43 protein-coding genes, 1 tRNA gene, 5 pseudogenes and 1 riboswitch (1 of these 50 running past the window's edge) are annotated in these 57,671 nt (G+C 71.0%); of the genes and pseudogenes, 20 read left to right on the top strand and 29 right to left on the bottom strand.

Going from position 1 to position 57,671, the window contains the following annotated elements; translation table 11 throughout:
- Positions 1-890, top strand: partial view of a long-chain-fatty-acid--CoA ligase gene (locus ACP4IX_RS32355; protein WP_426558080.1) — the 3' portion only. Its footprint begins 712 nt before the window's first position; the window shows 890 of its 1,602 coding nt (coding positions 713-1,602); its start codon lies off the left edge, out of view; the stop codon is at positions 888-890.
- Between the two features lie 507 nt (positions 891-1,397).
- Here ACP4IX_RS32355 and ACP4IX_RS32350 read toward each other — a convergent pair.
- From ACP4IX_RS32350 to ACP4IX_RS32290, 13 genes are all read right to left on the bottom strand, one after another.
- Positions 1,398-1,471: transfer RNA gene (locus tag ACP4IX_RS32350), tRNA-Pro, on the bottom strand.
- Between the two features lie 102 nt (positions 1,472-1,573).
- Complete coding sequence (locus tag ACP4IX_RS32345) at positions 1,574-2,905, bottom strand: MFS transporter (RefSeq protein ID WP_426558078.1); 1,332 nt, start codon at positions 2,903-2,905, stop codon at positions 1,574-1,576.
- A gap of 165 nt (positions 2,906-3,070) precedes the next feature.
- Complete coding sequence (locus ACP4IX_RS32340; RefSeq protein WP_426525551.1) at positions 3,071-3,430, bottom strand: MmcQ/YjbR family DNA-binding protein; 360 nt, start codon at positions 3,428-3,430, stop codon at positions 3,071-3,073.
- 81 nt (positions 3,431-3,511) lie between these two features.
- Entirely contained in the window at positions 3,512-4,045 is a 534-nt protein-coding gene (locus ACP4IX_RS32335) for a GNAT family N-acetyltransferase (RefSeq protein ID WP_426558076.1), read from the bottom strand.
- The gene (locus ACP4IX_RS32330; protein ID WP_426558074.1) at positions 4,042-4,476 is read right to left on the bottom strand and encodes a helix-turn-helix domain-containing protein; all 435 of its coding nucleotides are present in this window, start codon (positions 4,474-4,476) and stop codon (positions 4,042-4,044) included. The genes ACP4IX_RS32335 and ACP4IX_RS32330 overlap by 4 nt, the downstream gene beginning before the upstream one ends.
- A 46-nt stretch (positions 4,477-4,522) precedes the next feature.
- A complete protein-coding gene (locus tag ACP4IX_RS32325; protein ID WP_426525557.1) occupies positions 4,523-5,425 on the bottom strand; it encodes a LysR substrate-binding domain-containing protein in 903 nt (300 codons plus the stop codon).
- Between the two features lie 41 nt (positions 5,426-5,466).
- A complete protein-coding gene (locus tag ACP4IX_RS32320; protein ID WP_426558072.1) occupies positions 5,467-6,660 on the bottom strand; it encodes a glycine C-acetyltransferase in 1,194 nt (397 codons plus the stop codon).
- Positions 6,661-6,714: 54 nt separating this feature from the next.
- Complete coding sequence (gene tdh / locus ACP4IX_RS32315; protein WP_426525561.1) at positions 6,715-7,743, bottom strand: L-threonine 3-dehydrogenase; 1,029 nt, start codon at positions 7,741-7,743, stop codon at positions 6,715-6,717.
- 331 nt (positions 7,744-8,074) lie between these two features.
- Positions 8,075-8,650: a GAF domain-containing protein gene (locus ACP4IX_RS32310; protein WP_426525563.1), complete on the bottom strand. Its 576-nt coding sequence runs from the start codon at positions 8,648-8,650 to the stop codon at positions 8,075-8,077.
- An 82-nt stretch (positions 8,651-8,732) separates the two neighbouring features.
- Positions 8,733-9,374, bottom strand: a complete 642-nt coding sequence (locus ACP4IX_RS32305; RefSeq protein WP_426558070.1) for a GTP-binding protein — start codon at positions 9,372-9,374, stop codon at positions 8,733-8,735.
- A complete protein-coding gene (locus ACP4IX_RS32300) occupies positions 9,352-9,726 on the bottom strand; it encodes a DUF742 domain-containing protein (protein ID WP_019330485.1) in 375 nt (124 codons plus the stop codon). Before ACP4IX_RS32300 ends, ACP4IX_RS32305 begins: the two co-directional genes overlap by 23 nt.
- Before the next feature lie 2 nt (positions 9,727-9,728).
- Entirely contained in the window at positions 9,729-10,163 is a 435-nt protein-coding gene (locus ACP4IX_RS32295) for a roadblock/LC7 domain-containing protein (RefSeq protein ID WP_064730860.1), read from the bottom strand.
- 86 nt (positions 10,164-10,249) lie between these two features.
- On the bottom strand, positions 10,250-12,208 hold the full coding sequence (locus ACP4IX_RS32290) for a sensor histidine kinase (protein WP_426558068.1): 1,959 nt from the start codon (positions 12,206-12,208) through the stop codon (positions 10,250-10,252).
- Positions 12,209-12,630: 422 nt separating this feature from the next.
- Between ACP4IX_RS32290 and ACP4IX_RS32285 the strand changes: the two are divergent.
- A pseudogene (locus tag ACP4IX_RS32285) lies at positions 12,631-12,726 on the top strand (TetR/AcrR family transcriptional regulator); the annotation flags it as partial.
- 32 nt (positions 12,727-12,758) lie between these two features.
- Here the strand turns inward: ACP4IX_RS32285 and ACP4IX_RS32280 are convergent.
- A complete protein-coding gene (locus ACP4IX_RS32280; RefSeq protein ID WP_426558066.1) occupies positions 12,759-12,881 on the bottom strand; it encodes a hypothetical protein in 123 nt (40 codons plus the stop codon).
- 23 nt (positions 12,882-12,904) lie between these two features.
- Here ACP4IX_RS32280 and ACP4IX_RS32275 point away from each other — a divergent pair, with 23 nt between their 5' ends.
- The 3 genes from ACP4IX_RS32275 to ACP4IX_RS32265 all read left to right on the top strand — a co-directional run bounded on the left by ACP4IX_RS32275 (position 12,905) and on the right by ACP4IX_RS32265 (position 14,837).
- Positions 12,905-13,279: a hypothetical protein gene (locus ACP4IX_RS32275; protein WP_426558064.1), complete on the top strand. Its 375-nt coding sequence runs from the start codon at positions 12,905-12,907 to the stop codon at positions 13,277-13,279.
- On the top strand, positions 13,237-13,410 hold the full coding sequence (locus tag ACP4IX_RS32270) for a hypothetical protein (protein ID WP_426525570.1): 174 nt from the start codon (positions 13,237-13,239) through the stop codon (positions 13,408-13,410). Before ACP4IX_RS32275 ends, ACP4IX_RS32270 begins: the two co-directional genes overlap by 43 nt.
- 329 nt (positions 13,411-13,739) lie before the next feature.
- Entirely contained in the window at positions 13,740-14,837 is a 1,098-nt protein-coding gene (locus ACP4IX_RS32265) for a VWA domain-containing protein (RefSeq protein WP_426525572.1), read from the top strand.
- Between the two features lie 286 nt (positions 14,838-15,123).
- On the opposite strand, the gene ACP4IX_RS32260 is transcribed toward ACP4IX_RS32265, so the two are convergent.
- The 3 genes from ACP4IX_RS32260 to ACP4IX_RS32250 all read right to left on the bottom strand — a co-directional run bounded on the left by ACP4IX_RS32260 (position 15,124) and on the right by ACP4IX_RS32250 (position 19,320).
- Positions 15,124-16,458, bottom strand: a complete 1,335-nt coding sequence (locus tag ACP4IX_RS32260) for an enolase C-terminal domain-like protein (RefSeq protein WP_426558062.1) — start codon at positions 16,456-16,458, stop codon at positions 15,124-15,126.
- Between the two features lie 44 nt (positions 16,459-16,502).
- Positions 16,503-17,840, bottom strand: coding sequence for a gluconate:H+ symporter (locus ACP4IX_RS32255; RefSeq protein WP_426525578.1), 1,338 nt, complete (start codon positions 17,838-17,840; stop codon positions 16,503-16,505).
- A gap of 604 nt (positions 17,841-18,444) precedes the next feature.
- Complete coding sequence (locus ACP4IX_RS32250; protein WP_426525580.1) at positions 18,445-19,320, bottom strand: LysR substrate-binding domain-containing protein; 876 nt, start codon at positions 19,318-19,320, stop codon at positions 18,445-18,447.
- A 519-nt stretch (positions 19,321-19,839) separates the two neighbouring features.
- On the opposite strand from ACP4IX_RS32250, the gene kdgD reads away from it, so the two are divergent.
- From kdgD to ACP4IX_RS32230, 4 genes are all read left to right on the top strand, one after another.
- Positions 19,840-20,766 carry a 5-dehydro-4-deoxyglucarate dehydratase gene (kdgD, locus tag ACP4IX_RS32245; RefSeq protein ID WP_426525582.1) on the top strand — a complete coding sequence of 309 codons (927 nt, stop codon included), beginning with the start codon at positions 19,840-19,842 and terminating at the stop codon, positions 20,764-20,766.
- Positions 20,767-21,385: 619 nt separating this feature from the next.
- Complete coding sequence (locus tag ACP4IX_RS32240) at positions 21,386-23,212, top strand: glycoside hydrolase family 3 protein (protein ID WP_426558060.1); 1,827 nt, start codon at positions 21,386-21,388, stop codon at positions 23,210-23,212.
- 184 nt (positions 23,213-23,396) lie between these two features.
- Complete coding sequence (locus ACP4IX_RS32235) at positions 23,397-23,798, top strand: SgcJ/EcaC family oxidoreductase (RefSeq protein ID WP_426525586.1); 402 nt, start codon at positions 23,397-23,399, stop codon at positions 23,796-23,798.
- A gap of 175 nt (positions 23,799-23,973) precedes the next feature.
- Positions 23,974-24,924, top strand: a complete 951-nt coding sequence (locus ACP4IX_RS32230; RefSeq protein WP_426525610.1) for a phosphotransferase — start codon at positions 23,974-23,976, stop codon at positions 24,922-24,924.
- Positions 24,925-25,197: 273 nt separating this feature from the next.
- Here ACP4IX_RS32230 and ACP4IX_RS32225 read toward each other — a convergent pair whose 3' ends face one another.
- On the bottom strand, positions 25,198-26,568 hold the full coding sequence (locus ACP4IX_RS32225; protein ID WP_426525587.1) for a CARDB domain-containing protein: 1,371 nt from the start codon (positions 26,566-26,568) through the stop codon (positions 25,198-25,200).
- A 548-nt stretch (positions 26,569-27,116) separates the two neighbouring features.
- Here ACP4IX_RS32225 and ACP4IX_RS32220 point away from each other — a divergent pair.
- From ACP4IX_RS32220 to ACP4IX_RS32210, 3 genes are all read left to right on the top strand, one after another.
- Positions 27,117-27,479: a hypothetical protein gene (locus ACP4IX_RS32220; RefSeq protein ID WP_426525589.1), complete on the top strand. Its 363-nt coding sequence runs from the start codon at positions 27,117-27,119 to the stop codon at positions 27,477-27,479.
- Positions 27,480-27,561: 82 nt separating this feature from the next.
- Positions 27,562-31,239 (top strand): hypothetical protein, encoded by a 3,678-nt coding sequence (locus tag ACP4IX_RS32215; protein ID WP_426525591.1) that lies wholly within the window; start codon positions 27,562-27,564, stop codon positions 31,237-31,239.
- A complete protein-coding gene (locus tag ACP4IX_RS32210) occupies positions 31,236-34,844 on the top strand; it encodes a hypothetical protein (RefSeq protein ID WP_426558058.1) in 3,609 nt (1,202 codons plus the stop codon). Before ACP4IX_RS32215 ends, ACP4IX_RS32210 begins: the two co-directional genes overlap by 4 nt.
- Positions 34,845-35,055: 211 nt before the next feature.
- Here ACP4IX_RS32210 and ACP4IX_RS32205 read toward each other — a convergent pair.
- Positions 35,056-35,412, bottom strand: a pseudogene (locus tag ACP4IX_RS32205) (MBL fold metallo-hydrolase); the annotation flags it as partial.
- Between the two features lie 313 nt (positions 35,413-35,725).
- Here ACP4IX_RS32205 and ACP4IX_RS32200 point away from each other — a divergent pair.
- From ACP4IX_RS32200 to ACP4IX_RS32180, 5 genes and pseudogenes are all read left to right on the top strand, one after another.
- Complete coding sequence (locus ACP4IX_RS32200; protein WP_217167315.1) at positions 35,726-36,040, top strand: trypco2 family protein; 315 nt, start codon at positions 35,726-35,728, stop codon at positions 36,038-36,040.
- Positions 36,040-38,205, top strand: coding sequence for a hypothetical protein (locus ACP4IX_RS32195; protein ID WP_426558056.1), 2,166 nt, complete (start codon positions 36,040-36,042; stop codon positions 38,203-38,205). The genes ACP4IX_RS32200 and ACP4IX_RS32195 overlap by 1 nt, the downstream gene beginning before the upstream one ends.
- A complete protein-coding gene (locus ACP4IX_RS32190) occupies positions 38,202-39,197 on the top strand; it encodes an AAA family ATPase (RefSeq protein WP_426558054.1) in 996 nt (331 codons plus the stop codon). Before ACP4IX_RS32195 ends, ACP4IX_RS32190 begins: the two co-directional genes overlap by 4 nt.
- A 4-nt stretch (positions 39,198-39,201) precedes the next feature.
- Positions 39,202-40,632, top strand: a pseudogene (locus tag ACP4IX_RS32185) (SAV_2336 N-terminal domain-related protein); the annotation flags it as partial.
- Between the two features lie 288 nt (positions 40,633-40,920).
- The gene (locus ACP4IX_RS32180; protein ID WP_426558088.1) at positions 40,921-41,574 is read left to right on the top strand and encodes a response regulator; all 654 of its coding nucleotides are present in this window, start codon (positions 40,921-40,923) and stop codon (positions 41,572-41,574) included.
- A gap of 40 nt (positions 41,575-41,614) precedes the next feature.
- Here ACP4IX_RS32180 and ACP4IX_RS32175 read toward each other — a convergent pair whose 3' ends face one another.
- From ACP4IX_RS32175 to ACP4IX_RS32165, 3 genes are all read right to left on the bottom strand, one after another.
- Entirely contained in the window at positions 41,615-46,180 is a 4,566-nt protein-coding gene (locus ACP4IX_RS32175; RefSeq protein ID WP_426558052.1) for an AAA family ATPase, read from the bottom strand.
- Complete coding sequence (locus ACP4IX_RS32170) at positions 46,177-47,055, bottom strand: hypothetical protein (RefSeq protein WP_426558050.1); 879 nt, start codon at positions 47,053-47,055, stop codon at positions 46,177-46,179. The genes ACP4IX_RS32175 and ACP4IX_RS32170 overlap by 4 nt, the downstream gene beginning before the upstream one ends.
- 397 nt (positions 47,056-47,452) lie before the next feature.
- Positions 47,453-48,688 (bottom strand): MBL fold metallo-hydrolase, encoded by a 1,236-nt coding sequence (locus ACP4IX_RS32165; protein WP_426558048.1) that lies wholly within the window; start codon positions 48,686-48,688, stop codon positions 47,453-47,455.
- 167 nt (positions 48,689-48,855) lie between these two features.
- Here ACP4IX_RS32165 and ACP4IX_RS32160 point away from each other — a divergent pair, with 167 nt between their 5' ends.
- Both ACP4IX_RS32160 and ACP4IX_RS32155 read left to right on the top strand, forming a co-directional pair.
- Positions 48,856-49,440: a carboxymuconolactone decarboxylase family protein gene (locus ACP4IX_RS32160; protein WP_426558046.1), complete on the top strand. Its 585-nt coding sequence runs from the start codon at positions 48,856-48,858 to the stop codon at positions 49,438-49,440.
- Between the two features lie 45 nt (positions 49,441-49,485).
- A pseudogene (locus ACP4IX_RS32155) lies at positions 49,486-49,866 on the top strand (TetR family transcriptional regulator C-terminal domain-containing protein); the annotation flags it as partial.
- A gap of 34 nt (positions 49,867-49,900) precedes the next feature.
- Here ACP4IX_RS32155 and ACP4IX_RS32150 read toward each other — a convergent pair.
- Both ACP4IX_RS32150 and ACP4IX_RS32145 read right to left on the bottom strand, forming a co-directional pair.
- The gene (locus ACP4IX_RS32150) at positions 49,901-50,686 is read right to left on the bottom strand and encodes an SGNH/GDSL hydrolase family protein (protein ID WP_426525612.1); all 786 of its coding nucleotides are present in this window, start codon (positions 50,684-50,686) and stop codon (positions 49,901-49,903) included.
- 204 nt (positions 50,687-50,890) lie between these two features.
- Complete coding sequence (locus ACP4IX_RS32145; RefSeq protein ID WP_426525598.1) at positions 50,891-51,856, bottom strand: M23 family metallopeptidase; 966 nt, start codon at positions 51,854-51,856, stop codon at positions 50,891-50,893.
- Between the two features lie 4 nt (positions 51,857-51,860).
- Positions 51,861-52,018: riboswitch (cyclic di-AMP (ydaO/yuaA leader) on the bottom strand.
- Positions 52,019-52,441: 423 nt separating this feature from the next.
- Between ACP4IX_RS32145 and ACP4IX_RS32140 the strand changes: the two genes are divergently transcribed.
- On the top strand, positions 52,442-53,239 hold the full coding sequence (locus tag ACP4IX_RS32140) for a tyrosine-protein phosphatase (RefSeq protein ID WP_426558044.1): 798 nt from the start codon (positions 52,442-52,444) through the stop codon (positions 53,237-53,239).
- A 16-nt stretch (positions 53,240-53,255) separates the two neighbouring features.
- Here the strand turns inward: ACP4IX_RS32140 and ACP4IX_RS32135 are convergent, their stop codons facing one another.
- The 5 genes and pseudogenes from ACP4IX_RS32135 to ACP4IX_RS32115 form a co-directional block, all read right to left on the bottom strand.
- Positions 53,256-53,372, bottom strand: a complete 117-nt coding sequence (locus ACP4IX_RS32135) for a DUF6126 family protein (protein ID WP_426525602.1) — start codon at positions 53,370-53,372, stop codon at positions 53,256-53,258.
- Positions 53,369-54,019, bottom strand: a complete 651-nt coding sequence (locus ACP4IX_RS32130) for a helix-turn-helix domain-containing protein (RefSeq protein WP_426525604.1) — start codon at positions 54,017-54,019, stop codon at positions 53,369-53,371. The genes ACP4IX_RS32135 and ACP4IX_RS32130 overlap by 4 nt, the downstream gene beginning before the upstream one ends.
- Before the next feature lie 167 nt (positions 54,020-54,186).
- The gene (locus ACP4IX_RS32125; protein ID WP_426525606.1) at positions 54,187-55,572 is read right to left on the bottom strand and encodes an aspartate aminotransferase family protein; all 1,386 of its coding nucleotides are present in this window, start codon (positions 55,570-55,572) and stop codon (positions 54,187-54,189) included.
- Positions 55,573-57,525, bottom strand: coding sequence for a 1-deoxy-D-xylulose-5-phosphate synthase (gene dxs, locus ACP4IX_RS32120; RefSeq protein WP_426558042.1), 1,953 nt, complete (start codon positions 57,523-57,525; stop codon positions 55,573-55,575). It abuts the gene before it with no gap.
- A gap of 27 nt (positions 57,526-57,552) precedes the next feature.
- Positions 57,553-57,671 (bottom strand): annotated as a pseudogene (locus ACP4IX_RS32115) (flavodoxin-dependent (E)-4-hydroxy-3-methylbut-2-enyl-diphosphate synthase); the annotation flags it as partial.

Below are 57,671 nucleotides of genomic sequence, written 5' to 3'. Positions count from 1 at the left end.
TTCTGATGCCCCGGTTCGACGGGCCGGGCGCGCTGGACCTCATGGTGCGGGAGGGCTGCACCGTGTTCATGGGGGTCCCGACGATGTACACGGCACTCCTCGACGCGGCCCGCGCCGACCCGCGCAGGCCCGCGCTCGACCGTGCGTTCTCCGGCGGCGCCGCGCTGCCGGTGGCGGTCCTGGACGCGTTCCGGGAGACGTTCGGCTGTCCGGTCCTCGAAGGGTACGGGCTGACCGAGACGTCTCCGGTGGTGGCCTACAACCAGAAGGCGTGGCCGCTCAGACCGGGCACGGTGGGCCGGCCGATCTGGGGCGTCGAGGTCGAGATCGCCAGGGCCGACGTGGAGGGCAGGATCGAGCTGGTGCCCGTCGGCGAGACGGGGGAGATCGTCATCCGGGGGCACAACGTGATGGCCGGCTACCTGAACCGGCCGGAGGCGACCGCCGAGGCCATCGTGGACGGCTGGTTCCGCTCGGGTGACCTCGGCGTCAAGGACGACGAGGGCTACCTGTCCGTCGTCGACCGCAAGAAGGACGTGGTGCTGCGCGGCGGGTACAACGTCTACCCGCGCGAGGTGGAGGACGTCCTGGCCCGCCACCCGGCGATCGCCCAGGCAGCCGTCGTCGGGCTCCCCCACCCCGTCCACGGCGAGGAGGTGTGCGCGGTGGTGAGGGCCCGCCCCGGCACGACGCCGGACCCGGCCCTGGGCGCCGAGATCGTCGCCTGGAGCAGGGAGCGGATGGCGCCGTACAAGTACCCGCGCCGGGTCGAGTTCGTGGACGCCTTCCCCCTCGGCCCCAGCGGCAAGGTTCTCAAACGGGAGCTGGTCGCCCGGCTGAGCACCGCGGACCCGGACAGGCCGCCGGACGGTCCGCGGCGCCCGCACTGAGGGCGTACGAGGGCATCCGCGAACGCTCCCTTGTCTTCACACGGGGACCCGCCGGGGTGTCCGGGGCGGCCCTCATTGCCCTTGCGGGCAGTCCTGAACGAGTCGTGGACCACCCGATCGGTGAGCGTTTCCGCTCCGGTGTCGGTCAGGGCCGGCCGTACGAGACGCTCGATGCCCTCCGTGACGGACTGCTCCGACGCCCGATGGACGATGGGGGCTGGTACGACCTCGGAGTCGTGATCGGCCGGTCGCTTCTCCTGGCCGACGCCCGGTATCCGACGAGCGACCTCGCCGCTTGCCCGCGTGCAGGTCTCCCGGCGAGCGCCGTCGGCGCACCGGACCGACGTGGTTCGCCGACGCGAAGCCCACGTACACGTCCTTCGCGGAATCGCCGGCCACGGTTCACTGACCACCACAAGGACACCGGCCCTCAACCGGTCCCCAGGAATGATCAAGGGCCGGTTTCGGATCGCTCCGAAACCGGCCCTGATCTGCGACTGTCTCCAGTCGGGACGACAGGATTTGAACCTGCGACCCCTTGACCCCCAGTCAAGTGCGCTACCAAGCTGCGCCACGTCCCGCTGCCCGTCTGACCTGGGATTTCCCTGGCCGAACGCGCAGGAAAACCATACCGCACTCGGACCCGTGGTCGCGCATCGCGTTCCGGGGGCACCGTCTGCCGGTCAACGCTTCTCCGTACGGGACCGCAGGGGCAGGGCCGCCGTGCGGCCGGAGTCGTCCGCGGCCGCGTCGACCCGCACCAGACCGCGTACCGCCGGTATCAGGAGCAGGGCGGCGCAGACGGCGAGGCTCGTCGCGCCGGCCACGAGCAGCACATGGTCGGCGCCGACGGCCGAGGCGGCCGGGCCGGCGAGGGCCTGGCCCACGGGCATCATCGCGAGCGAGCCCGCCACGTCGTAGGCGTGGATGCGGTTGAGGACGTCCGGCGGGACCTGGGTCTGCACGCTGGTCGCCCACATCACGCCCCAGAAGGACATTCCGGCCCCGGCGACGGCGGCGCCCGTCGCCATGGCCGGTACGCCGAGACCGGCTCCGACGCTCGCGGGGAAGGCGGCGAAGCCGACGAGGGCGATCGCCCCGGCGCGCAGCATGCGGCGAGGCCGCAGCCGCAGTGCGAGGAGCCCGCCGACGACGGTGCCGGCGCCCAGGGCGGAGTTGACCAGGCCGTAGGCGCGGGGGCCGTGCTCCCGCACCACCTCGGTGGCCACCAGCGGAACGGTCGGACCCCAGACGGCGATCATGTAGACACCCCAGACGGCGATGACGCCCCACAGCCACCGACGGGAGCGGAACTCCCGCCATCCCTCGACCAGATCGGCGCGGAAGGCCTTCGTCCCACGGCCGGCCACCGCCCGGCTGCCCCGCGCGAGCGGGGGCAGCCGGAGCAGCAGCAGGCACAGCGCGCTGACCGCGTACGTGGTGGCGTGGGCCGCGAAGACCCCGCCGGGTGAGGTGAGGCCGACCAGGAGGCCGGCCACCGCGGGGCCCGCGAGCTGGGCGGCGGACTCGGCGACCCTTATCGCGCCGTTCGCGCCCTGTATGTCGGAGGCGAGCCGGGTCACGGTGCCGGCGACGCCGGGCTGGAACACGGCGCCCGCGACACCGTTGACGAACCCGATCGCGCAGATCTGCCACAGCACGACGTGTCCGGAGAAGAAGAGCACGGCTGCCAGGGCCTGGGTGCCCAGCCGCACCAGATCGGCGCCGATCATCAGCTTGCGGGTGCTGAAGCGGTCGGCGAGGACCCCGCCGAAGATCACCAGGCCGGCGAACGCGGCGGCCGTCGCGGCCATGGCGAGGCCGACCGCGCCCGCCCCGTACCCGTGCTGGAGCAGACCGGCCGCGAGTGCGACGGGCAGCATGGTGTCGCCCAGCCGGGCGACGGCCCGCGCGGCGAAGAACAACGCGAAGTCCCGCGACCACACGGCTCGTCCCGCCCGCGTCCCGCCCGTCCTCTCACCCTCGTGCGTGGACTGCGACGACGTCCCTGACATCCCGCGCTCCCCTCCCCCGGGCGGCCCGCGGCGACCACCCCCGTACCACCGCTGCCCACTCCCTGCTCACGTCGTACGTCCGGCAGCCGGAGCCCCCCTCCGGCTCCGGCTGCGACGCAAGCCTTCGGATCATGCCACGGGGCACTGACAACACCCGAAGGGTTTTCAGCCCCCGGCCGGCAGCCCCAGCCGGGGGTGGGCCTCCAGCAGCCGGGGCGGGGCCGCCTGGCGCCAGGAGTCGGCGAGGATGTCACGCAGCTCGTCCTCGCCGTCGAGGGCCGCGAGGCGGGCCCGCACCCAGGCGAACTGGGCCTCGTGGCCGGCGATCCAGAACTTCTCCGGCTCGGCCAGCACGAGTTCGGTGCGCTCCTCCTTGGGGCAGCGCACCGCGATGGAGGTCTCGTCCTCGGGCAGCGTGGCGAACATCTTGCCCGCGACCCGGAACGTGGGCATGCTCCAGGCGATCTTCTCCGTCGTGTCCGGCAGGGACAGGGCGATACGGCGTACGTCTTCTGCGTCCGGCATGTCAGGCACCGTAGCCGCCGCCACTGACATTGACAGTGGTAGGCAGGTTCCGGTGGTCGTGGCTCCGCCACTGACTGGCAATCACCCGGCGGCGGCCGGCGGGCCGAGCTGCTTGAAGTAGAGCGTCGTCGGCCTCAGTTCCCCGCCCGGGTCCGCCGCGTAGTCGGGGATCGTCCCGGCCCGGGTCCACCCGGCGGAGCGGTAGAGGCGTTCGGCGGGGCTACCGGTCTCGGTGTCCAGGTGGAGCAGGGTGATGCCGGCCGCCGCGGCCGCCTCCTCGGCGGCGGTCAGGAGCCCGCGGCCCAGGCCCCGGCCGCGGGCCGTGCGGGAGACCATCAGTGTGACCAGCTCGGCGCGGTGGCGACTGTTGGGCTTGTCGGGCAGGGCGAGGCTCACGGTCCCGGTCACCCGCTCCCCCTCGCACGCCACCCAGACGGCGAGCCTCCCGGTCGCCACGGCGGCGGCCCGACCCCGCCACCAGGCGACGGCCTCGGCCCGGTCGAGCGGCGCGAGGAAGCCGACCGAAGCGCCGCCGTCGACGGTCTCGGTGAGCAGGTCCGCCAACCCCTCCAGCAGGCCGGTCAGTCGGTGCTCGTCCACGCGGCCCACCATCACGGCAGCACCACCGCCGGCACGTGGCGCACGCCGTCGGGGCCGGCGCACCGGAACCTCGTCGGCCCCGCGAGCCGTCCCCCGACGAGTCCTGCGCGCGGCCCGGCGTGCGGCGGGGACACCGAGCGGCGCACGAAGCCGGCGGACCGGTCCTCCCGCAGGGGCTGCTCGGCGGCCCGTACCACCGGCGCGGGTTCCCCCTCGACCTCGCTGAGCAGCCGGGACAGGGTGCGTCCGTGGACCGCGCGGAGGCGGTTCAGGACGGAGGCGGTGGGGCTGGTCTCCGCGCGTTCGGCCCGGCAGAGCGTGGACCGGCCCACTCCACTGCGCTCCGCCAACTCGCCCGGTGACCGGCCTCGTTCGGCGCGCAGCTCGGCCGGCCGGGTGGCGGGCCGGCCGTCCACGGGATCGGGAGCGTCATCGGCGTCTCTCATGTCCGGGACGCTATCCCGCGTACGGGACAGCCGTGTTACCGGAGCCTCACGCCCGGGCCGCCTCGTCGAGTGCGTCCAGGACCGGGCGGATCAAGGGGTGCTCCTCGGCACCCCGGCGTACCGCCGCGAAGACACGGCGGGTGGGCGCGACCCCGTCGACGGGCCGGACGACCACGCCCGTGAGGTCCGTGCCGTGCAGCGCCGAACGCGGGACGAGCGCCACGCCGACGTCGGCCGCGGCGAGGGACACCACCGCGCGGAAGTCGTCCGAGGAGTGCTCCATGCGGGGCTGGAAACCTGCGTTCTCGCAGGCCAGGACCACGACGTCGTGGCACGGGTTGCCGGGGTAGGGGCCGATCCACGGGTCCTTGGCAAGTTCTGCCAGCGGCACCTCGTCGGCGTCGGCGAGGCGGTGGGCGACCGGGACGACCGCGTCGAAGGGCTCGGCGTACAGGGGGACGTGCGTCAGACGCGGGTCGTCGGCGGGCGGCGCCCCGCGGTACTCGACGGCGACGGCCACGTCGACCTGCCGGTCCAGCACCATCGGCAGGCTGGCGTCGCCCTCGGCGTCCTGGACGCGGATGCGGATGCCGGGCGCCGACTCGGCGAGGCGGGCCAGCGCGGGCGCGACGACCAGGGCGATACCGGTCGCGAAGGACGCGACCGTGACCGTGCCGGCCTCACCCGAGCTGTACGCGGCGAGCTCGGCCTCGGCCCGTTCCAGCTGGGCGAGGACGGCGTTGGTGTGGTCGAGCAGGATCTCGCCGGCCGGGGTCAGCCGTACGCCCTTGGCGCCGCGCTCGACCAGGCGGTGCCCGGTCTCCTGCTCCAGGGCGGTCAGCTGCTGCGAGACCGCCGACGGGGTGAGGTACAGCGCGGCGGCGGCCGCCGTCACGGTGCGGTGGTCCGCCACCGCCCGGAGGATGTGCAGCCGCCGCGCTTCGATCACGGCATCGATTCTCTCATCGATGTGCGCAGGTCACGCACGTGTCAGACGTCGAGCTCCGCACGTGCCGCCACGAAGGCGTCCACCGCGCGGTTCACGTCCTCGGTGGAGTGGGCGGCGGACAGCTGCACGCGGATGCGGGCCTGGCCCTGCGGCACGACCGGGTAGGAGAAGCCGATCACGTAGACGCCGCGCTCCAGGAGCAGCTCCGCCATGCGGCCCGCCTTCGACGCGTCACCGGTCATCACCGGCGCGATGGCGTGGTCGCCGGGGAGGATGTCGAAGCCCTCCTCGGTCATCCGGCGGCGGAACAGGGCGGTGTTCTCGGCGAGCCGCACGCGCAGGTCGTCGGCCGACTCCAGCAGGTCGAGCACCTTGAGGGAGGCGGCGGCGATCACCGGGGCGAGGGTGTTGGAGAAGAGGTACGGGCGGGAGCGCTGGCGCAGCAGGGCGACGATCTCGGCGCGGGCGGCGACGTAGCCGCCGGAGGCGCCGCCCAGCGCCTTGCCGAGGGTGCCGGTGATGATGTCGACGCGGTCCATGACGCCGTGCAGTTCGGGGGTGCCGCGTCCGCCGGGACCGACGAAGCCGACGGCGTGCGAGTCGTCGACCATGACCATGGCGTCGTAGCGGTCGGCGAGGTCGCAGATCTCGGCGAGCGGGGCGACGTAGCCGTCCATGGAGAAGACGCCGTCGGTGACGATCAGCTTGCGGCGGGCGTCGCCGGCGGCCTTGAGCTGCGCCTCCAGGTCGGCCAGGTCGCGGTTGGCGTAGCGGAAGCGCTTGGCCTTGCTGAGGCGGATGCCGTCGATGATGGAGGCGTGGTTGAGGGCGTCGGAGATCACCGCGTCCTCGGGGCCGAGGAGGGTCTCGAAGACGCCGCCGTTGGCGTCGAAGCAGGAGGAGTAGAGGATCGTGTCCTCCTGGCCGAGGAACGCGGAGAGCCGGGCCTCCAGTTCCTTGTGGACCTCCTGGGTGCCGCAGATGAAGCGCACGGAAGCCATGCCGTAGCCCCAGCGGTCCAGCGCCTCGTGGGCGGCGGCGACGACCTCAGGGTGGTCGGCGAGGCCGAGGTAGTTGTTGGCGCAGAAGTTGAGGACCTCGCCGGGGCGGCCGCCGGCGGTGACGTTCACGGTCGCGGACTGCGGGGTGCCGATGACGCGCTCGGGCTTGTGCAGGCCGGCGGCGCGGATCTCGTCGAGGGTGGCGCGCAGGTCGTCGCGCACGGAGTCGAACATCTGGGAAGCTCCTAGGAGTACGTACGTCTTGGGCGGTCGTCTTGCGCGGTCGTCCTACGCGGTCCAGTCGAGGATGACCTTGCCGCCCTTGCCGCCGGCGGCGTCGGCGAAGGCGGCCTCGTGGTCGCGGTGGCTGTAGCGGCCGGTGATGACGGGGGCGAGGTCGAGGCCGCCTTCGAGCAGCACCGACATGGCGTACCAGGTCTCGAACATCTCGCGTCCGTAGATGCCCTTGACGGTGATCATCGAGGTGACGATGCGGGCCCAGTCGACCGGGAACTCCTCGGCGGGCAGGCCGAGCATCGCGATCCGGCCGCCGTGCGTCATGTTGGCGATCATGTCGCGCATGGCCTCGGGGCGGCCGGACATCTCCAGGCCGATGTCGAAGCCCTCGCGCAGGCCGAGTTCGCGCTGCCCGTCGGCGATGGTCGCCTTCGAGACGTTGAGGGCGAGGCTCACACCGACCTTGAGTGCCAGGTCCAGGCGTTCCTCGCTCACGTCGGTGATCACGACGTTGCGCGCCCCGGCGTGCCGGGCCACGGCGGCGGCCATCAGGCCGATCGGCCCGGCGCCCGTGATGAGGACGTCCTCGCCGACCAGCGGGAAGGAGAGGGCGGTGTGCACGGCGTTGCCGAACGGGTCGAAGATCGCGGCGATGTCCAGGTCGACGGGGACGCGGTGCACCCAGACGTTGGCGGCGGGCAGGGCGACGTACTCGGCGAACGCCCCGTCCCGGCCGACGCCGAGGCCGACCGTGGCGCGGCACAGGTGGCGTCGTCCGGCCAGGCAGTTGCGGCACTTGCCGCAGACGAGGTGGCCCTCGCCGCTGACCCGGTCGCCGGCCTTGATGTCGGTGACGTCCCGCCCGGTGTCGACGACCTCGCCGACGAATTCGTGTCCGACGACGAGCGGAGTGCGGATGGCCTGCTGCGCCCAGCCGTCCCAGGCCTGAATGTGCAGGTCGGTGCCGCAGATCCCGGTGCGCAGCACCTTGATCAGCACGTCACCGGGTCCGATGACGGGCTCGGGGACGTCCGCGAGACGCAGCCCGGGCTCCGCCTTCTCCTTGACCAGCGCCTTCACGCTACGGCTCCTGACGGGTGAGGTCCCGACGCCGGGCATGCCGGGGCAGCCCGCGTCCGGGGAGGGGAGGGGAATCGCACGACAATCTGCCGTACGGTGCCGTTCCGGGTCCATCGAGGCTTTCTTAAGCCCGGTCGCAGCTTTCCTTCACGCCTCTCGCGCCCCTACCGTGCTGGTGCCCACCGCCCTCGCGCCCCTTGCGCCTCTCGGGCTTTCAGCACCTCTCACGCCTCTCGGGCCCTTTTGCAGCTCTCGCGCCTCTCGGCCTCTCGCGTCTCTCTCGCCTCTCGGCCTCTCGGCCTCTCGCGCCTCTGTGCGGATGCCCGGCGGTTCACAGCGGGAGTCCGTCCTCCGCACTGCGCTCGATGCGGCGTACCAGGTCGGCCGCGGTCGACTTGATCGTCGCCAGGCCCGCCTTGCCCCAGACCCGGGGGCGTACGTCGGCCGTGGACAGCGTGCCCAGTACCGTCCCCGTGCTGTCGATGAGCGGGGCGCCCAGGTAGGAGCGGATGCCGAACTCGTCGACGACCGGGTTGCCCGCGAAGCGCGGATAGTCGCGCACGTCCTCCAGGACCAGTGCCCGGCGCCGGACCACCACATGCGGGCAGAAGCCGTGGTCCCGGGGCTGGACGCGGCCGAACTCCGGACTGGTGCCGTCCCCGCGCGTCACCGGCGGGATCTCGGGCACCCTGAGGCCCGCGAAGAACTGCCCGCCCTCGACCAGGAAGTTGACCATCGCGTACGGTGCCTCGGCGAGATGGGCGAGATGGCCCGCGAAGGCGTCGAGGGCCGGGTCCGGGCGTTCCGCCAGACCGAGCCGGCGCAGTCGTCGCACCCGGGCGGGGGCCTCCCGGTCCTCGGGGGTGAGCAGCAGACGTCCGACCGGGCGCGGCGGGTCATAGCTCATGGGCGGGCTCCGTCGCTGTGGGCGTGCGTCATGTGCGGCTCCGTGGCGGTGTGGGCGGGGATCACCTGGGCATGCCTGGGCATCACCTGCGAGCGCCGTACCCCGTGGTGGGGGCCGGTGTGTGGGCGATGAGATGGCGTACGAGGGTGAGCAGGGTCTGGATGCCGGAACTGGAGATCCGGGCGTCGCAGCGCACGATCGGGATCTCCGGATGGAGGTCCATGGCGGCGCGCACCTCCTCGGGGTCGTAGCGGTACGAGCCGTCGAACTCGTTGATGGCGACGACGAAGCCGAGTCCGCGCTCCTCGAAGAAGTCGACGGCGGCGAAGGACTCCTCGAGGCGGCGGGTATCGGCGATGATCACCGCACCGAGGGCGCCCTCGCACAGTTCGTCCCACATGAACCAGAACCGTTCCTGGCCGGGCGTTCCGAACAGGTACAGCACGTGTTCCGGGTCGAGGGTGAGGCGGCCGAAGTCCATGGCCACGGTTGTTTCGAGTTTGTTCTCGATTCCGTCGAGGTTGTCGGTCGCGGCGCTGACGGTGGTGAGCAGTTCCTCCGTGCTCAGCGGTGCGATCTCGCTGACCGCGCCGACGAAGGTCGTCTTGCCCACTCCGAACCCGCCCGCCACGAGGATCTTCAGCGCGGTGGGGAAGGGGTCGGTGTCGTGGCCGGATCCTGGGCCGGATCCGTGGTCGTAGTCAGAGCTGTCGTCGTAGTCCATCGAGCACTGCCTCCAGAAGGGCCCGGTCCGTGGGGTCGTGGTGGAACGCGGCGGGGGGTTTCGTGGTCAGCGCGCCGCAGTCCACGAGGTCCGACAGCAGCACCTTGGTGACTGCCACCGGAAGCCTCAGATGAGCGGCGAGCTCGGCGACCGGGAGGGGCGCCCGGCACAGGTCGAGCGCCTGCGCGTGCTCGGGACCGAGGTAGCCGAGGGGAGTCGCTCCCGTGGCCATCACCTGGGACATCAGGTCGAGCGCGACGGTGGGCCGGGTACGGCCGTTGCTCACGGTGAAGGGGCGCACCAGCCGTCCGGCCGCGTCGTCGAGCCAGGGCCCGTCGCCGGCCGCAGCCACCTTCAAGGCCTCATCGCCGGGGGTTCGACTGCGTGCTGCCGGGGCGCGGTGACCAGGTAGGGCCGGACGCTCTTGACCAGCATCGCCATCTCGTAGCCGAGTACGGCCGCGTCGGCCTCGCGGCCGGCCAGCACGGCGAGGCAGGTGCCGGAACCGGCGGTGGTGACGAACAGCAGGGTCGAGTCGAGTTCGACGACGACCTGCCGTACGTCCCCGCCGTCTCCGAAGCGGACACCGGCGCTGCGGCCGAGGGAGTAGAGGCCGGAGGCCAGGGCCGCCATGTGGTCGGCGCTGTCCGCGTCGAGGCCGTGGACGGACTTCACCAGTCCGTCGCAGGACAGGAGCACCGCGCTGGAGGTGTGCGGTACGCGCTGCACGAGGCCGCTCATCAGCCAGTCGAGATCGGATACCTGGCCGGTCGGCGCGTCGCTCGCCATGGTGGATCGACTCCTTGGGGTACGGGGGTGTGCGGGAGCGCTGGTCGTGGTGGTGGGGAGGGAACTGGGGGTGGTCGCGGGAGTGGTCATCCGGCCGGGTCTCTGTGGGTCGGCTCCATGTGCGGCGACACCATGTGCGTCGGGCCCGTGTGCGTCGGGCCCGTATGGGTCGGCACTGTGTGTGTCGGCACTGTGTGCGTCGGCGCTGTGTGGCTCCGCTCCCCATGGGGCGGCTCCCCCTGGGCCGACTCCACAAGGGCCGGCTCTGCACGGCGCGGCTCGACGGCGGTCGACTCCCTGCGCTGCCGGGCCTCCGCAAGGCCGATGCCGCGTTGGAAGGCCGCCATCAGTCCGGGGTCGTGACCGACGTGCTGCTCGGGCTCCTGGCGCGGTGCGGGACCGCCGCGTAGCTGGGGTGCGATGTGCTCCTGGGCCCGGCGGCGGGGCAGCCGGGGCTTGTCCATGGTGCCGCGCACCACGCCGTGGCGCGGGACGGGCGGGGTGGCGGCGTGCTCGGCGAGGACTCCGCGGTCCTCGGCCCGGACACCGGGCGCGGCGGCGGCCGGGTCGGGCCGTTCCTGGTGGGTCTCACGGACGGACAGCGGCACGGGTTCGCCGCTGTCCGCCCCCTGGAGCACGGCCGGCGCGGGCGCCGCTGGGGCAGGAACGGGAGCGGCGGGGGCGGGATCGGAGGCCGACGCTGCTGGAACCGGCGCGGCGGCGGCCGGCGGCACCACGGTGACCGCGGGGCTCGGCTGCTGCGGGAGCGGCGGTACGGTCCCCGGCTCGGCCCCCGTGAGGTCCGCCGGCCGGGCCACGCCCCCGGGGAGAGCGCCCGGCTCCGTACCCAGCAGGGCCTGCGGAACGACCAGGACGGCCTGGACACCGCCGTAGATGTTGGTCTGCAGGCGGACGGTGATGCCGTGCCGCTTGGCGAGCTGGGAGACGACGTACAACCCGATGCGGCCGTCCGCGAGCAGGCGGGCGACGTTGACCTGGTCGGGGTCGGCGAGCAGGGTGTTCATCCGGCTCTGCTCGCCCACAGGCATGCCGAGTCCGCGGTCCTCGACCTCGACGGCGAGGCCCGAGGTGACGAGGCTGGCGCGCATCAGCACCTGGGTCTGCGGGGCGGAGAACAGGGTGGCGTTCTCGACGAGTTCGGCCAGCAGGTGGATGACGTCGGCGACGGCGTGACCGCGCAGGGTGCCGTCGATCGGGGGAACCAGCCGGACCCGCGAGTACTGCTCGACCTCGGCGATGGCCGAGCGGAGCACCTCGGTCATGTCGACGGGGTTGCTCCACTGGCGGCGCGAGACGGCGCCGCCGAGCACGGCGAGGTTCTCGGCGTGGCGGCGGATGCGGGTGGCGAGGTGGTCGACGTGGAAGAGGCCCTTGAGGAGGTCGGGGTCCTCGATCTCGTTCTCCAGCTCGTCCAGGATGGAGATCTCCCGGTGCACCAGCGACTGCAGGCGCCGGGCGAGGTTGACGAAGACCTCCAGCTTCTGTTCGCTGCCCGCCTGGCTGGAGAGCTGGGCGGCCCGGACGACGGCGGTGACGGCGCCGTCGTGGGCGCGGGACAGGTCGGCGGCGAGCAGTTCGAAGTCGTCGGCGTCGTCCGGCGGCCCGCTGCGCGGCTTGCGCCGGGGCGGGGTCTCGCCGCGGCGCAACGCCTCGACCACGGCACGCAGTTCGCCCTCTCCACGCGCGGTGCTGCGGCGCAGTGCGCCGACGCGCTGGTACACGGACCGCGCGGCGCGGTCGGCCGCGACGGCGGCGATGACCACGGCGGCGAGGGTCACCGAGACCGCGCCGGCGAGCACGACCCACAGCACGAGACCGGGCCGCGCGCCGGTGGACCGTACGGTGAACAGGACGACCGCGCTGGCGCTGAGGGCGACCGCGACGGGCGGCAGCACGGCGAGACGCAGGAGTTGGGGCCGTATGTGGGTCTCGGGCAGCGCGGGTGCTGACCGTGAGGCCGGCCGGCCGTGCCGCCCGCCCTCACGGCGGTCTGCTCGCGCGGCCGGGGCGCGGAGGTGAGACATCGGGGTCCTCGTACTGGTCCGTTGGTCCGTCGGGCCCGGATCGGACCCTGGTGCTCGCGCGTGGTGGCGGAATGCCACGCGGGCACGCGTCATCGCGGTGTCGGCCGAACGGACCGAGGGTGGTGAACCGGCCCTGCGTCGCCCGACGGACACTGACAGTAGTCGCCTGCGCATCCTGTGCGATGGGCAGTTGGCAAAGTCCCCCGGGCAACGTCCCGCTCTGGTATGAGCCCTCGTACGACAGCCCGATAAGGCGGCGAAACTTCCGTTCCGAAAGCACTGCGGAGTGGTCCGACTCGATCAGGTTCAGTCCCCGTGAGCGACGGCGGCGGCGCACGTCCGGGCGGGCGTGAGGGAGCGGCCACGGCGCGCGGCTCCCCTTCCTCACAACCGGAGTTCCCCACCGGAATATTGACGCCCCCATGCAGCTCGACCTGCACCCGGTCCTGGTGCACGCCATGGAGGCCTTCAACGAGCAGGGCCACCACGGCACGTCGGTCCGGAACATCGCCGGCCGGGTCGGTGTCACCGTGCCGGCGCTGTACTACCACTACGAGAACAAGCCGGCGCTGCTCGCCACCCTGCTGGAGACGTCCGTCAAGGACGTCCTGGACCGCTGCCGGTCGGCGGCCGCGGAGGCCGGGACGACTCCGCCGGCGAGGTTCTGCGGCATGGGTCGAGTCGACCGTGCTCTCCATGGCCCACCGCAGGTCCCTGGTCTTCCTGGACACCGACATCCGCAGCCTGGAGCCCAAGAACCGGGCCCGCTACGTGGCCCTGCGCGACTACCTCCAGCACATGCTGCTGGACACGGTCGAAGCGGGCCGCGCCGAGGGGGTCTTCACCACGCCGATACCGGCCGACGCCGTCCGCTCGGTCCTCGTCATGTGCCAGGGCGTCGCCAACTGGTTCCGCCCCGACGGCCCGCTCACCGCGGAAGAGGTCGCCGAACGCCACGTCCTGCTGAGCCTCGGCACCGTGGGGTACCGCGACGTGGTCACCGGCGAAGCGGCACTTCCGTTCCAGCGATGGAAGGCGACTCCGACCCGGCCCGCCTCACTCCCGAGCTGATCGGTCTGCACCGGCGCGGCCTCTTCCCGGTGGACCGGCTGATCACCGCGTTCCCCTTCGAGGAGATCGACGCCGCCGTTGCCGCCGTGCGCGACGGAAGCCCGGTGAAGCCGGTCCTCACCTTCACCTGACCTCACCACACCTGCCGGGTCGTGCGCCTTGCCGGAGCGCGGCCGCGGCCGGACCGTCCCATGCGTTGTCAGTGCTGCCCCCTACAGTGAAGTCATCTTCCGAACGGACCGAAGTTCACGCCGGGTTGCGCGATCCCCGGAATGTGACGTCTGCCGACGGAAGAGGGCGTTCCGTGGCGCGCGGCGACCGTTTCCTCCCCGCTGCACACCGACGCTCGACGGCTTGGACAGGCTGGAACACCGACTGGCTCGCCTTCATCGGGGAAGCCGCGTCTCCGCAGGGCACCGGCGCGGTCCCACGGGGAAACGAACGGAAGGGGATTGGCGCGATGAGCGCAACGGTAAAGGACCGCCTCAAGAAGCACTTCGTGAACCACGTCGCTCTCGTCATCGACAAGTCCGGTTCGATGAGGGGGCATTCGGAGCAGCTCATCCGTGTGGTGGACGAGTTCGTGAAGGGACTGAAGGAGGAGTCCGACAGACTCGGACATGAGACCCGGATCAGTCTCTACGCCTTCGACCACCTGGTCGAGAACCTGGTGTGGGACATGGACGTGAAGCACCTGCCGTCCATGCGGGGCCTGTACACCGTCGAGAACGGCGCGACCGCGCTGATCCAGGCGTCGGTGAAAGCGCTCGACGACCTCGGCCACATATGGGAGGAGTACGGCGAGCACAGCTTCCTCCAGGTCGTCGTCACCGACGGCGAGGAGAACGCCTCCGGCGCGGACGAGACGGGCTCGCGCCACGACCACCTTCCCGACGGCCGCGCCGTCCTGGACTCGTGGCGGGGCAGGATCGGGGACAAGTTGAACAGTCTTCCGGATCACTGGACCTCGGCCATCATGGTGCCGAACTCGCTGGCCAAGCGCACCGCTCAGCAGTACGGGTTCCCGACGGGCAACATCTCGATCTGGGACGCCGACTCGGCCCAGGGCGTCGAAGAGGCGATCGGCACCGTCAAGTCGGCCGCCACGAGGTTCCTGCGGGACCGCGAGCAGGGGGTGCGCGGGACCAGGAACCTCTTCTCGGTGGGCCAGGACCTCAGCACGGCCGACGTGAAGTCCAGCCTTCAGTCCCTCGACGCCGGCAAGTACGTACTGATCCCCGTGGACGAGCAGACGTCGATCCGCGATTTCGTCACCGGCGCCGGGCATCCGTACAAGACCGGCTGCGCCTTCTACGAGCTCTCCAAGCGCGAGAAGATCCAGGCCAAGAAGAAGATCGCCGTGGCGGAGAAGGATCCCACCACCGGCCGCATGACCGGAAAGGTGTTCACCGGCCCCGCCGCCCGGCAGCTCCTGGGCCTGCCGGACGCGGAGGCGACGGTGGCCCCGGGGAGCAACGCGGCATACACCGTGTTCGTCCAGTCGACCTCGGTCAACCGGAAACTGGTCCCCGGGACCAAGCTGCTCGTCCTCCTGTAGCCGAGGGGCGCGTTCCGCGCCGAGTCGCGGAGGCGGCGCGTCGGCGGTGGTCGTCCGGTACGGCGCGACCGCGTCCGCCCTCCTCGGGAGTCATGCGGGTGGCTGTCCGGGCAGGTGACGCGCCACCAGGTTCCGTGCAACGCCTCGGGCGTCCAGCGGTCCCGCCCGGGCCCGGCACACGCCGGGCCCGGGCGAGGGGACACGGGTGCGCGAGCACCTCACTGCGCCAGCACCGCGCCGCATCATCGCGCCGCACCATCGCGCCGCACCATCGCGCCGCCAGCGCTTACCGCACGAGGCAGGGCCGCTTGGCATCGAACTCCCAGCCGGGGACCAGGTACTGCATGCCGACGGCGTCGTCCCGGGCCCCCAACGCCTTCGCCCGGTAGAGCTCATGAGCCGTGAGGAGCCGGTCCATGTCGAGCCGCACGCCCAGCCCGGGGGCGTCGGGAACGGCGATCTCGCCGTCGACGATGCGGGGCGGTGCGGTGGTGAGCCGCTCCAGTCCCTCCTGCCATATCCAGTGCGTGTCGAGGGCGTTGTACGCGCCGGGGGCCGCGGCCCCGCAGTGCGTGACCATCGCGAGGGAGATGTCGAAGTGATTGTTGGAGTGACATCCCCAGGTCAGGCCCATCGCATGGCACAACTGCGCCACACGGACGGAACCCTGCATGGTCCAGAAGTGGGGATCGGCCAGCGGGATGGAGACCGACTGCAGGGCGAGGGCGTGGGTCATCTGCCGCCAGTCGGTCGCGATCATGTTGGTCGCGGTGGGCAGGCCGGTCGCGCGGCGGAACTCGGCGAGCACCTCACGCCCGGAGTAGCCGCCTTCCGCCCCGCAGGGGTCCTCGGCGTAGGCGAGCGTACCGACCAGGGGCGCGCACAGTTCGACGGCTTCCTTCAGCGACCATGCGCCGTTGGGGTCGAGGGTGATCCGGGCCTCGGGGAAGCGGTCCTTGAGCGCCCGTACGGCCTTGACCTCCTCGGCGCCTTCGAGGACGCCGCCCTTGAGTTTGAAGTCACGGAAACCGTAGAGGTCGAAGGTGGCTTCGGCCTGCCGGACGATCGCCTCGGGAGTGAGGGCCTCCTCGTGCCGGATGCGGTACCAGTCGACGTCGGCGTCGTGGCCGCGGACGTAGTCCAGGTCGGTGCGGTCGGGGTCGCCGACGTAGAAGAGGTAGCCGAGCACCCGCACGGAGTCCCGCTGCTGTCCGTCCCCGAGGAGGGCCGCGACCGGCACGTCGAGGTGCTGGCCCAGCAGGTCGAGGAGGGCGGACTCGACGGCGGTGACGGCGTGGACCGTGGTCCGCAGGTCGAAGGTCTGGGCACCGCGTCCGCCGGAGTCGCGGTCGGCGAAGCGGTCCGCGATCTCGCGCAGCACACGCTTGTAGTCGCCGACCTTGGCACCGACCACGAGGGACTCGGCGTCCTCGAGGGTCTGCGTGATCTTCTCACCGCCCGGTACCTCGCCGAGGCCGGTGCGCCCCTCGGAGTCCGTCAGGACGACGACGTTGCGGGTGAAATAGGGGCCGTGGGCACCGGAGAGGTTCAGTTCCATGCAGTCGCGGCCCGCCACGGGATAGACGGAGAACGCGGTGACGGTCGGCTGGTTCCTGGTCATGTCTTCTTCGGACTCCTTGTGTCAGGGGGTGCGGCGGCCGGTGGTCACAGGCCGAGGACGTCGAGGGCCCACTCGGCCGCCAGGACGCCGCCCAGGCCGAGGACCGACAGCACCGTGGTGTAGGTGGTGCGGACCTTGATCGCTTGGATGACGGAAAGGTTGAAGTACTCCTTGAACAGCCAGAAGCCGGGGTCGTTGACGTGGGAGAAGGCGATCGATCCGCAGGAGACGGCGAGCACCATCATCTCGGGATGCGCACCGCTGTCGGCGAGCAGCGGCAGCACCACGCCCGAGGCGGTGACGACGGCGACCGTGGCCGACCCGAGGGCCACACGGAGAATGGCGGCGATGAGCCACGCCAGGACGACGGCGGATATGGACCACGATGCGGTGATGTCCTTGATGTAGTCGGAGATGCCACCTTCGACCAGGACGTTCTTGAAGGCGCCGCCGGCTCCGATGACCAGCAGGATCATCGCCATGGCCTTGACCGCGGACGAGCAGGATTCACTGACCTCCGACAGGCTCCGCCCGATGCGCGGCCCGAAGGCCCAGACGGCCAGGAGGAGGGCCAGCAGGAGCGCGATCGGCGCGGATCCGATGAACGCCACGGTGTTGAGCAGCGGGCTCTCGCCGGTCGCGGCCATGTCGGTCACGGCGGCGCCGGCGATCAGCACGACGGGGAAGAGTGCCACGCACAGCGACCATCCGAGTCCGGGCATCTCCTCGTCGGTGAACTGGCGTTCGCTGACCAGGCCCTTGGGGATGGCGGGGTTCATCGTCCTGATGAACGGCAGCCGCGGCCAGAGCAGCGCGATGAACGCGCCGACCGGTACCGCGATGAACAGCCCGTAGAAGAGAGTCAGTCCGACGGAGGCGTCGAAGGTGGCCGCGACGGCGGTGGGACCGGGGTGCGGGGGCAGGAAGCTGTGCATCGTGGACAGGGCGATCGACATCGGCAGCCCGACCCAGAGCAGGTTCGCGCCGGTGACCCTGACCAGGGTGAACGCGATGGGCACGACGATGATGAAGGCGACCTCGTAGAACATCGTCACGCCGATGAGCATGGAGGTGACGACCATGGCGACCTGCACCCAGCGCGGCCCGAAGGCGTCGAGCAGTTTGTCGGCGATGCGCTGGGCGGCACCGGAGTCGCCCATGACGCGGCCGACCATGGCACCGAGTCCGATGGTGAGCATCGTGTCACCGATCTGGCCCCCGATGCCTTCGGAGAGGACGTCCGGGATGTCCGTCACCGGGATGCCCTGGACCACGGCGACACCGACGGCGACCAGGAGGAGGGCCGCGAAGCCGTTCAGCTTCAGCCTGGTCATGAGAAGCAGCAGAACCAGAACACTGATTCCCACTACGAGAAGTGGCATGTCAGTTCCTCTTCGAACTGTGGTTGGGGGTAGCCGGGCCCGAGCGCCGCAGGGGGTACGGCACGACTCCGGTCAGGGGCGGAGCGGGATGCGCGGACGCGGAGGCGCGTCCGGCGGGCGGGCCGGGCGGCGGAGGGGGTCCGGGGCGGCGGCCGGTGGTGGACAGCTCCCCGCACGAAAGGCGGCTTTCCGGTACCGGCACGTGGGGGTGACGGTTCGGCGGTTCACGTTCGGCGCAGCCGGCCGGTCCCGCGCCGGAGGGCCGCCCCGCGTCTCACCTCGGGCGCGACCGTGGTGCTCGACGGCGACGGCTGCCGTGTGCGGGCCTTCGCGGCCGTCGTCGGCGTGGCGCAGCAGTGGTGGTGCCGAGGGCGGCTGTCGCCGCCGGCTCGTCCTGCCGGACGAGATCGAGCATGGACAAATCTCCTAGACATGGAAGGAGAGCGACAGCGGGTGCCGCCTACGGTCCTGGCCACGGAGCCGGTGGCTGAGTTGACCGTAGGGTTGGTTCTGATTCACGTCCATGTCGAATTTTGTTGGTTGCCATACCTTTCTTGTATGGCGGTTCATGACGGTTCCGTGAAACCGACATGTCAGGCGGATGTCACAGGCGTCGCAGCAAGGCTTCGAGCGCCGGATTGTCGTTGCCGGGACGCCATACGAGGCTCAGTTCGACCGGTTTCGGGTCCGGCAGGGACACCTGCCGGAAGACGACGCCGCCATAGCGCATCCGGGCCGCGGCCTCGGGCACGAGGGCGATGCCCCAGCCGCCGTCGACGAGGGCAAGGATGCTGTGCACCTGCGTGAGGTACTGGGTGAACACGGGGCGGGTCCGCGCGGACCGGAAGATGCTGATCAGCAGTTCGTGGAAGTAACGGGCCTCGAGGGGCGAGTACATCAGGAAGTCCTCGCCGTCGAAGTCCTCGATCCGCATCGGCCCGTCCTCGGCGGCCAGCGGGTGATCGGCGGGGAGCGCGGCCAGCAACCCCTCTCGCAGTGCCGTGCGGGCGGACAGACCCGCTCCCGTGGTCGTGGGCCGCATCAGCCCGAGGTCGAGCGAACCCTCGCCGAGGGCCTTCAGCTGGTCGCGCGTGACGAGTTCCTGCAGCAGGAGCTCCACTCCGGGCAGCACCGCTCTGGCGGTCTCCAGCAGGCCGCCGAGCGCGGAGTGGGCACTGGCGGCCGTGAACCCGACGGCGATGACCCCCGCCTCACCGGTGGACACCCGGCGGACGGCGAGGGCCGCCTGCTCCGACTGCCGCAGGATGCGGCGGGCCTCCCCCAGGAAGGCGCGGCCCGCCGGGGTGAGCCGAACGCTCCGGTTCGTGCGGTCCAGCAGCTGCACGCGCAACTCGCTCTCCAGCAGCTGGATCTGCCGGCTCAACGGCGGCTGGGTCATGTTCAGCCGCTCCGCGGCCCGGGTGAAGTGCAGTTCTTCGGCGACGGCGACGAAGCTCGTCAGCTGGGCGAGGGTGAACACTGATGCTCTCCAGGTATCGCGAGATCCAAAATCTATGTTGGACGTGAATCAATCGCGACCGTAGCGTCGGACGTGGACAGACGGCGACCCTGCGAGTGCCTCGGTCGCGGCCCGCGACCGGCAGGGTCGTCATGGGGAGCGCGCGACCATGGTGCGGACACGGCGTCGTCACGGTAGTGCCTCTCCCGGCCCGCCGGTCCTCGCACACGGGTGAGGCGGGGCCGCCCGGGCGCCGCATCCACCGCGTCCACCGCGTCCTCCACGTCCTCCACCCTCATGTCCTCGACGGCGACAGGCGGATGCCCGTCGCCCGGCCGGGCGGTCCCCCTCGTACGGCGGCCGCGTGGTACCCGGTCTCCCGACCCCGGCGCGGGCAGCGTCGACAACGGACAGCCGCGCTGCCCGCGCCGGCCCCAGCACCCGCCGTGCGGGGGCTCCGAGCGAAATCCGCCGGCAGACCGCCCCTCGTACACCGCCCCTTCGCCCTCACGTTCACCCTCACGACTCCAGGAGCATTCCATGACGTCCTACACCCCGGAGGAACTCGGCCACCGGATCGGCTCCGGGCTGCTGTCCTTCCCCGTGACCCACTTCCACGACGACCTGTCCTTCGACGAGGACGCCTACCGGGAGAACGTCTCGCGGCTGTCCACGTACGACGTCGGCGGCCTCTTCGCCGCCGGCGGCACCGGCGAGTTCTTCTCCCTCACCCCCACCGAGGTCGAACGGGTCGTGGCCGCCGCCACCGGCACGGCTCCCGAGGGCACCCCGATCCTGGCCCCGGCCGGCTACGGAACCGCCACCGCGCTCGAGTTCGCCGCGGCCGCCGAACGCGCCGGCGCCGACGGCATCCTGCTCTTCCCGCCCTACCTCACCGAAGCCGGACAGGAGGGTCTGGCCCGGCACGTCGAAGCCGTCTGCCGGTCCACCTCCCTCGGTGTCGTCATCTACAGCCGCGCCAACGCCGTCTACTCCGCCGACACCGTCGCCCGTCTCGCCGAGTCCTGCCCCAACCTGGTGGGCTACAAGGACGGCGTCGGCGACATCGACACCATCACCCGTATCCACGCCCGTCTCGGCGACCGCCTCACCTACATCGGCGGTCTGCCCACCGCCGAGACGTTCGCCCTGCCCTACCTCCAGCTGGGAGTGACCACCTACTCGTCGGCGATCTTCAACTTCGCGCCCGAGTTCGCCCTCGGTTTCTACGCCGCCGTCCGCGAGCGCCGGCAGCAGGACGTCACGCGGATGCTGTCGGACTTCGTACTGCCCTACACGGAGATCCGCGACCGCCGGGCCGGCTACGCGGTCAGCATCGTCAAGGCGGGCATGACCGCCACCGGTCACGGCGCGGGCCCCGTCCGCCCCCCGCTCACCGACCTGACCCCGGCCGAACTCGACGAGCTCCGTGCGCTGATCGCCGGCCTGCCGACCACCCCGGCCTGACCTGTACACCGGCCACCGGCCACGGCAGGAGAAGGCTCCGGGCACGAGCATCGCCCCCCGCTCACCGCCGAACGGCTACCGCCTCGCATCGGCCTGACGGAGGCGGTGGTCACCGCCGGCGAGCTGATCCCCTGTGCGGGCGCCGAGGGGCGTCCCCTCGACGCCCGCACCGGCAGGCCGCCCGTCCCGGCCCGGACGGGCTGCGCACGTCCGCGCGGTAGCCCTCGCCGCGTACGACCGGCAGGGCGGCGTCCAGGAGGGCCGTGCCGGGATCACGGACGGCCCGTGGCGTGCGCCACGGCGTCAGTGCCGGTGCCGACGGCCCGCCAGGGGGGCGGTGAGGTGACCGGCCTCCCCGGCGGGCCGCGCGTTATGCCCCGATACGCTCCTTCCCCCGAGGAGTGCGACTCCCCCGCCCCCGAAGCGGACCCTGCGCAAGTCCCATCGCCCCAGGTCAGCGGCACCGATCTCTTGTGCGAGCATCCCCAATTTCGTCTAGACCTATTTTGTCTAGACCTCTTGCCCCGCCCTCACCCGCGGGCTACGTTTCCCGCTGTTCGGAGTACCGCACGTTTCCTTCAATTCCCTTGATGAGCAAGGCTGGAAGGAGCATGTCCGCATGCAGGACCGGAATCTGTCCAGACGCACCGTCCTCGCCTCCGCGACCGTGGTCGCCGCGACCGCAACGGGCGTCGTGGGCGTGACGGCCACCCCCGCCGTCGCCCACCGGCGCGACCACCGCCTCAAGAAGATCATCTCCAGGATGAGCATCGAGGCGAAGATCGGCCAGCTGTTCGTGCCGTACTTCTACGGTGCGTCGGCGACTTCCCCCAGCCAGTTCGACCAGGACCGCAACCTCAGGGAACTCGGCGTCCGCACCGTGGCCGAGCTCATCGCCAAGTACCACATCGGCGGTGTCATCTACTTCTCCGGCTGGACGAACAACATCCAGGACCCCCGGCAGATCGCGGACCTGACGAACGGTGTGCAGCGGGCCTCGCTCGCCCTGCCCACCCCCGTCCCGTCCCTGATCTCCATCGACCAGGAGCACGGGGCCAACGTCCGCATCGGCAGCGGCGCCACCCAGCTGCCGGGTGCGATGGCGCTCGGCGCGGGCCGCTCGACCGCCGACGCGCGCACCGCCGGACGGATATCGGGCACCGAACTCGCCGCCCTGGGCATCCACCAGAACTTCGCCCCGGTCGCCGACGTCAACGTCGATCCGGCCAACCCCGTCATCAACGTCCGCTCCTTCGGCGCCGACGCCCGCGAGGTCGCCCGCATGGTCGCGGCGCAGGTGACCGGCTACCAGCAGGCCGGCGTCGTGGCCTGCGCCAAGCACTTCCCGGGCCACGGGGACACCGGGGAGGACAGCCACACCGGACTGCCCGTGATCACCCACACCCGGGAGGAGTGGGACCGTATCGACGCCCCGCCCTTCAAGGCCGCGATCGCCGCCGGCGTCGACTCGATCATGACGGCGCACCTCCAGGTCCCCGCGCTCGACCCCAGCAACGAACCGGCCACCCTGTCGCCCACGATCCTCCAGGGCGTGCTGCGCGACGAACTCGGCTTCGACGGCGTGATCGTCACCGATGCCCTCAACATGGCCGGCGTGCGCACCAAGTACGGCGACGACCGCGTGCCCGTCCTCGCCCTCAAGGCCGGCGCCGACCAACTGCTGTTCCCGCCGGACATCGGCGTCGCCTACCACGGCGTCCTGGCCGCCGTCCGCAGCGGCGAGATCACCGAGGACCGGCTCGACGAATCGGTCCTGCGCATCCTCCGGGTCAAGGACAAGGCCGGCCTGCTCAGCGGCAGCCCCTACGTCTCCGCGAAGGAGGTCGACCGGGTCGTCGGCGCCCGCAGGCACCGGCTCGCCGCCGCCCGGATCGCCGAGCGCACCACCACCCTGCTGGTCAACGAGGACGAGACGCTCCCGCTGCGCCGCGGGCAGAGGAAGCTGCTCGTGGTCGGCGCCAGCCCGGCCTTCCCGACCGACGACACCCGCACCACGGTGCCCGAGCTGGCCAAGGCGTTCGACGAGCTGGGCTACAGCACCACCCACCTCCCCACCGGCCGGGCACCCGACGCGGCGAAGATCGACGAGGCCGTGGCCGCCGCACGGGGACGGGACGCGGTGGTGGTCACCACCGACAACGTCGGCGCGGCCAGCGCCCAGCGCACCCTGGTGTCCCGGCTCCTCGCGACGGGCGTCCCCATCATCCATCTCGCGGTGCGCAACCCCTACGACATCGCCCACCTCGGCGACGTCCCGGCCTCACTGGCCTCCTACTGCTGGACCGAGGTCGAACTGCGCGCCGCCGCCCGGGTGATCGCCGGCCGGGTCGAACCCCGCGGCAAGCTGCCCGTACCCGTCCAACGGGCCGATGACCCCGCCAAGGTCCTCTTCCACTCCGGGCACGGCCTGTCGTACGACGACTGAAGCCCGCGCACCCACGCGGTTCTCGGCCCCGGTGCCCCCTGCCCCCCCCTGCCCCCCTGCCCCCTGCCCCCCCTGGCCAGGGAGCACCGGGGCCGCACACGTCACCCGGCCGGCCACGACCTGTCCGTGCGACCTCGATGGCGGCCTTGACCTCAACCTCGCTCGAGGTCGCAGAGTGATCCGCATGAACACCGAAACCGCAGATGTCAAGGCCATCGAAGAGGTAGTGGCCACCGTCGAACGCACCCAGCGCGCCAAGGACGCCGAGGGATTCCTCGCGCTCTTCCATCCCGAGGCCCTGTGGACGACCGCCCACGGCAGGGTTCTGGTGGGGTTCGACGCGATCGCCGAGTTCACGCGTGCCGTGCTGCCCGACGCCGGCTGGGACGGCGAGGTCACGTACGAGGCGATTCACACGCGGTTCCTGCGGCCGGACGTGGCGGCCGTCAAGGTCCGGCAGGTCTACCGTTCGGCAGAGGGTGACACGGAGGGCTCCCCGCTCTACGTCATGACCAAGCAGGATGACGGTACCTGGTTGCTGCACGTCGGCCAGAACACCGAAGTCCGGTCGGAACGGCGCGCGTAGGGCCGGAGGCAGCACGGTGCCGCCGGCCCGCTTCCGGGACGAGTACGTCGAGCAGCTCGTCACACTGGGCCTGTTTCGAGAGGAGGACCTGCACGTCCCGGTCACCGCCCTGCCCGCCCTGCCCGCCCTGCCCGCCCTGCCCACCAGTCAAGAATCCCGCCGAAACCACGGAGCCATGACCACCTTCCTGACACCGCAGCAGCTCGCCGCCCGGACCTCCGCCGCCGTCGGGGCGGCCGTCGCGGCAGGACGCGAGCTCGGCCTGACCATCACCGACCCCGCGGTGCTCCACGACACCTTCTCCGTCGTCGTCCACCTGGCGCCTTCGCCGGTCGTGGCTCGCATTCCCACCGTCCTGCCTCGTCCGGACGACCTGGCCGCCCTCGCGAGCCGCCAGCAGGACGAGCTGAACGTGACGCGCTGGCTGGCCGGCCAGGGAGTCCCCGTGATCGCGCCCAGCCCGCTCCTGCCGCGAAGGCCCGTGCAGCGTGACGGTTTCTCCATGACGTTCTGGCCGTTCGTCCTGGAGGACCGGGACAAGGAACCCGACTACGTGGCGAACGCCGAGAGCGTCGCCGACCTGCACGCGGCCATGCGTGCCTACCCGGGCCGTCTGGCATTCCTGTCCGCGGCCGATCCGCAGTTCATCGCCGAAGGCCTTGCCCGGCTCGACCGACACCCTGGACTGATCGGTGCGGCCGAGCTGGACCGCGCCCGCCGCGAGTGGCAGATCCTGGAACCCCTCGTGCGCTCACGCACGGCCTTCGAGGCGCGGTTCCCGGGCGTCGGCCTCCAGCCCATCCACGGCGACTCCCCGCCCGCGAACCTCTTCTCCGGGGTGGAAGGGGACCTCTACGCCGACTTCGAACTGGTCACGCTGGGGCCCGTCGAATGGGACCTGGCCGCTCTCGGACCCGAGCACACATCCGCCTACAACCGCGGTGCCCGGCGCAACGGCATGAGACCGCTCGACGAGGGGGTCCTGGGTTTCGTCAACGCCGTGGGCATGCTGCGGGCCGTCGCCACCCTCACGCTGGCCCCGCAGCTGCCCGTGCTGGTGGAGTACCTCAGCCCCGCCGTCGACCACTGGCAGACGATGCCCTTCGCGGGCGGCGTGAGCGACTGACACCGAGCGGTGGCTGAGCGGGAGGCTCAGCACGCCGCTGGTGGCGAGACTGCGGGGGACCCGTCAGGGCGTTCCGCAGAAGGCAACGTCGTCCCGCCTGGCGTGAAGACCGCCCCTTCTCCTGCGGCTCCGCCCCGAACGGGCCTCGCCTCTGACGCAGGATTCCCGCGCTGGAGGCTGCTCCGTAGCCCGGCGGTCCAGGCCGGCGCACCGCCCTGTGGAGCGCGGGTTCGGAGCAGCCTCCCGAACGGCTGCTCCGAACCCGCGGGCCGGTCAGTTGACGGTCAGGACCGCCGTGTTGTTCGTGAGGTCCGGGTCGAAGCCGAAGGGGTGCTCGCCGAACTCACCGAACGAGGGGTGGATGCTCACGGCGCCGGTGGCGCCGGGCACCACGGTGTCGACGCGCACGGAGAACGCGAACGTGTGCCGGGTGTCCTCCAGCACCCAGTACCGCAGGGTGCAGTCGTAGCGCGGGGCGCCCGTCCGCTTCGGGTGGTAGCCGCCGTCGAGGGTGCGCGGGGAGCAGCCGGACGGCACGCCCGTGACCTCGGTGCCCTCGGGCACGACCAGCCGGACCTCTGCGACGGGGTCACCGGAGCCGAGGTTGCCGAGCCATGCCGGGCCGTTGTTCTCGAACGTGAGCTCGGCCGTGGCCGTCTCGCCCGCCGTGCCGGAGACGGCGTCACCGGTCACGGAGAAGTCCGCGGTGTTGTCCGCGCCGATCTGGAGGGCCACGTAGTCGTTCTGGGAGTCGATGTCCTGAACGCCGCCGCCCGGCTCGACGTCGATGTCGAGCCGCTCGTTCAGTGCGTGCGGGGCGAGTCGCACCGTCAGCGGCTCGGGCAGCTCGAAGGAGTCGCCCGGCGCCAGCACCTGGTCGAACGTGCAGATCACCCGGCCCGACGGTGCGTAGTCGTTGCCGTCCGTCGTGGTGTAGGTACAGGCGTCGTACCGGGTGATGTCCGTCAGGCCGTACGAGGCGTACAGCTTGACGGTGAACCCGTTCGCGCTCTCGTTGCCGTTGTTGGTGACCTTGAACGGGATCGTCCGCTCGTCGCCGGGCAGTCCGTTCTCGATGTCGGCAACGGGGTCGATGGCGAGGTCGGGTCCGGCGCCGACGGTGAGCGTGGTGTCGAAGCTCTCGAGCGGCGCGGTGAGCGTCCCGTCGGGGCCGCCGGTGGCCGTCGCCTCGTAGGTGATCCTGCCCTGCGCGCCGGCTTCGGCGCCGTCGGCCGCGCGTACCGTCAGGAACACCTGGTCCTCGTAGTCGCCCCCGATCACGGGGACCACGGGGATGTCGCACACCGCGCCGGCACCGCTCGGCGTGCAGTTGTCGGACCAGGTCACCTCGGCCACCCCGGCGAGGTCGGAGACGTCGATGGTGAGCCTGCCCTCGGTCACCGTGAAGTTGTCGTTGTCGTGGTAGATGCCGACGCCGAGGGTGCGGGACTGCGGCTGACCGCCGTCGGTACCGGCCGGCAGCATCTGCTCGTACGGCGTGTTGATCCACAGCTGGTCGGTCTGCGACGGTTCGTCGGCGGCCAGCGCCGGCGAGGCGAGGCCGGCCATCAGCAGACCGGCCGCCGCCGCCACGGCGGCGCCGGATCTGAGACGTACCGGGCGTCCAGCAGATATCAGGCTCATTACTACCCCCCAAGGGTATGGTGAAGTGACCGGTGCGACGGGAATCCCTGCGCACCGGAAGGATCATCACATGGCAGGGGAGCCCACCGCGCCCCGGTTTCCCGGCTGTGGTACGCGAGGAATCCGAAAGCGGTCCCGACGGACCCCGCACTCGAGGGTGTGCGGGTGATTCGGCCCCCTGACCGGCTCTGACACAAGCTACTGATCATGAGACTGTGGGCCTCTGTGCCCGTACGTCCGGTGAGGGGAAACCGTCAGTCGCGGCCGTGGATCGTGTCGGACGAACTGGGGGCGCTGACCGAACCGTTGCTGCCGAGGCCCGAAGAGATCGAGGGCAGACCTCGGGTGCCGGACCGGCAGGCCCTGCGCGGGATCCTCCCCGTCTGCACACCGGCACCCAGCGGGAGTACCCGCCCCGGGAACTCGGCTCGGTCGGGCATGACCTGCCGGCGCCGCCTGGCGGCCTGGAGTCGGAGGTACGGGCCGAACGACGGACTGGTCCGGGCGAAGTCCTCCCGCTCAGCGGCGCCTGCCGTGAAGATGGAGGGATGAACACACGGCGGATCGTCCTGGCTGTCACCTGTTCAGCGGTGGCGGGTCTGGGAGTAGCCTTCCTCCTGCTCCAGGGAGACGAGGCGGGCCAGGTGGCCACAGTGGTCTCGGCACTCGTGGCGGTGGCGGCGCTCGGCGTCGCCGTCTGGACCGCTCTGCCCGCGCCCCGTTCACGCGGGCTGCGGGTGACGGACACCGGCGAGGCACGCGCTGGAGCGGGAGGCACTGCGGTTTCCGGCCTCACAGCTCCGGCCGCCGGCGGAACGGGCAGTGATCCGGGGACGGTCGAAGTGGAACGTACCGGCCCGGCCGAAGCCACCGGCGGTGGAGATGCCACCAGCGGCGTCCGCCTGACCTGACCCCGACTCGGACGACGTGTCGGCCTCTGCACGCGGGTCGCGGCTCTACAGGGTCGTCCGGCCGAGGAAAGGACGCACGCGGGTGAAGCGAACGGAACCCCGGACGGCGCGCGGATGGCCGCAGCGGTCGACGACAACCGTCACCGGCAGCGGCGAGGCTCGCGCCACGTCGGGTGGGGTGGCGGTCAGCGGCGTCGTGCATGGTGACGTCGCCGTCCATGCCCCGGCTGCTGCTCGCAGCGGGTACCGGCAGCAGGTTCTGCGCATCGCGCCGCCCGAACTGGCCGGCCGCCAGGCGGAACTGGAGGAACTGGCCGCGTTCTGCACCTCGCCGGACCGCGCCTCTTACGTCTGGTGGCGGGCGCCCGCCTGGGCCGGGAAGACCGCGTTGATGTCCTGGTTCGCGCTCCACCCGCCGCAGTCGGTGAGGATCGTGCCCTTCTTCATCACCGCGCGCTTCGCCGGGCAGAGCGACCGGGCCGCCTTCATGGACGTCGTCGGCGAGCAGCTCGCCGAACTGCTCGGGCAGCCGACACCGGTCTACCTCACCGAAGCCACCCGTGAAGGGCATCTGCTCGCCATGCTGGAGGAGGCTGCCCATCATTGTCAGCGGCGCGGTGAGCGTCTGGTGCTGCTGGTCGACGGTCTGGACGAGGACCGGGGGGTGACCACCGGGCCGGACGCCTACAGCATCGCCGCACTCCTGCCCGCCCGGCCGCCTGCCGGACTGCGCGTGATCGTGGCCGGCCGACCCCACCCGCCCGTACCGGCCGACGTACCGGAACACCACCCCCTGCACGACCCCGGCACCGTCCGCCCGCTGGGCGGGTCCCCGCATGCTGCGGCGGTCCGGGCCGACTGCGAACGGGAGTTGGTGCGGCTGCTGCGCGGCACGCCGGAGGAACGAGACCTGCTTGGTCTGGTGACCGCCGCCGGGGGCGGCCTGAGCACGTCAGATCTGGCCGAACTGACCGGCTGCGACGCCTGGGAAGTGACCCAGCATCTTCGGGCGGTCACCGGCCGAACGTTCACCGCCCGCGCGGGTCGCGCGCAGTCGGCGGCCGAGCCCGGCACGGACACCTCAGAGGTGTACGTCCTCGGCCACGAAGAGCTCCAGAGGACGGCGCTCACTGTGCTCGGCCGGGACAGGCTGGCCGGCTACCGGGGGCGGCTGCACGATTGGGCGGGGACGTACCGCGACCGGGGCTGGCCGCCCGCCACCCCGGAGTACTTGCTGCGCGGCTACGCCCGGCTCCTGCGTGCCACCGCCGACCTGCCTCGTGCGGTTGCCTGTGCCACCGACTGTGCTCGCCACGACCGGCTACGCGACGTCACCGGAGGGGACGCCGACGCGCTCGCCGAGATCGGTGCTGCCCAGGCCCTCCTCCTGGCGTCCGAGGATCCCGATCTCGTTTCGGTGGCCGTGCTCGCTGCCCACCGGCAACGGCTCGTGGATCGCAACGATTATCCGATGCGCCTCCCTGCTCTCTGGGCCGCTGTCGGTCAGCCGGACCGGGCTGAGGCGCTGGCCCGCGGCATGGATGACCCGGACTCGGTGAGTGCCGCGCTGGCGGAGATCGCCACGACGGTGGGGTCCGCGGGCGCCCGGGCACGGGCGGCCCGCCTCGCGGACACCATCCAAGGACTCGGCGGCGGCAGCGATACGGCCTGCTGGCGGGCGCGCCGGATGGCGGCCGTTGCGGAGGCGGCGGGCGCCGCCGGCGATCGTGAACGTGCCGCCGCCCTGGACCGGGCCATGGACACCGTCCTGGCGCGGGCTCCCGACCGGGAGAAGCCGTTGGTCCTGGCCGCGAGGGCACGGGCGGCGGCCGCGGCAGGGGATCGTGGGCGGGCCGGTGAAATGGCCGATGCCATGGAGGAACTGGCTCGCACCGGCATCGACTCCTGGTGCGGGAGCGATCTGGAGGGGGCGGCCGGCTCGCAGGAGCCGGATCGTGTGGCCACCGCTCTGAAGCACCTGGCGGTCCTCGCCGGTACAGTGCGCTCAGCCCGACGGCGGGCTCGCATCGAGGAGATGCTGGCGGCGGCCGCCGCAGCTCGCACCGGCAGGCACGGCACAGCGCTTCGTGAGGCTGCCACGGAGTTGAGCCGGTGGGCCAGGCCGCCTCTGTGGGCCCTGGAGGTCATCGGCCCGCTCACCGAGGCAGTGGTCGCTGCGGCTGACGCACCGCGTGCCGCGCGGCTGGTGGACCTGATCGCGGAGGCGGCCGCCGTTCCCGCCCACCCCTGCTGGAAGGACTCGGTATCAGTACGTGACCTGGCCCAGGCGGCGATGGAGGCGTTGACCGCGTGCGCCGACCGGGAACGAGCGGCCAGGCTGGGATCTGCGTTGGAAGCCGTGGCCGGTGTGTCGACGGGGCCTGGCTCCGCGGCCTCCCCGGCGAGGCCCGGCAGCGGAGACGCCGGAGCGGACAATGACGTGCTCCTGGCGGCCGCAGCGGGGGCGGCGGCGCTGGCGGGCGACGACGCGCGTGCCGAGGCGTTGGCGCGCGCGATCACGGACCCGTATCAGCGCGCGGAGGCGACGGTCCTGCGGGCGAAGGTGTTGCTCGGCCGCGGGGATCACGACCGGGCAGCCGGGCTTGCCGCAGTCGCCGAGCACTTCTGCCGTGACAGCACCCGGCCCGCTCCTCGCGCAGGGGAGCTGGCCGCGCTGGCGAGGACGACCGCTCTCGTCGGCGACCGGGAGGGAGCGGCGCGCTTGACCGGCGCCCTCGCCGACCTCGTCGGTGCCACCGTCTCGCCGTACGGGCGGGCGAAGGTACAGATGGCGTGGGTCAGAGCGCTGGCGGCGACGGGAGAGGCGGACCGGGCGGAGTCGATCGCACGGACGATCACCGTGCCCGTGTACAAACAGTGGGCCCACCAGGAACTGGTACGGGTGCACTCCGAGCGGGGAGAGCTCGACCGGGCCGAGGCACTCGTACGGGGCATCGGCAACGAGCAGGAACGGGGCGAGGCCGCGAGGACGCTGGCGCACGCCGCGATCACGCACGGAGCGTTCCACCGGGCCGACAGGCTACTCGACGAGTTCCCGGGCCCGCCGGAGGACCGGGCGCGATTGCTCGCCGCACGCGCCCGGGCGGCCGCCGTCGGCGGGGCCCGGCACCGAGCCGACGTGCTGGCCTGCTCCCTGCGGGATCTGGCCGGAACGTGCTCGGGTAGCCGGTCCCGCAGGGACCCGGTGGCACGGCACGCCGCGGAGACACTGGCCTGGAGCGGCCGCTTCGAGGCGGCCGAGGCTCTCGCGCGCGACATCACCGATCCGATCTGGCGTGCGCAGGCGATGGCCGCGCTGGTGACGGCGGCGGCAAGGTCGGGCGAGCCGGGCCTGGCGGCGGTGTGGGCCCACCGGTCCTGTGAGTTCCTCCACTCACGGACCGACCGGTATGAGCAGTCCGTGGGCCTGAGCCGTCTGGCGGAGGCGGTGACTACGGCGGGCGACCTCACCACCGCTCTGGACCTGGCGGAGCGCGTCCCGCTCCCTGGCCGGCGTGCCGGCGTCCTGGCGAACCTGGCGCGGTTCGTCGAGCCCGTCCGGAGACGACGGCTTCTGGCACGCGCGCTGGTCCTGGGCAACTGGAGCAATCTGCTCGACATCCTCGCCCGGTGTGCTCCCGAGACACTCCAGGCTCTCACCGGCACACTGCTCGGCTGGGAGGAAGCGAGCGCCGGTTCCGTCGCGGCGCAGAGAGGCGCGACGGCGGCCACCGGTACGGCAGGCAGGTCAAAACCGTGACGAACCACGAGCAGCGGGCAGTGTCGCCGCGCGACGAGCAGGCCGCGGTGGCACAGCCGAACGGCCGGGCGGCATCGCTGAGGACGTCCCGGACGGGCGCGGCAGAGGCACGGACCGGCGCGGTGGCCAACAGCGGCATCGTGTACGGGGACGTACAGGTCGGTATACAGCCGGCGCCGCGCTCCGGGTACGACGAGCAGGTCCGGCGGATCGCCCCGGAGGTGCTGGTGGGCCGGGAGACGGAGCTCCGGGAGCTGGCTGCTTTCTGCACCGCGGGCGCGGGCGGCCCGTACATGTGGTGGCAGGCCGAAGCGTGGGCCGGGAAGACCGCGTTGATGTCCTGGTTCGCCCAACACCCGCCCCCGAAGGTGCGGGTCGTGCCGTTCTTCGTCACGGCCCGGTTCGCAGCGCAGAACGACCGGGTCGCCTTCACCGACGTCGTACTGGAACAACTCGGTGAGCTACTCGGTGAGGGACCGGCGGCCTTCTTGACACCCTCGACCCAGGAGGCGCACCTCCTGCGCCTCCTGAACGAGGCGGCCCATCAATGTCAGCGGCGCGGTGAGCGTCTGGTGCTGCTGGTCGACGGCCTGGACGAGGACCGGGGGGTGACCACCGGGCCGGACGCCTACAGCATCGCCGCACTCCTGCCCGCCCGGCCGCCTGCCGGACTGCGCGTGATCGTGGCCGGCCGACCCCACCCGCCCGTACCGGCCGACGTACCGGAACACCACCCCCTGCACGACCCCGGCATCGTCCGCCGCCTGGACCGCTCTCCTTTCGCACAGGTGATCCGGGCAGAGACACAGCGCGAACTGAAGCACCTGCTGGCGAGTTCGGGCGCCGAGCGTGAGCTGCTCGGTCTGCTCACCGCCTCGGGCGGCGGCCTCGGCACCGCGGAGCTGGCCGAGCTGACCGGCCTCGTCCCGTACGAGGTGGAGGAGATACTGCGCAGCAGGGCGGGACGCACCTTCCGGACCCGGGAGAGCCATGCGCGGCCGGGAGAACTGCCGGTGGTCTTCGTCCTGGGCCACGAGGAACTGCGAGAACACGCGGTACGGATGCTCGGACCGAAGGAACTGGAAGCCTACCGGGACCGTATCCACGCCTGGGCCGGCGCGTACGCGTCCGCCCTGTGGCCACCGGACACACCGGAATACCTGCTTCGTGGCTACTACTCCCTGCTGCGCGCCACCGCCGATGTGGCCCGCATGGCCGTTCTCGCTGCCGACTCCGCTCGCCACGACCGGATGCGCGACCTGACCGGCGGCGACTCGGCGGCTCTGACCGAGATCCGCTCGGTCCAGCACACCCTGGCCGAAGCGGACGCGCCAGACCTCACGGCCCTGTTCAGACTGGCCGTCCGGCGCGACGCGTTGCACGCCCGCAACGAGTTGGTCCCGGTCGGTCTGCCAGCGGTGTGGGTCGCGCTGGGACAGCCTCGGCGGGCAGAAGCACTGGCTCGGAGCCTGGCCCACCCTGTCCGGCGTGCCGAGGCGCTCACCGCGGCGGCGCAGGCGATGGCCGACACGGGTGCGGGGGAGGAAGCCGCGGAGATGTTCGCCGGCGCGGTGGAGAGCGCACGCACCGACCCCGACCCGACGGAGCGTGTCCGGGCCCTGGTCGCCGTGGCGCGGGCATGGTGGCCGGTCGGACCCCGGAACGCCGAAGCCGTGCTGCGGGAGGCAGCGGGCCAGGCCACCACCCTGATGGTCCCGTCCCATCGGTCAGAGGCGCTCGTGACCATGGCGGAGGGCTGGCAGGAGACCGGCGACCTGAATCGGACACGGGAGGCGCTCACCGAGGCCGTCGCCCTGGCCCGCACCGAGGCCTTCCCCGAGGAATCGGTACGGATCGACATCCTCGCCCGAGCGGAACGGGTACTCCTCACCCTGAGGGACGTCGAGCGCACCGATGAGGCAGGATCAGGAATCCGAACGCCGGCCTGGGACACCGGTCTTCTCTCCGAGTCAGCCTCTCCCCTCCATGTCGCCTGGACTCTGCGGGACCGCCCGGAACAGCGCGAACGGGTCGGCGAGCTGTTGGCCAGGGCCGAATCTCTCACGCGGTCGGGCCGGGCGGGCGAGGAAAGCAGACGGGACTGGGACCTGATGGTGATCGGCATCGTCCTGTCCGCCGCCGGATTCGCCGACCGGGCTGAGGACATCGCCCGCGACACAGTGGAGAAGGAACAATTACTGGCCTTCGTCAGTACGGACCTGGCGGAACGAGGAGAGACGGCGCGAGCCGAAGAACTGGCCCGTTCCCTCAACGACCCGATGCACCGGGCTCGTGCACTCGCCTCGGTGGCGAAGGCACTGATCACCGAGGGGCGTCAGGCCAAGGCGCACTCTCTGGCTGAGGAGATCGAGGCTGTGGCGCACAACGCCGTCAATCCGCTGAGCCGGGCCAACCAACTGATAGACCTGGCAGGTGCCCTGGAGGCGGCTGGACGGCGCGGCCGGGCTCTTGCCCTGCTCGACCAGGCGGAGACCCTCGTTCGCGCCGGCACCCACCATCCTGACTGGGAGTGGGAAGGCCAGCGGCTGGGCAGAACCCTGGTCGAGGCGGGGGCGTCAACGCGAGCCGAAGCCGTCCTCGGTTCCCTGACCAATCCGCTGTGCAGCGTCCGGTTGCTCACGTGTTTGGGCCGGGCGGCGGCCACCGGCTCCGACAGCCCGCGTGCCGCGGCCGTCCTGGAGGAGGCGGCTGAGGCTGCTGCACGCCTTGCCGATCCGACCCACCGCGCGTACGAACTGAACGACATCGCCGTCGCCCTGGTGACCGCAGGCGCAGGCAAACGGGCCGAAACGCTGGCTCGCTCGATCGAGTTCCCCGGCGAGTACGGGAACCCGGCGCTCGACCGCGTAGGCAAGGAGCTAGGCCTCCAGGGGCACCATGCTCAGGGCGCATCTGTCCTCGCCGGGTGCGAGATGGAGGCTCGGGAACTCGAGGACATCGGCCATCGCACCTGGCGTCTGGCACTCGTCGCCGAGGGCTTCGCCGCCTGCGAACACCGAGAGCGGGCCACCCGCCTGCTCGCCGAGGCCGAGGCCGCAGGCCGGAAGGTCCCCGACCCGGAGGACCGTGCCGCGCGCCTCACCGACGTCGGCGTGGCTCTCACGGCTTGCGGGGACCGCACGAGAGCGCGCTCCCTCCTCACCGAGGTTGTGGAAATCTGCCGTGCCCTCCCTGACCCGCACGACCGCGACCACACCCTTGTCAACGCGGGAAGAGCCCTTGTCTCCGCCGGTGCGTACCGGGAAGCCGAGGAACTGGTCGCCGACATCGGCAACCCCGCCAGCCAGGCACACATACTCACCGCGCTGGCACGGGCCGCCCCTCGGGAGGGGGCACGGCGACTGGTAGCGCGGTGCCTGTACTCCGCTCCGTGGTGGGATGCGTTGGACGGACTCGCCGTGACCAGTCCAGCGACGTTGGCGGCGGTCACGGACGAGGAATACGGGGGACGAGACGGCGGCACCGTGGAAGACGGAGGCACGAAGCGGGCAAGCAGCCAGGAAACCTCGCGCGAAGTTCACGGACGACAGGAGGCTGGGACCTCTGGATCTCCCCGCACAGGAGTTCCGGGTGTCTCCTGGTGACGGCCAGACCGGCGATCATCCTGTCGACGCGGCGAAGACCGTGTCCACCGATTCCGGCGTCTCGCTCACGCGAGGCCGCTGACGCGTGTGGCCCCGGCCAAGGCCCGGAGACCACGGTCGCGCCCTTCAGCCGGGAGACGCTCCAGCATCCGGAGCATCTCCTCGGCCTCGTCCCCGGCGTCCCCGGCGTCCCCGGCGTCCCCGACCGACCTCAGCGCTCACCGGCGAGGTCGAGCTGCCCGCCGCTCGTCCCGGCCACAGCCTCAGCGCCCCGGGAACGCCGCCACGGGTGCGCGATCGGACCGGACACCGCCCGCCACCACGCCTCCACCGGCAGCTCCCCCGCCGGCTCGAACGGCTCACCGGGGCGGGGGAACGCCACGGCCTGACCCGCGTCCTCCGCCGCGTCCTTCGTCCACTCCCCCGGCTCCGCCCACGCGTGCGGCGCCAGGTTGAACGTCCCCCAGTGGATCGGCAGCAGGGCACCGCCCGGCCGGCCTCCCTGCAGGTCGAGGTGGGCGCATACGCCTTCCTCGGGAGTCATGTGAATGTCCGGCCAGAAGTCGTTCTTGGTTCTTTCAGCCCACAGTGACTCGATGGCACGTGAGGCGCCGGCATCGACAGCCGCGTCCCGCTCGGCGCCAGGTGCGAGCAGTACGACATCCACTACTTGGTCCGGCCTCGGCTTGGCATGCGATCGAGAGTTCCGCCCCTGTTGGAGCTCGTGTCGTTGCACGGGAACGTCAGGCGACGTCGGAGCGCGGACCCGTTCCTACCCGCCAGACACGCATCCCGACGCGTCCGTTCCCCCGAAGCCGGGGCGCTCGGCCCCATACCCTTGGCAGACTACTCCGCAGGCACAGTGCGCGTTGGGGGTACGGATGACGGGGATCGGTCTTACCGCAGCGATCGAGGAACTGCGGCAAGAGCTTTATCGGGCACAGGACCTGGGGGCAGACCAGCAATTCGCGTTTGGCATCGAGGAGGCCGAACTGGAACTGCAGCTGGAGCTGCGCAACAGCGGCAAGGGGGACGGCAAGGTCAGCTTCGGTGTGGCGACCGTCGGCGCGGGCGGCGAGCACTCCAGCGTCCGCGCCCACAGACTGACGCTGAAACTTTCGGTCCGGGACCGGGCCCGCGGCGGCTCCAGTCCAGAGATCAGCGACACCGAACCCGGCTCCTGGGATGAGGAGTGATGGACCCGCACAGACTGGTGCTGATCCGCAGCGGGACCACGCGGCTGCGCCATCGCGTCGGGTCCGGCTATCTTGTCGCGCCGCGCCTGGTGCTCACCGCCGGACACATCCTCCAGGACCGCGAAAGCGGCGCCTACTGGGAGGAGATCCAGGTCAGAGTGGGACACCCGGGCCGCGGTGAAACGCTACGCACCGGCGCGGAGCTGATCTGGACCCATCCGCAGGACCTGGACGTCGCCCTGCTGCTCACACACGACAAGATCGACGTACCGGGGTCGGTCCGATGGGGCCACCCCGTGGGCACGACCCCGCTGCGTTACGAGGGACTGGGCTTTCCGCTGGCATCCGCAGAAGACGGTCGTGACGCCGAACACCTTCGAGGTGTCCTGCCTCCGCTGTCCTCCGGGGCTCGTGGCCTCTACGTGCTCGACCAGGAGTCCGCACCCGACCTTCGCGACGACGGCCGCAAGGCCTGGGGAGGCGCCTCGGGAACCGCAGTGTTCTGCGAGGACTACCTGGCGGGCGTGGTGATTCGCGACGACCGGTCCTACGGCAACCGCCGCCTGCGGGCCCTCCCGGCGCATTGCTTCGTCCAAGACGCCGGCTTCGAAGCACTCCTGCGGCGGTACGCCGACGGCCCACCCCGCCTGACCGAGATTGGCGCCGCCCTCCCGACGGCTCAACCCGCGGCGGAACGCAGCCCGGCCGAGCAGGAGACCGAACGGCTCCTGTGGTCGGTGCTCGGCGGCCGGAGGACGTACGCGGCACATGCCCGCGACCTCGCACGGCGGCTCGGATATAACGTCTCCGACAGCCACGAACCGACCATGCCCGACCTCGCGGCACTCGTGGCAGCCCATCCCCGCGCCCTGCCCGCCCTGAGCAGCACCCTGACCCCGGCCCTCACGGGCGAGGACGAGCGCACCCGTCTGACGGACGTCCTCACCCGCGCCCGCGCCGGCGGACTGTGCCTGCTCCTGTCCCCGGACGAGTACGAGCACTTACTGGAACTGCTCTGCGGCATCTGCAAGGAGCAGCCCGCGCTGATACCTCGCGCCGCCCGCGAGGCCCTGCGCTTTGCCTGGCTGCCCGACCCGCTGAACCGCACGCATCTCTGCGTCGACGATCTCGAACACGTTATCGAGCACCTGGAGTCCGTCTCCGACAGCGAGCGCGTACCAGACGGCACACCGCCCGTACCAGCCCTGCTCCGCCTAGTCGAGGTTGTAGCCGCCGCCCTGGGAAGGGGAGCGGGCGCGGAGCTGCGCAGCTGGTCCGATCAGGTGGCCGCCCGGACCGGCATCCATCCGGCGGCGCTTGCCGAGCGCCGCACCGACGCCGGCCGCTGGGCCGCCCGGCAATCCTCCCCCTTCTCTCGCGTCGTCGTCGAAATATCCCGCGCGCGGACCGAACCGCGTGAGAGCTACTACTGCCGCATCCTGCTCGCCCGCGCCGACGGCACGCAGACCCCCCTCAACGAGGCGGAAAGCGCGCCGCGGACACCCGAGGGAGTGGCCCAGCGGGTGCGCGACGCCGTCGAGGTCGTCGCGGACGAGCTCGGCCCGACGGCCGTGCCCCACGCGACGGTTCTGGTGGACCGCGACAGCCTCCAGCTACCCATCGACGAATGGAACCCCGGGGCGCCCAACGAGTTCGTGCCTGACCAGCCGATCGGCGCCGAGTTCTGCCTCACCCTGAGCTGCCCGGAGATGAGCGACCTGGTGCGGGGCAGAGAACGTGAGCACCGGCGGCGCTGGGAGAGCGGACACGCGGCCGCGTTAGTGGTCGACGACGAATGTGTCACTCGCCCACGGCTTAGGCGCCTGCTGCAGACCACTCACCGTGATGCCACTCAGGTCGTGCTCCACGGTTCCCCGGACCAGCGGGACGCACTACTCGAACTCTGCCTGGCGCTCGGCGTCCCGGTCGTCCTTTGGGACAGGAGGGCCGACTGCCCTGCGGACGCGGCCGGGCTGCAACAACTGGACCCCACCGGCTCCCTCGCCGATCTGCCCGAGCGAGTCCGACTCTTCCGCGGGACGGCCTTCGACGAGCCGGAAACGTTCCCGGCGCGCCCCGCACTCGTATGGGAGGAACACGGTCGGCGACCGCGGCCCGAATTACTGACCCTGCAGGATCCCCCAGAAGGAGCCCACGCGTCATGACCGTCGCAGAATCCGCTGCCACCGGCCACCCCACCCCATCCGGCGACGGGAACTGGCGGCTCTTTCGGGGCGACGGAACGGCCCGCGCGGTCACCTTCCCGCCCGCACCACCATGGCGCCGGCTCCGCACAGAGGAGCCCGACGGCTCGCGGACCGCACGCCCCCACCCGTACCTGATCGACCCCGACGACGCGGACATCGTCAACGCCGCCCTCCACCTGCGCCGGCCTCTGCTGGTCACGGGACACCCCGGTACCGGAAAGTCCTCCCTGGCCCACGCAATCGCTCACGAACTCGCCCTCGGCCGTATCCTGCACTGGCCAATCAACAGCCGCTCCACCCTGCAGGACTCCCTCTACCACTACGACGCGATCGGCCGACTGCGGGAAGCCAACCTCCGCCGGGACACGGACAGCTCCGACCCCGGCATCGGCCAGTACGTCCGGCTCGGCCCCCTGGGCACTGCGTTGCTGGCCCGGGACCGGCCCAGGGTCCTACTCATCGACGAACTGGACAAGGGGGACGTCGATCTACCCAACGACCTGCTCACCGTGTTCGAGGAGGGCGAGTTCGAGATTCCGGAGCTCAGCCGCCTCCCCGAGGAACACTCCACGGTCCACGTCCAGACCGACGACCCTGACGCGCCAGCCCCAATTGTTCGAGGCCGCGTCCGCTGCCCTGAGTTCCCCGTCGTGGTCATCACCAGCAACGGTGAACGCGAATTCCCTCCCGCTTTCCTCCGACGGTGCGTCCGTCTCGACCTGCCCGAGCCCGACGAGGAACGGCTGCGGGACATCGTCGCCGCGCACCTCGGCCACGAGGCACTTCACGACATCGACGGCCTGCTGGAGGAGTTCCTCGGCCGCCGCGCACCCGGAGAACTCGCGACCGATCAGCTCCTCAACGCGGTCTTCCTACGCAAGGGGGGCATCGATCTGGACGCCGGCCGACTGCTCGACGCCGTTCTGCACCAACTAGGCGGGGCGGTATGAGGGCATGCTCGGACGTCTGAGAGAGATCCTGGCCAGGAGCGGCGTCGACCTCGCCGACGAGGATCTCCTCGACGTCCTGTGGCTCGCCAGGAACCTGCCGGGCGACGTCGATCCGTTGGCGCGACGTCCGGCCCCGGCCGCCCCCTCACGGCAGGTCGCCGAGCATGGCGAGCCCCGGGCCCCCGACGCGGACGATGCCGTGCAATCAGGTGCGCACCCGCCGCCGGACGTCGCCTCGCACCGCCTGTTCCCGCTGCACGCGGCCCCGCGAGGGAAGGGGAGCGGCAGGCCGGAGCCGACCCTGCACCGGGCACACGCCGTACGCACGCCGGGCCCTCATGTCCTGCCCAGCCGTCATCTCACGCTCGGCAAGGCGTTACGGCCGCTGCGGCAGCGGCTCCCCGATCGACGCCGTCAGGAACTGGACGTGGCACGGACGGTTGATGCCATGGCCGAGACGGGCCTGCCCGAGACCGTGACGGGTGCAGCTCGTAGCCGCTGGCTGTCTCTCGCCCTGCTGATCGACGACGGCGTGTCCATGGTCCTGTGGAAGCGTCTGGCCTCCGAGATCCGCACACTGATGGAACGGGCCGGGGCTTTCCGCGACGTCCGCGTCTTCGGACTCAATACCCGTGGTTCCCACGCTCCGTTGCTGAGCAACCGTCCCTACCACCAGCAAGGTCCCTACCTTCCGCCGGCCGCGCTCTGCGACCCCACCGGCGCCACCCTTGTCCTCATGGTCAGCGACGGCGTCGGCGACGCCTGGTGGGACGGCCGGATGAGTGAGGTGGCGGCCATGTGGGCCCGCCGGCAACCCACCGCGATTGTGCAGGCGCTGCCCGCCCGGCTCTGGGCTAACTCGGGCGTCATGACTCGGCCGTGGCACGTCACCAGTGTCCGCAGGGGCGGCCCCACCACCGCTTGGCACGTCACCGACCTGAGACTGCCGGCGGATCTGGTCGCGTTCGACTCTGTCCCCGTTCCGGTGCTTGAACCCACACGGGCCTCCGTCGGTGACTGGGCCCGGCTGGTCGCCTCACCGAGCGCGACCGCGGTGCTGCCGCTGTGGGACATCGGGCGGTACGTCACCCAATCCTGGCGCGCCGGAACCCGGCAGGTTACGGACGCTGAAGCCGTCCTGCGCTTCCGCGACGCGGCCAGCCCGGAGGCATACCGGCTCGCAGCCCACCTCGCAGCCGTGGCGCCCGTCACGCCCTCAGTCATGCGCATGGTGCAGGAGGCCCTGGGCCCTCCGACGGACACCGGGCACCTCGTGGAAGTCTTTCTGGGCGGCCTCATGCACAACGCCGCTGCTGACCCCACCGGCAGGTCGCCGCAGCCAGAGTTCTTCGACTTTTCCGCCGACGCACGGAGCATCCTCCTCGGCACGCTCCCCGCCCGCGAGCTGCTGCGCACCACGCGTCTCATCGCCGACCGCCTGGCAGCGTGGGTCCGGCACTCACCGAGCTTCACCGCCTGGGTGGCGCATCCGGGAGGAGCCGCCGCCGTCGGCGCACCCGAACGATCGTTCGCCCATCTGGAAGAGCGGCTACTGAAACGCCTTGGCGTCGCCACGCACATCGACACCCCGACCACCGACCGGCCTCCCCCGACCCCGCGGCTCCCGGAACCCCGGGAACAGGAGGGACCGCAGTCACCTGCGGCTTACCGGACGGCTACCAGGCTCCCCGCACCGTCCTCCGCGGCGGACACGAAGGTCAAGATCCTTTTGGTCGATGACCAGCCGGAGAACTTGCTGGCCCTGGAGACCGCCCTGTCCGCGCTCGACCAGACACTCGTCCGCGCCTCGTCGGGCGAGGAAGCCCTCAAGGCGCTGGACGAGGACCAATTCGCCCTCGTCCTACTCGCCACCCAGATGTCGGGAATGGACGGCCACGAGACCGCCACACACATCAAGCGCCGATTGCGGACTCGTGACACCCCGATCATCTTCATCAGCGCGTACGAAATGGGTACCCACGCCTCCTTCCGAGGGTATGCGGCGGGTGCCGTGGACTATGTATCGCGGCCGTACGAGCCCTGGGTGCTGCGCGCCAAAGTGACCGTATTCGTCGACCTGCACCAGACAAACGTGCAACTGCGCAAACAGGCAGCCTTATTGCGCACCGGGGGCGCGACCGATCTGCTGGCGCAGCTGTCCACCCTGCTGTCCGACGCCGAGTCGCAGGCACACGACCTGACCGGACAGCTCCAGGCACAGGCATCGAGCGCGACGGTGAGGACCACGGCCAACCGCCTGGAACGCGCGGTCAGGAGCCTGCGCCAGGTATTGCAGGGTGCGTTGGAGCTGCAGGAAGAACTTGGTGCCCCGCCCGCCCCGGCTTCCCTACACTCACCACGACATCGAGACCAGTGAAGGCAGCCCGGCCGCGCGGGGCATTTCCAGCGCGCTTGATTTACAGCCGGACCGAGACCACGGCAGCGCCCGCCGTTCCACCGAAGACGAGCACCGGCTCGGCGAGCTTTGGAACGTCCCACGCGGGCGGGGCGCAGAGCGATGTCAGAGCAGCACCAGTAACGATTCGCGTCAACTCCTCCCCCGTACGGGGCTCCCACACCCGCACAGTGGTATCCCGTTGACCCACCGTGGCGAGGAGGGGTGGGGCGGTGGGCGAGGCCCGGAAGCTCGTAATGGCAGTCACCGGGCCCTGATGGCCGCGCAATCCGGGAAGCGCCTCCTGTCTCAGTGCATCTGGAGACCAAAACCGAACTATGCCGTCGGAGCCGCCGGTGGCGAGGAGCACAGTGCCGTCCTCCGCCGTCCAAGTGGTCAAGCAACCTACGATGCCGATGCGGGAAGGAAGGCGCCCCTCGGAAGGCTGCCCGGGACGGCAGAACCGTACGGCCGCAGCGGATGAGTAGGCCACGATCGTGCCTTCCGCACTCGGCAGGGCCACCAGGGCGCGGATCGCATGTGAGGCGCGGACGACGGGCCACGGCTCTCCGGTGGCCAGATCGTGGAAGGACACGGTGCCAGAACTCGTGCCGCTGACTACGAACACCTGGTCCCTGCCATCCACGCCAAAGGTTGTCAGCGCACGTATCGGTGTCAGATCGTGTACTGGCCTCGACAAAAACGTGCGGGTCGGATCAGGCATGCGGAACCATCCATTCTCTTGGTCCCAACGGACGATGCCGCCGCCATACGTGCCCGCGATCACGGATACCGATCCATCGGGCCACAGGTGGCTGGTGACAGCTGTCAGTCCTTGGAAGGCCACCTCTTCGGGCAAGTGGATCTGCTGCCGCACTTCCCCAGTCACGACTGAGGTGACGTTCAGAGAACGCAGCGACTTCGATCTTAGGAGGAGGGCTGTATCTCCCCGCGCGGGGAACGGCACCATGATCGACCCGTCACGCGGCTCTTCTTGGCGGTTGCTTCGCTGTAATAGGGGGGTGGAAGGATCCCAAACCCGGACAGCGTGATCGTCGGACCCAGACACCAGCCTCGGGGCCACTTCCCCCGCATCAAGGACGGTCAGGCCCTTGACCCTCTTGTCGTGGTTGGCGGCGAAGTCGCGCACTGCCAAACCGGTTTCCGGATCCCAGAGGCGGACGCTCCCGCCCCGGCTGGGTCCCAGAGCGAGCAGTGTTTCCGTGCGGGAATTGCGTCCGACAGGGTACAGGCAGATGGTCACAGCAGACTCGCGAATGACAGCTGTAGCGTTCTCCTTGCCCGTCCACGCGTCGTAGTTGCGCACGCGCCCCGTGGAACGTGAGGCTGCGGCCAGCCGCGGACGACCATCACTGCCGACGTACAGGGCAAGAGCCGAAACTCCCCTGCCCTGGCCCCCCACCTCGCTGACCAGCGTGAGCGACTCGGCATCGAGTACTTCGACCGTGCTCCCTTCTCCGCCGAGAGCGATCAGAGTCTGGCCGGTAGGGAGCTGCAGCGCGGCAAGGGCCTTGATGGAGTCACCCCACATCGTTGCGCGGGGTGTTCTGGACAGCACTTCGCGTGCGAGGGGGTCACAGATCACCAGGCCCTCGGCCGTGCCCAGCGCCAACCTGGTGCCGCCGCCCGCCGCGGAGAATATGGCTAGCGCGTACACGGGGGCCGACACTGGGAGATGGTCGACGTGGCCGCTCTGCGGATCGTAAAGCCAGGCCCCTTTTGCGCAGCCGACCGCAAGCAGTGGCTCTCCCCGGCGGCCGGCCAGCACGGCCAGAGCTCGCGCATACGGACCGCGTCGTACGGGCAGCCCGAAGTCGGTTCCGGTGAGCGGATCCCACAGGCGGACCTCGCCGCCGATGTCCCCTGCCGCCACGAGGACAGTGCCGTCGGGCAGGGTGAAGGAAACGAGCGAGGAAACCTCTGCCTGGGTGCGACCCAGCAGGTTTCCAGGCACTCGCAGCTCGTTCCACCGCGGGACGACACGCCGATGTGCTGGTGCCACGTCGTTCTCGCTGCGCGCGGTCGGCGTGGCTTCGCCCTCCGTCGGATCCTGCGTATTAAGTGCGGTGCCGTCGTATTCGCGGACCATGCCGAGAGCAGCTAGGGCCAGGCTGTCGGCGCGTGCCGAGGGTGGGGCATCGGCGAGGAAGGGCTCGATGCGTGCCCACGAGGCCAAGTGCAGGGTACGGCGCGTGGGGTTGGCCGGGAGCCCGAGAGCGCCCCGTACGGTGCCGCTGGTCTCCCAGGGAAGGAAGTGCGCTGGAACGTGGCTGCTGTCGAGGACCTTGGCGGCTGCGGCGTGAGCCACCAGGTGGCGCCGCAGATAGGGGTGCGGGGCGATCTGGTCGCCCGCACGGGGAATGAGCCGCTCAAATGCCCTGACTAGTGCCCGGTGGCTGTCCGAGATCTCCTCGTCCGAGAGCCTTTCACGCACGCCGTTTTCCGAGGCCCCAAGGAGTGTGCGCGGTGCGTAGCGGAGTGTCTCGCTGATCCGCTCATGCACCGGCCGGTATACGGTCCGGCCGTCCTCGACCGCGTTGGTGAGATAGCCGGAGAGGCGGCTATCCCACACTTTCCGGATGACGTCATCCGGGTCGGCGACGGAGGTCGGTGAAAGGCAGCCCACGGCGGCTGGCCAGATGTCGGCCCATGGCAGGCCGGCCCCGTACGCGAGCGCTGTGGCGCGCAATGCGGACATGAGTTGCTCAGCGGCCGTGGAGTGCGTATCGGCGACGTCACGGAGGTCTTCCCGCAGGAGGGCTTCGGTGCCCTCACGCAGGGTCTTGAGCCACTCGGGGTCCTCCGGATCCGGCAGGATGCATCGTGCGCGCAGGCGTTCCGCCGCTATACGGGCGTCCAGGAATGAAGGGGTCACTTCCCGGGCCACCGCCTCCGCCAGTTTCGCGTGGCGGCCGAGCGGCGGAGCCGACGGCACTTCCCCGTCCTCCTGGCCCGCATACGGTGCTCCCAACAGCGCGTGGACGTACGGGGCGATGTCCTGCGCGGTGTCGGGGCCGTCTGTGCGGATGGGGGCACTGGTGGCAGTGGCCCGGACCAGCAGGTCGAGGAGGTCTGGGGTCTGGGCACGCAAGGCGGGAGCCTCAACAGCGGCTGAGGTGTCGGGACGGGTACTGCGGATGCCGAGCAGCAGCCGGACGGCAGGGCGCTCGTCCGGCATCCGGAGATCTGCCAAGGGACGCAGCAGGTCTGTGATGACGCGTGTTGGGTTCTTGGCTTCGTCGATGCCGTCGATTACCAGGGTGAGCGGCTCGCCCCGGTGTCGCGCCTCGCTCTGCAACAGGTTCCGCAGTCGAGTGAGGTGTCCGCTCACGGGGCCGCCGGCCCTGGACGGGATTCCTTGCCCCAGGTCGGCGTCGAGGGCCTCGCAGAGCGCCTGGGCGAGCTCGTCCGGGCCGGTGTTGCGGGCGAGGACGGCAGCATCCACGGCCCCTTCCGGTACCTGAAGTTCTACCGGGATCTGAGTGACCAGCGCGCGGTACATCTCGTCGGCCCGGAAGCGGGTGTCGCTCAGGGTCACGGTGCGGGCAAGGAGGGCAGACTTCCCGGAACCGGCCACGCCGGTGACAATCAATACGCCTTCTGTGCCGGTCAGGAAGGCGAGGATGCGCTTGACGAGCTCGGTACGGCCGGTGAAATACCAGCCCGGATTGTCCGGTTCGGAGGTACCTGCGGCGCGGGAGAGCCAGAATGTGTCGAGCTGGGCGCGTGTCCACCCGACCTGGTGGGCGGAAGCCTTCAAGACTGGTTCGTTCCCTGTCTGGCCGGGGTTGGGCAGGCAGGGGCTCAGCTGTGCTTGCGCCCTCTCTGTAGAGGCCGAGGGCGTGGGCCAGGCGTACACGAGGTCGGTCATGGTGCTCTCCTCGAACACCTCTATAACGATGCTCTTCCATTCTTGCCAACTTAGGTGCGACTCGGCGAAGCCATTGGTCTTGTCCTTGCAGTGTGCCCGCACTGCCCGCAGGACGTTGGCGAAGGCATTCAGGCTGGGCGTGCTCTGCTCATTCCCTGCGACGAGGACCACCAGCGAGGCAAGGGCGCGGCGCTCCTGCCGCAGACCCCTCAGCGTGGTCTTGAGCTCAGCCTCAAGCCGACCCGAAAAGCAGGAGTCCACTATCACCAAAACGTGCGTGGCATGGGAGTCAAGCACGGTGGTGATGATCTCAGCAGTCGGGAACGCGGTCGCGTACGGCCTGTCCACGTACGTGTCCCGCAGTTGCAAGAAGTGCTGAGGAGAGTTCGTCGGAGCCAGCCCGTGCCCGGTGATATAGACGACAAGGGCTTCGTCGTCATCCGCGTTCCCTAGGTCCTCCTCCAGGAGGAAGGTGCGCAGGTCGCGCAAGTCGTGAAGCTGCTTGGCCTCGGAAGGCTCGAAACGGCGCTCGTCATCGAGAGAGGGATGTGCCCACCAGTCCTTCACCGCCGTCACCTGCGCGGTGATCGCCTTTCCGAACGCCTCCTGCTCGGCTGCAGATCCGTCGTCGTACTCCGAGACCGCGATGACAACGAGGCGGCGGGCGAAGGTATCCGGGGCTGGCGCGCGTGTCACGGTCGGCCGCCCACCACGGCGCGAGCCACGGGCACGCTGCGGAGATAGCGCAGGGCACTATGCGGATCGCCAGTGCCATTGTTCACCGGAGCTTCGGTGAGTTCCCGCGCGACGGCGGACAGGCTCGCGCCCCCGGTGATGAAGTCGTCGGGGTCAAAGACGTTGACCCACCTGATGCGCGAGTCGAGCTGGAGGGGTGCGCCATCGGTGAGTCCCATGAGCCGCCGCACGGCGGGTATGCCCAGCGGCGAGCCACAGGTCACCAGCGTGTGCAGGTCAGAGCCGGGCATGCCCGCAGCACCGAGCTCCTTGCGGCGGAGCAGATCGTAGGCGATGACACTGCCGAGCGAATGACCGATGACCACGGCAGTATCCAGCGTGAATCCGTCCCGAACGAACGCCCGTACCTCGGCGGCCAGGGCTGGCCTGGTGAGGTAGTAGCGCACCTCCCGCAAGCGCCGGACGAGGAACTGCACGCCGCCTCCCGGGAAACGGTGGTCATAGGCCATCGCCAGCCGGGTCAGACGCGGCGACCACAGCTTGGGAAGCCCCAACGTGGCCAGGGGCCGGGTTTCGGCAAAGGCTACGTCCTCGGACCGTACAAGGTCGGTGAAGGCCTCGGCAACGAAGTCCTCTTCGGCTGCCTCCATCGGCACTGACTGGCTGAAGAGGTCGTCCTCGGGACCCAAACGGTCTGTTCCCCTCGCCAGGAGTGCCGTCCAATGCGGCACCACGAGGGACACCGCGCAGGCTGCTATGTCGGGCAGCGAGTCAATGCCGCGCTGGAGCGCTCGACTCCAGTCGGCGGTCAGTCGATGCCCAGAGGTCTTCGACTGCCCGATTCCGTGTACACCGACGACCTGTACTGTCTCCACGCCTTGGCTCGCCCCGCTCCACCGTGTGCCTGCCTGCAAGCCGCGGATGTACTGTTGTCCCCCGGCTGAAGGCCATTGTGCTGCATACGATGCGGGCATATGGGCGCTTCACACGTCATGCGCCGCACCAAGACGCTGCCTCCGACATTCTCCGAGCAGTGCGGCCGAGCGCTGCCCAGCCTGGGCTCCATCTGGCTAGTTCAGCGCCCCAAGATGTGTGTTCGGACGGCAACCCGAGATGAGCCGTCTAGGGACGGCAAGGGTATGAATCGCTGGGCAGTGGCTTCACGCTCCACGCGGGGCGTCCCGTCCAAGGCTCCCAGCACACGGTCCTGCTCCTCAACCGTGAGACGTTCCATCATCCGAGCCACCTCGCCGAGCTCGTCCCCGACCGACGTCATCGCTCACCGGCGAGGTCGAGATCACCCTTGAACGTCTCGGTCGCCCCCTCAGCGATCCGAGGAAGCCGCCAAGGGTGCGCGATCGGACCGGAGACCGCCCGCCACCACGCCTCCACCGGCAGCTCCCCCGCCGGCTCGAACGGCTCCCCCGGCCGCGGGAACGCCACCGCCTGGCTGACCTCCTCGGCCGCGTCCTTGGTCCACTCCCCGGGCTCCGCCCACGGATGCGGAGCCAGGTTGAACGTTCCCCAGTGGATTGGCAGCAGCACCCCTCCCGGAGTGCCTCCCTGCAGGTCAAGGTGGGCCTGCACCCCCTGCGCAGGCGTCATGTGAATGTCTGGCCACATGCCGGGCAGCGGCGTATAATCCGTGTGGTTCTTGGGCCAGAACTCGGCGTACGCCCCGAGCTGGATCATCGTGGCGTCGAACGGGCCGTGGGCGGCGCCGATGTCCCGGAAGCCCTCGAAGTAGCCGGTGTCCCCGCTGTGGAAGACGCGGTGTTCCGCACCGGCCACGACCCAGGACGCCCAGAGAGTGTGCTGGGTGTTGCGCAGGCCGCGCCCGCAGAAGTGCCGGGCCGGGGTGGCGGTCAGGGTGAGGTCGCCGACGCGCGTCGACTCGTGCCAGTCCAGCTCGCGCAGCCGGTCGGCGCGGACGCCCCAGTGTTCGAGGTGGGCGCCGACGCCGAGGGGCACCGCGAACAGGGTGTCCGTGCCGGCCAGCGCCGAGATCGTGGGCATGTCCAGGTGGTCGTAGTGGTCGTGGGAGATGACGACGACGTCGACCGGGCCCAGTGCGGCCAGGGGCACCGGGACCGGGTGCAGCCGCTTGGGGCCGGCGAAGGGGAACGGGGAGCAGCGCTCGCCCCACACCGGGTCGAAGAGCACCCGCTGTCCGTCGATCTCGGCGAGCACACTGGAGTGCCCCATCCAGGTCAGCCGCAGTCCGGTGGCGGGGGGCCGGGCGAGGTCGGCGAGCGTGGTGGCATGCACCGGGACCGTGCCCCGCGGCGCACGGCGGAGCCGGGCCTGCCTGTCGAAGTAGATCTTGGCGAACTCGCGGGCCGACCCGGAGGGCCGGGTCCGGGCGGTGCCCCCGGGGTTCTGGAAGACGCCGTCGCCGAAGTGCGGCGATCTGCGGATACGCGCCATGCGCTCACCGCTGGGGTCCGCGCCGAAGGCCGCGGGCCGCGGCACGCGGAGCCCGGGGCTCGGGGAACGGGAACCGGCCACGGTACCTCCAGGTGGAGTAGGTCAGGCTCTCATTGTCGCCTGGTCCGACGTCACTCGAACGCCTGATGTCACATCCGAGTTCCCGCCGGCCGTCGTACCGGTGAGGGCGCCCCCGCCGGAGCGCCCGGAAGGCAACGGCACGACCGACGGACAGGAAGGGGGCCCTCATGGCCCGCGTATCCCTCACCCCGCCCCGGACGCTCCTCCTCCGCGTCATGGAGTGGTACTCCCGGCGCACCTACGGCAAGGTTCTCGACCCCGGCAAGGCGCTCGCCCACAACCCGCGCGTGCTCTGGGGCGACCTGCGGTTCGAGCAGTCCGTGGCCAAGTGGAACAGGCTGGACTCCGACCTGAAGGCGCTCGCCGTGATGGCCTCGGCGGCCTCGATCGGCTGCTCCTGGTGCATGGACTTCGGCTACTGGGAGAACGCCGAGCGCGGCATGGACCGGCGCAAGCTCCACGACGTGCCGGTGTGGCGGGAGAGCGACGCCTACACGCCACTGGAGCGGGACGTCATGGAGTACGCCGAGGCGGTGACGGCGACCCCGCCCACCGTCGGCGACGACCTCGCCGAGCGGCTGCGGACCCGGCTGGGCGAGCCCGCGTTCGTGGAGCTGACGGCCATGGTCGCGGTCGAGAACCTGCGTTCCCGTATCAACGCGGCGCTCGACCTCACCAGCCAGGGCTTCAAGGACTCCTGCGACCTGCCCGACGTCGGCCCCGCGGCCGCGACCGCCGCGCCGGCGGACTGAGCCACCGCGACCGGAAGCGGCCGTCACCGCGGGCCCGGGCGGACCGGCCGCCGCACGACGGCGCTGCGCCTGCTGCGGACGTCCGTGCGGTGGTACGCCCCGGCCGGGCAGGCCAAGGGGTGGCTGCTGTGGGATCGGAGGCTGGGCGGTGGCGCTGCGCGAGCCCGCGCTGCGAGAGGTCACGCGGGAACTGGACCGCCGGTGGAAGGCCGCGATCGCCGAGGGCGTGGCCGCCCGCCGGGGATTCCTCCTGCCCGGAGCCCGACGGGCGCCGCCCCGCGCCTGGCCGCGCTGCTCGACGGACTGGCCGTGCGGCTGACGTCGGGCGGGGGCGCGGTGTCGCGGGCCCGGGCACAGGGGTGGACGGACGGGGCGCTCGCCCGGGGGCCGGGACTGGACCGCGCGGCGCTGACGACACCGCGCCGCTGGTCCGGACCGCCCGCCCAGCCACGCCCCGCTGTCAGGCAACCGCCGAGATCCGCATCTTGATGTCGTCCGGCGACAGCGTCCCCTTGGCCGTCACGTGGTCGCCCGACGACTCCCCGCGCAGCCGGCGTCCGATCCACGGCACCAGGTACTCGCGTGCCCAGTGCACGTCGTCCCGTCGTACGTGGAGGGTGCCGCGGGGCGGCAGCTGCGGCCAGGGCTGCTCCGGATCGGCCGGCACCCGCAGGCCGAGTGCCTGGCCCGCGCGCAGCGCCACGCGCGTGTGCCCCTCGGGTGACAGGTGCAGCCGGTCGGCGTCCCACGCCCTGCGGTCCTGGACGCTCCGCAGCGACCACAGGTCGAGGACGGGACAGCCGTAGCGGTCGGCGACGGCACGGACGTGTCCGTTGTACGTGGCGATCTTGCCGCGCAGATGCTTGAGGACGGGCACCCCGCGGGTGTCGAAGCCGGTCGTCACGAGGACGGTGCCGGCCACGGCGGTCAGTGCGGCCACCGCCCGCTCGAACCGCTCCGCCACCTCGTCGGGATCGGTGCCGGGCCGGATGATGTCGTTGCCGCCCGCCGCGAAGGAGACCAGGTCCGGCGCGAGTTCGGCGACGCGCGGGACCTGTTCCGCCACGATCTGGTCGAGCAGCCTGCCGCGCACGGCGAGGTTGGTGTACCTGAAGTCGCCCTCGGGGCGTCGGTCGGCGAGCAGTACGGCGAACCGGTCGGCCCAGCCGACGAACGCCCCGTCGGGTCCGGGGTCGCCGACGCCCTCGGTGAAGCTGTCCCCCACCGCCACGTACGACCCGATCACTTCTCTGCTGTCACTCTTCGAATCGTCTGCCACGTCGGCCCATGATTCACCTCGGAATGTGACCTACGCGACCGTAGAAAGGGTTGACGGGCGGTGAGAAAGACCACTCCTAAAGTGTTCACCAATTCAGGAATACACCGAAGGCCGGACCCGGGGATCGGGGTCCGGCCTTCGGTCGCGCGGGGGCTGTGCCCGGAACCGTCGTCAGAGGGAGACGCCGTGCGAGCGCAGGTACGCGATCGGGTCCACGTCCGAGCCGTAGTCCGGCGTGGTGCGGATCTCGAAGTGCAGGTGCGGGCCGGTCACGTTGCCGGTGGCACCCGAGAGACCGACCTGCTGACCCGCCGTCACGGACTGACCGGCGGAGACGGAGAGCGAGGACAGGTGGGCGTACTGGGCGTAGTGGCCGTCGGCGAGCTGGATGACGACCTGGTTGCCGTACGCTCCGCCCCAGCCGGCGGAGACGACGGTGCCCGCACCGACGGCCTTGAGCGAGGTGCCGGTCGGGACGACGAAGTCCGTGCCGGTGTGGTAGCCGCTGGACCACATGCTGCCGGTCTGGTGGTACGGGGTGCCGACGCTGCCGCCGGGGACGGGCGAGGTGAAGCCGCTGGTGGCGCCGGCGGACTGGCCGCTCGTGTCCGAGGAGTCCGAGGAGGAGGTCTGCGCGGCGTCCGACGACTTCTCGGACGACTCGGACGTCCCTGCCGGCGACTTCTGCGGCGCGGCGGGCTTCTCGGCCGCCGGCTTCTCCGACTCGGCGGAGGACGACGGGGCCGACGCCGTGGCGGCCTGCCCGCCGATCGAGAGCTTCAGGCCGGGGTGGATCAGCGAGGGGTCCGAACCGACGGCCTCGCGGTTGTCCGAGTACAGCTTCTTCCAGCCGCCGTCGACGTCCTGCTCGTCGGCGATCCGCGAGAGGGAGTCACCACTCTTCACCGTGTACGTCCGCGCGTCCGCGTTCTTCTCGGCGCTGCCTCCGGCGGCCTTCTTCGCCGTCGTCGGGACGGACTGCACGGCCTGTCCGGAAACGGACTGCGCGGGAGCGGCGTGGGCTGCGGCGGCGCCCATCAGCGGGAGCGCGAGCGCGGCGCCCCCGGTTCCGGCGACGGCGATGGTGCGGGTCAGGCGCATGGCCCTGGTGCGGCGGTGCTTACCCTTCGCGGGCATGACGAATTCCTCTCCGGCGCCTGCGAGGTGAGCTGTCGGGTGCGGGCTGGAGATGCCCGGCCGCGCCGAGACGCGGCTTTACCCCAAGCCGTTCCGGGAACCGGAACAGGCAGTCGTACCTGTGGGTCCCCCGCTCCTGCCGTGTACGGGTGGTGGGTGGGTGCGGGCTCCGGTCGGCGGCAGGATTAGGCGTCCGTCCGGATCGGTGGTGAACGTAAGGGACCAGGACGCGCAGGGACAAGCGTGGGGTTCCATCGGCAGGTGTTCCGATTGATCCTTTACGGGAATCACCGGTCACCCTCCGTCGATTCGCACAGCGCCGCTTCACGTGAACAGCCTTGAAAACCCGCCTGATTACGTGAGCATGACGAGCAACGCACGGTCACGGATATGACGCTGCTCACGCGGCGCCTCGCCATCCTCTTTCATTTCAGCGCTAGTTGGAATGAAAGCGCCAATTCGGACAGAAGGCTTAGAAATGGCGTAGTCGGACGGCCGAAACGCCGAGGCTCCAGGACCGTGCCGTATCGTCGAGTGGTGCCCGTCGGCGAGCAGCGTCGACGGGGCGGAGTGGGAGGAGTCCCCGTGACGCAGCAGGTCCCGTCGACCGAACCCGAGCTGGCCGGTGTGCGCAACTTCCGTGACGTGGGCGGACTGCCGACCGTGGACGGGCGGCGCGTGCGGCAGGGGGTGCTGTTCCGCAGCGGTCACCTGGCGCACGCCACCGGTGAGGACGCCGCGTTCCTCGCCTCGCTGGGCCTGCACACCGTCTTCGACTTCCGCAACGCGGCCGACCAGAAACTCGAAGGCCCGGACGTCGAGCTTCCGGGCGTGCGCAATGTGAACCTGCCGCTGAGTGATCCGGCCGACGGCGCCGAGTTCTGGAAGATGGTCCGCGACGGGGACCTCGACCAGCTGCGCGAGATCCTGGCGGACGGCAAGGGCGCCAACCGGATGATCGACTCCTACCGCATGATCATCAAGGAGCGCACGGCGGAGCACTCCCGGGTGCTGCACGCGCTCGCCGAGGACAGCGTCCCCGCCCTGATGCACTGCGCGGCCGGCAAGGACCGCGCGGGCCTGTCGATCGCCGTCACCCTGCTCGCCCTGGGCGTCGAGCGCGAGGCCGTCGTCGACGACTACCTGAAGTCCAACGCCACGCACCGCCGCTACCGGGTACGCCGCAGCAGCTCCGCCACCTCGGCCTACTCCCCCGAGGTCATGGAGCTGCTCAGCCCCCTGTTCGACGCGCGTGCCGAGTATCTGGCGGCGGCCTTCGAGACCGTCGAGGAGACCTGGGGCGGCGTCGACGCGTACCTGGAGAAGGGCCTGCGGATCACCCCGGAGACCCGGGAGCGACTGCGCGAGCGGATGCTGGACTGAGGCATCCGCTCACCCGCTACTTGGCTCCCACCTCGAAGAGCAGGTAGATGAAGGCCGCGAAGACGTGCCCCACGATGAGGTAGATGAAGAGCCGCACCCACAGGGCGCGCGGGAACTTCTCCTGCAGATTCATGGCATCTCTCCAAGGGTCGGGTGGACCGCGGTGGTGGCCGGTCCCAGGCACAGCGCCGCCGCCGGGCTCTGCAGCAGGGTGTGGACGAAGAGCAGTTCGACCCCGTCGGCGTCCTGGGCGGCGATCCGGTGCGGGGTCAGCGAGTCGAAGTGCGCGCTGTCGCCCGGAGCGAGCCGGTGCACGGTGTCCCCGAGGCGCAGCCGCAGCCGGCCCCGCAGGACGTGCAGCCACTCCTCGCCGGGGTGCACCCGCACGATGTCGCCCTGCGAGCCGTGCGGCACATGGACGCGCAGGGCCTGCATACCGCGGCCGGCCCCGCCGGCCTGCCAGTACGTCCAGCCGCCCGCGAACGTCGGTTCCATGGCGTCCGCGCGCACGACGGCGTCCCGGTCCACCGCCGTCTCACCGAGCAGCTCCGACACGGTCGTACCGTAGACACGGGCGAGGGAGAGCAGCATCGGCAGCGAGGGCTGACGCTGCCCGGTCTCCAGGCGGGAGAGATGGGCGGGCGACAGCCCGGCGGCACGGGCCGCCGCCTCGAGGGTGAGGGCGGCCCTGCGCCGCAGGGCACGCAGCTGCGGTGCCACGACGGACACCGCGTCCGCCGGAGCTACCGGCTCCGGCGGTCCGGACTCGTGGGAGGTCATGCCTCCATTCAGTCCGAGAAGTGCCTGTCAGGCAATTTTTTTGCCTGGCAGGCAAAGAAACCCGGGTGGGCGGCCCTGGCAGTCCTCGAAGACCCGCGGGTGCGGTCCTCCAAGACGTGCGGGAGCGGCTCTCGAAGACGCGCGGGTGCCGCGGTGGCTCCGTCCCGCTAGCGGTTGGCCACCGCCTGCCTGACCAGGGTCTTGCCGAAGTCCCACATCAGGCCGCCTCCGTGGTGCGCGTCGTCCATCACCTCGGTGAAGGCGTCGACGAACCGGTCCGCGTCCGCCACGTCGATGATCAGCGGCGGGATCAGCTTGATCACCTCCAGGTGGTCGCCGGAGACCTGGGTGAGGATCCGGTGCCGTTGCAGCAGCGGCACCACCACCATCTGCGCGAACAGTCCCTTCCGCGTGGCCTGCAGCATCGTCCACCGGCTGCGCAGCTTCAGCGATCTCGGCCGGCCGAACTCGATGCCGATCATCAGCCCCCGGCCCCGGACGTCGGCGAGCAGCTCGTAGCGGTCCACCAGCTCCGTCAGCCGGGACTTCAGCCGCTCCCCCACCGCGGCCGCGTTCGCCACGATCTCCTCGTTCTCCATCACCGAGAGCACCGCGAGCCCGGCCGCCATGGCCTGGGCGTTGGACCCGAAGCTCGCCGAGTGGACCAGCACCCGGTCCATCGAGGAGTACACCTTCCGGAAGATCCAGTCCTTGCCCAGCGTGGCCCCCACCGGTACGTATCCGCCGGACAGCGCCTTGGCCACGCACACCAGGTCGGGCTCGACGCCGTCCTCGTGCTGGAAGGCGTAGAACTTCCCGGTCCGGCCGAGGCCCGTCTGCACCTCGTCGGCGATCAGCAGTGCCCTGTGCCGGTGCAGCAGTTCCTGCGCGGCGCGCAGATAGCCGGGCGGGGCCTCGTGCACGCCCTTGCCCTGGACCGGCTCCACGATCAGCGCGGCCACGTCGCCCTGCTTGAGCTCCCGCGCCAGTGCGTCCAGGTCGCCGAGCGGTACGGCGGTATCGGGCAGCAGCGGGTCGAAACCGTCACGGAAACCGCCCTCGCCGTTGACGGACAGCGAGCCGGTGGTCAGCCCGTGGAAGGCGTGCGTGCAGTACAGGATCCTCGGCCTGCCGGTCGCGTACCGGGCGAACTTCAGCGCGGTCTCGACCGACTCCGTGCCGCTGTTGCCGAAGAAGACCCGGTCCAGGTGCGGGCTGTAGGAGAGCAGCTTCTCGGCGAGCAGCCCGGGCAGCGGCGGACAGTCGAAGCGGGTCAGGTCGGCCAGCGAGGCGTCGAGGACGTCGTGCAGCGCCTTGCGTACGACGGGGTGGTGGCGTCCCAGGCCCATCACCGCGAACCCGGCGAGCATGTCCAGGTAGTCGTTGCCGTCCGCGTCCCAGAAGTGCGCGCCCTCCGCCCGCTCGTAGACCTTGTCGAAGCCGATGGTGCGCAGCATGCGCGGGAGCTGGTGGTTGAGGTGCCTGGTGTGCAGCTCGTACCGCTCGGCTCCGCGGTCGGCCAGGAGGGCGGCGAGGTCGAACTCCTCGGTCATTCAGTTCTCTCCTTGCACTGGCATGACGATCCGTCCGTCCTCGGTCCGGTCTCCGGCCTTCTGTCCGGCCTGGGCCGCGGTCTGTGCCGCGACGGCCAGGCTCGCGCCGATCCGGCCGGCGATCTCGACCGGGGTGAGACCGATGTCGGCGAGCACCTCGGCGCGCTTGGCGTGTGCGAGGAACTGCTCGGGGATGCCGAACCGGCGGACGGGAACATCGACCTCCGCGTCACCCAGCGCCAGGGCCACCGCCGAACCGACTCCGGCCGCACGGCTGTTGTCCTCCACGACGGCCACCAGGCGGTGCCGGGCGGCCAGGGGTGCGAGCGCCGGGTCGACGGGTTTGACCCAGCGCGGGTCGACGACGGTGCATCCGACGCCGCGGGCCTCGAGCAGCTCGGCGGCGCGGAGGCAGACGGGCGCCATCACGCCGACCGCCACCAGCAGCACCTCGGACCGGTCGGCCGCGTGCAGGACGTCCATGCCGCCGACCCGGTCGACGGCCGGGACCACCGGGCCGACGGACTCCTTCGGGAAGCGCACCAGCGTCGGCGCGTCGTCGACGGCGACCGCCTCGCGCAGCTGGGCGCGCAGCTGGTCGGCGTCGCGCGGGGCGGCGATCCGCAGGCCCGGGACGACCTGGAGGACGGACATGTCCCACATGCCGTTGTGCGAGGGCCCGTCGGCGCCCGTGACCCCGGCCCGGTCCAGGACGAAGGTGACCCCGCAGCGGTGCAGGGCCACGTCCATGAGCACCTGGTCGAAGGCGCGGTTGAGGAAGGTGGCGTAGACGGCGACGACCGGATGCAGGCCGCCGGTGGCGAGACCGGCCGCGGACACGGCGGCGTGCTGCTCGGCGATGCCGACGTCCCAGACCCGGTCGGGGAACCGCTCGGCGAAGCGGCCGAGACCGACCGGGTGCAGCATCGCCGCGGTGATCGCCACGACGTCGTCGCGCTCCTCACCGATCCGGACGATCTCCTCGCCGAAGACGGAGGTCCAGGACGGCGCGTCGGAGGGACTGAGCGGCGCGCAGGTGAGCGGGTCCATCACGCCGACGGTGTGGAAGTGGTCCGCCTCGTCGCGCAGGGCCGGTTCGTAGCCGCGGCCCTTCTCCGTGAGGCAGTGCACCAGTACGGGCCCGTGGAAGCGCTTCGCGCGACGCAGCGCCGACTCGACGGCCCCGATGTCGTGCCCGTCGATCGGGCCCACGTACTTCAGCCCCAGGTCCTCGAAGAGCCCCTGCGGGGCGAAGGCGTCCTTGAAGCCCTTCTTCGCACCGTGCATCGCCTCGTACAGGGTGTTGCCCACCACGGGTGTGCGCTGGAGTACGTCCTTGCCCCAGGCCAGCATCCGCTCGTAGCCGTCGGTCGTGCGGAGCGTCGCGAGGTGGTTGGCGAGGCCGCCGATGGTCGGCGCGTACGAGCGTTCGTTGTCGTTGACGACGATGATCAGCGGCCGGTCCCTGGCCGCCGCGATGTTGTTCAGGGCCTCCCAGGCCAAGCCGCCGGTGAGCGCGCCGTCGCCGATGACGGCGGCGACGTGACCCCGCCCGCCCTGCACCTGACGGGCCTTGGCGAGGCCGTCGGCCCAGCCGAGCACGGTGGAGGCGTGGCTGTTCTCGATGACGTCGTGCTCGGACTCCTCGCGGGACGGGTAACCGGACAGCCCGCCCTTGCCGCGCAGTTTGGAGAAGTCCTGACGGCCGGTCAGGAGTTTGTGCACGTAGCTCTGGTGGCCGGTGTCCCACAGGATGCGGTCGGCCGGTGACTCGAAGACCCGGTGCAGGGCGACGGTCAGTTCCACCACGCCCAGGTTGGGGCCGAGGTGGCCGCCGGTGCGGGCGACCGCGTGCACCAGGAAGTCACGTATCTCGTCGGACAGTTCACCGAGTTGTGCCTCGGACAGCGCCTTCAGGTCGCGTGGTCCCCCGATGCTCTCCAGAATCGTCACGCTCGGGCCCCCTTCGGTCCGTGCTGTTCAGCTCACGGTGACGGCCGGCTCCCCCGACGCGCCGTCCTTCTCCATCTGCTCGGCGATCTTCATGGCCTCCTCGATGAGGGTCTCCACGATCTTGGACTCGGGAACCGTCTTGATGA

It is taken from the genome of Streptomyces sp. WG5 (assembly GCF_049974565.1).
GTDB lineage: Bacteria > Actinomycetota > Actinomycetes > Streptomycetales > Streptomycetaceae > Streptomyces.
Note: the sequence above shows the minus strand (reverse complement) of the source record. Positions and strands in the feature narration are given on the sequence as shown.

What these genes read in the sequence shown, in the direction of transcription:
- ACP4IX_RS32345 (WP_426558078.1), bottom strand. Translation starts at nt 2,905, where the DNA reads ATGTCAGGGACGTCGTCGCAGTCCACGCACGAGGGTGAGAGGACGGGC.
- ACP4IX_RS32340 (WP_426525551.1), bottom strand. Translation starts at nt 3,430, where the DNA reads ATGCCGGACGCAGAAGACGTACGCCGTATCGCCCTGTCCCTGCCGGAC.
- ACP4IX_RS32330 (WP_426558074.1), bottom strand. Translation starts at nt 4,476, where the DNA reads ATGAGAGACGCCGATGACGCTCCCGATCCCGTGGACGGCCGGCCCGCC.
- ACP4IX_RS32320 (WP_426558072.1), bottom strand. Translation starts at nt 6,660, where the DNA reads ATGTTCGACTCCGTGCGCGACGACCTGCGCGCCACCCTCGACGAGATC.
- ACP4IX_RS32310 (WP_426525563.1), bottom strand. Translation starts at nt 8,650, where the DNA reads ATGAGCTATGACCCGCCGCGCCCGGTCGGACGTCTGCTGCTCACCCCC.
- ACP4IX_RS32305 (WP_426558070.1), bottom strand. Translation starts at nt 9,374, where the DNA reads ATGGACTACGACGACAGCTCTGACTACGACCACGGATCCGGCCCAGGA.
- ACP4IX_RS32295 (WP_064730860.1), bottom strand. Translation starts at nt 10,163, where the DNA reads ATGGCGAGCGACGCGCCGACCGGCCAGGTATCCGATCTCGACTGGCTG.
- ACP4IX_RS32290 (WP_426558068.1), bottom strand. Translation starts at nt 12,208, where the DNA reads ATGTCTCACCTCCGCGCCCCGGCCGCGCGAGCAGACCGCCGTGAGGGC.
- ACP4IX_RS32280 (WP_426558066.1), bottom strand. Translation starts at nt 12,881, where the DNA reads ATGCCGCAGAACCTCGCCGGCGGAGTCGTCCCGGCCTCCGCGGCCGCC.
- ACP4IX_RS32275 (WP_426558064.1), top strand. Translation starts at nt 12,905, where the DNA reads ATGGCCCACCGCAGGTCCCTGGTCTTCCTGGACACCGACATCCGCAGC.
- ACP4IX_RS32270 (WP_426525570.1), top strand. Translation starts at nt 13,237, where the DNA reads ATGGAAGGCGACTCCGACCCGGCCCGCCTCACTCCCGAGCTGATCGGT.
- ACP4IX_RS32265 (WP_426525572.1), top strand. Translation starts at nt 13,740, where the DNA reads ATGAGCGCAACGGTAAAGGACCGCCTCAAGAAGCACTTCGTGAACCAC.
- ACP4IX_RS32260 (WP_426558062.1), bottom strand. Translation starts at nt 16,458, where the DNA reads ATGACCAGGAACCAGCCGACCGTCACCGCGTTCTCCGTCTATCCCGTG.
- ACP4IX_RS32255 (WP_426525578.1), bottom strand. Translation starts at nt 17,840, where the DNA reads ATGCCACTTCTCGTAGTGGGAATCAGTGTTCTGGTTCTGCTGCTTCTC.
- kdgD (WP_426525582.1), top strand. Translation starts at nt 19,840, where the DNA reads ATGACGTCCTACACCCCGGAGGAACTCGGCCACCGGATCGGCTCCGGG.
- ACP4IX_RS32240 (WP_426558060.1), top strand. Translation starts at nt 21,386, where the DNA reads ATGCAGGACCGGAATCTGTCCAGACGCACCGTCCTCGCCTCCGCGACC.
- ACP4IX_RS32235 (WP_426525586.1), top strand. Translation starts at nt 23,397, where the DNA reads ATGAACACCGAAACCGCAGATGTCAAGGCCATCGAAGAGGTAGTGGCC.
- ACP4IX_RS32230 (WP_426525610.1), top strand. Translation starts at nt 23,974, where the DNA reads ATGACCACCTTCCTGACACCGCAGCAGCTCGCCGCCCGGACCTCCGCC.
- ACP4IX_RS32225 (WP_426525587.1), bottom strand. Translation starts at nt 26,568, where the DNA reads ATGAGCCTGATATCTGCTGGACGCCCGGTACGTCTCAGATCCGGCGCC.
- ACP4IX_RS32220 (WP_426525589.1), top strand. Translation starts at nt 27,117, where the DNA reads ATGAACACACGGCGGATCGTCCTGGCTGTCACCTGTTCAGCGGTGGCG.
- ACP4IX_RS32200 (WP_217167315.1), top strand. Translation starts at nt 35,726, where the DNA reads ATGACGGGGATCGGTCTTACCGCAGCGATCGAGGAACTGCGGCAAGAG.
- ACP4IX_RS32195 (WP_426558056.1), top strand. Translation starts at nt 36,040, where the DNA reads ATGGACCCGCACAGACTGGTGCTGATCCGCAGCGGGACCACGCGGCTG.
- ACP4IX_RS32190 (WP_426558054.1), top strand. Translation starts at nt 38,202, where the DNA reads ATGACCGTCGCAGAATCCGCTGCCACCGGCCACCCCACCCCATCCGGC.
- ACP4IX_RS32160 (WP_426558046.1), top strand. Translation starts at nt 48,856, where the DNA reads ATGGCCCGCGTATCCCTCACCCCGCCCCGGACGCTCCTCCTCCGCGTC.
- ACP4IX_RS32145 (WP_426525598.1), bottom strand. Translation starts at nt 51,856, where the DNA reads ATGCCCGCGAAGGGTAAGCACCGCCGCACCAGGGCCATGCGCCTGACC.
- ACP4IX_RS32135 (WP_426525602.1), bottom strand. Translation starts at nt 53,372, where the DNA reads ATGAATCTGCAGGAGAAGTTCCCGCGCGCCCTGTGGGTGCGGCTCTTC.
- ACP4IX_RS32130 (WP_426525604.1), bottom strand. Translation starts at nt 54,019, where the DNA reads ATGACCTCCCACGAGTCCGGACCGCCGGAGCCGGTAGCTCCGGCGGAC.
- ACP4IX_RS32125 (WP_426525606.1), bottom strand. Translation starts at nt 55,572, where the DNA reads ATGACCGAGGAGTTCGACCTCGCCGCCCTCCTGGCCGACCGCGGAGCC.